The sequence below is a fragment of the Polynucleobacter necessarius genome (assembly GCF_900095195.1).
GTDB classification, from domain to species: Bacteria; Pseudomonadota; Gammaproteobacteria; order Burkholderiales; family Burkholderiaceae; genus Polynucleobacter; species Polynucleobacter necessarius_G.
In genome coordinates, this window is the sequence record NZ_LT606950.1 from 1,079,715 (window position 1) to 1,133,881 (window position 54,167).

Sequence of the window (54,167 nt, forward strand, 5' to 3'; positions counted from 1 at the left end):
CCCGCAGCTTTTACAGCCGCTAGCATTGCCGGAAGATCGTGACCATAGGTGTCAGTTGCAGCAACCTCCACCGCTTTAGCGCCAACCGCTTGAGTAGCTAACAAATAAACCGCGAAAGCATGCTTTGAGAAGATCACTTCATCGCCAGCTTGAGCAACTGCACGCGCGGCTAATTCCAAAATATCGTTACTGCCATTGCCCAGCGTGATCCAATCAGCTGGCACACCTAAAGAGTTAGACAAAACATTCTTTAACTCAAAGCCATTGGAATCTGGATAACGCCCCAAATCAATTGCTGCTTGAAACATAGCTTCTTGAGCGGACTTTGGCATTCCCAGCGGATTTTCATTGGAAGCCAACTTCACAATCTTGTTTTCATCTAAACCATATTCGCGCGCCACTTCGCTGATGGGACGACCACCAACATAGGGTGCAATAGCATGGATATGTTTTAAGCCAATTTTAGAGAACATACTTACTTTACAAATGAACTAAGCAGAATGAGGGTGGGAGCCGAGGTTCTTATAGAAGGCAGCAACCTCTCTCAACTCCTTTAATGCTTCTACAACCTTTGTATCGTCAGCATGTCCAGCAATATCAATGTAAAAGTGATATTCCCATGTCCCCTTGCGGGCAGGGCGAGATTCAAAGCGGTTCATAGACACGCCATGTTTCGCTAAAGGCGCCAATAAACGGTGCACAGCACCCGGTTGGTTGTCCACTGAGAGCACCAATGATGTTTGGTCTTTGCCTGTAGGTTGGCAAGCATAGTTACCCACTACAACGAAGCGAGTGCGATTGTGTGGATCATCCTGAATTTGCGTGGCGACCGCCTGTAAACCATAAGCTTCTTGTGCAGAATCTCCAGCAATAGCAGCTAATGTTGGATCATTCGCAGCCAATCGGGCTGCCTCCGAATTACTACTAACAGCTTGGCGCTTTAACTGTGGCGCATGCACGCTCAACCATTGCTGACATTGGGCCAACGCTTGTGCATGAGCACAAACGGTTGTCACGCCATCCAAATTACCACTCTTGGTTAGCAAATGGTGGTGAATGGGGAGAACCACTTCTCCGCTAATACGCATGGAGGAATCTAGCAACAAATCAAGTGTGCGCGAGATTGCACCCTCACTCGAATTTTCTACAGGCACAACACCGAATTGCGCCGCGCCTTTCTCGACCGCCTTAAAAACCTCATCGAGACTTGCGCATGGCAAGCCAGCAATCGAATGGCCAAAATAGGTTTGTGCCGCTTGCTCGGAGAAAGTACCTACTGGCCCCAGATAGGCGATCGTTTGACGTGTTTCTAGTGCTCTGCAGACTGACATAACCTCACGCCAGATTGCCGCAATACCATCTGGCAGCAATGGCCCCTGATTTATTTCTTGCAAACGCGCAACCACTTGACGTTCGCGCTCAGGGCGAAACACTGGCAAAGAGAAACCACCTTTGACGTGACCAACTTCTTGCGCCGCTTTGGCGCGCTGCGTCAATAAATCCAAAATCTGCGCATCGAGCGCATCAATTTTTTCCCTTAAGGAAGCTAAGCGCTGTTCTTCAGTACTCATTAAGCCCGCCTTTCAAAGTCGTGCATGAATTCCACTAGGGCTTTAACGCCCTCAATTGGCATTGCGTTATAAATGCTGGCGCGCATACCACCTGCGGCTTTGTGGCCACGCAAAGCAACCAGTCCAGCAGCATTCGACTGCGCCAGAAACTCAGCGTTTAGGCTCTCATCTTTCAGAAAAAAAGTCACGTTCATCCGGGAACGATATTCCTTAGTGACGCGATTTTCATACAAACTGCTTTGATCTAAGAAGTTATAGAGCAAGTCTGCCTTTTCTTGATTGCGCTTCTCAATCGCCTGGACGCCACCCTCTTTCAATAGCCATTTAAAACCTAAGCCAGCCATATAAATTGAGAATGTAGGCGGGGTGTTGATCATGGATTGGGTGTTTGCCTGAATAGACCAATCCCAAATGGTTGGTGTTATTCCCATGCTATGGCCCAGCAAATCCTTACGCACAATCACAATTGTTACACCAGACGGCCCGATATTTTTTTGCGCACCGCCAAACCAAACAGCGCACCTATTGACGTCCATTTCTTTTGAAAGGATATTGCTTGATATATCTGCAACCAAAGGGGTGTTGCCAACATCTGGTACATCAGGAAACCCAACGCCACCAATCGTTTCATTTGCACAATAGTGCACATATGCAGCATCAATCGATAGATTCCAAGATGATCTTGGTGGAATCGTATTGAATTTTTCCGCGGCAGATGACGCTGCTAAATTCGCGGTACCGTATTTTTGCGCCTCTTTAAACGATTTTTCAGACCAAATACCTGTTACTAAAAAATCAGCCTTCGGGCCATTCTTTGCCAAAGGCATTAAGTTCATAGGAATAGCAGCATTTTGTCCTAGACCACCACCTTGCAATAGCAAAATTTCATACGTATCAGGTATACGCATCAAGGTGCGTAAATCTTGCAAAGTCTCTTCATACACTTCCATGAATTCTTTGCTACGATGACTGATCTCCATCACGCTCGTACCAAGACCGCGCCAGTTCAGCATCTCATCTGCAGCCTGCTTCAACACCTCTTCAGGCAAGGTAGCAGGCCCCGCAGCGAAATTAAAGATGCGGCGGTCAAAAGTCATAATGTGATTAGTCTAGGGTGACGCCTTAAGCGTCACCAGCTGCATCAGAATTGGTATCGGTTGCTGATTCTTCAGAGGCATCACCATCTTCTGCATCTTCATCTGAATCACTCTCAGCAATACGTTGCAACCCAGAAAGACGAGTACCTTCATCGACATTAATTAGGGTTACGCCTTGTGTGGCGCGCCCCATCTCACGAATTTCTGAAACGCGAGTGCGAACCAAGACGCCACCAGTTGTAATCAACATGATTTGATCCTCTGGTGATACTAACGCAGCTGCAACGACTTTACCGTTACGCCCTGTTGTCTGAATCGCGATCATACCCTTCGTGCCACGACCGTGACGAGTGTATTCGGCGATTGGCGTGCGTTTACCGTAGCCATTTTCCGTTGCCGTCAACACGCTACTGGGGATCGCAACACCATTCTCATCAACCGCTGCAGTTTGTGCACCTTCCGCAGCTTCTGCAGGAGCAACCAACATAGCGATAACTTGATGTCCCTCACCCAAGTTCATACCACGTACGCCACGCGCAGTTCTGCCCATAGGACGAACATCGTTTTCATCGAAACGCACGGCTTTACCGGCGTCAGAGAACAACATCACGTCATGCTGACCATCCGTAATCGCCACACCCACCAAGAAATCATCCTCGTTGAGATCTACTGCAATGATTCCAGCCTTGCGCGGGTTGGAGAAATCAGACAAGCGGGTTTTCTTCACAGTTCCTAAACGGGTTGCCATGAAGACATAGTGGTCGTCTTGATAACCCTTAATTGGAAGAATCACGGTGATTTTTTCACCCTCAATCAGCGGGAACATATTCACAATGGGCTTACCACGGGAAGTGCGACTACCTTGTGGAACTTCCCACACCTTGAGCCAGTACATACGACCCCGATCCGAGAAGCACAGAATCGTATCGTGCGTATTTGCGACAAACAACGTATCGATCCAGTCTTCATCTTTTGTTGCGGCAGCTTGTTTGCCACGACCGCCACGTTTTTGCGCACGGTACTCACTTAATGGCTGACTCTTCATGTAGCCAGTATGCGAAAGCGTCACCACCATATCCTGCGGAGTGATTAAGTCTTCCGTGAAGAGTTCGGTTGCGTTCATTTCAATGAACGAGCGACGACCGTTATCGCTACCAGCAGCACCAAATTCAGATTTAACTTCTTTAAGCTCGGCCTCAATTACTTGCGTGACACGCTCTGGCTTAGCCAAGAGATCCAACAAATCTGAAATCTCTGCCATCACCTCTTTGTATTCATTAACGATCTTATCTTGCTCAAGACCCGTCAAGCGTTGCAAACGCATCTGCAAAATTTCTTGCGCCTGACTATCTGACAAACGATACAAACCGGTTGATTGCATACCGTACTCAGGCAACAATCCTTCTGGGCGATAAGCATTGCGGCCGCCTGGTGCGTCACTCTCAGCACGCGCCAACATCTCACGCACCATCGATGAGTCGCAGGCCTTGCCCATCAACTCTTGTTTTGCAATCACTGGATTTGCAGCTGCTTTGATAATCGCAATGAACTCATCAATGTTTGCTAGAGCAACCGCTAAACCTTCGAGAACATGACCACGCTCACGCGCTTTGCGCAATTCAAAAATGGTACGGCGTGTTACCACTTCGCGACGATGCTGCAAGAAATATTCCAGCATCTGCTTCAAGTTCAATAAGCGTGGCTGGTTATCGACCAATGCCACCATATTCATGCCGAAGTTATCTTGTAACTGCGTACTCTTGTATAAATTATTGAGAACCACTTCAGGCACTTCGCCACGCTTGAGCTCAATCACAACACGCATGCCGGATTTATCAGACTCATCGCGAAGATCGGAAATGCCTTCAATCTTTTTCTCATTTACGAGCTCAGCAATGCGCTCGAGCAAATTCTTTTTATTAACCTGGTACGGCAACTCATCAACAATGATGGCTTGACGAGCGCCCCTATCCAAATCTTCAAAATGGGTTTTGGCACGCATTACCACGCGACCACGACCAGTGCGGTAACCCTCACGGACCCCCTGGAGACCATAAATGATGCCGGCGGTAGGGAAATCAGGGGCTGGGATGATCTCAATCAGCTCATCAATTGAGCATTCTGGGTTCCTCAAAACGTGCAAACAGGCCGAAATGACCTCATCAAGGTTATGAGGAGGGATATTGGTTGCCATACCCACCGCAATGCCAGAACTACCATTTATCAGCAAATTCGGCACTTTGGCCGGCAAAATCAGGGGTTCTTTCTCGCTACCGTCGTAATTTGGCCCAAAATCAACGGTTTCCTTGTCCAAATCGGCCAAAAGCTCATGGGCGATCTTCCGGAGCCGGATCTCGGTATACCGCATTGCAGCAGCGTTATCCCCGTCTACAGAGCCAAAGTTGCCCTGGCCGTCAACCAGCATATAGCGTAGCGAGAAGTCCTGGGCCATCCGAACGATGGTATCATACACCGCAGAATCACCGTGCGGATGGTATTTACCGATCACATCGCCAACTATGCGGGCAGATTTTTTGTAAGCTCGGTTCCAATCGTTGTTTAATTCATACATCGCGTATAAGACCCGGCGGTGAACCGGTTTGAGGCCATCACGCACGCCTGGCAGGGCTCTGCCGACAATGACGCTCATTGCGTAGTCCAAATAGGACCGCCGCATTTCGTCTTCGAGGGATATTGGTAGTGTTTCTTTAGCGGCTTGTTCCATCTAGAAATAATATCATTTTGATGACTGAGGGGCGCTATGCTAAGATTCTGTCAGTTTGTACGAAATTGAGATGTGTCGCTTTGCGGTTTTTTGCTTCAAAGTAGGGCGAATTACATTTAAGTTTGACTTTAATTAAAAAGAGATTTTTGAGGACTAAAAATGAACAAAACCCTAAAACTGTTACTCGCTTCTGTTATTACCGTTTCTGTTTCTGCAGCAATGGCTTCTGACAACTGGGAGAACAGCTCTGGCTTGAACTGGAAAAACGGCGATGGCACATTGTGCTGGCGCGACAACAACTGGACTCCTGCAACTGCTGCTAAGGGTTGCGACGGTGCATTGACTACAGGTGCTGCTTCTAGCGTTACCCAAAGCAAAATCACTTTGCAAGCTGACACCCTCTATGACTTCAACAAATCCGATTTGAAACCAGAAGGCAAAGCAACTTTGGACAAAATTGCTGCTGATTTGAAGAAAATCAAGTTGGAAGTGATCATTGCTGTTGGTAACACCGATAGCGTTGGTACAGATGCATACAACATGGCTCTCGGTCAGCGTCGTGCGCAATCTGTTAAGACCTACCTCGTAAGCAAGGGTGTTGACGGTAGCCGTATCTACACAGAATCTAAAGGCAAGAGCAATCCAGTTGCATCTAACGCAACTGCTGAAGGTCGCGTTAAGAACCGCCGTACTGACATCGAAGTTGTTGGTACAGCAGCTAAGTAATTCACATTACTTGTGAGAAAGCCCGCCTCTAGCGGGCTTTTTTATTTCCGCTATATTCATAACCTCCACCACTCGCTTCATGTATAAGTAAATCAAAATGAATGTTGATCCATCTGAAATCGCAAAATTTAGCGCTCTCGCCCATCGCTGGTGGGATCCCAATAGCGAATTCAAGCCTTTGCATGCAATCAATCCTTTACGCCTTGGTTGGATTCAATCGTTCGTCAATCTGGAAGGCAAAAAAGTGGTTGATGTTGGTTGTGGTGGTGGCATTCTTGCTGAATCCATTTCACAATCGGGGGCAGAGACCACTGGTATCGATTTGTCTGAGAAAGCATTAAAGGTCGCAGAGTTGCACGCATTGGAGGTTGGAGCCAACCTCACCTATCGATCGATTTCTGCAGAAGCATTAGCTGAAGAACAACCCGAACAATACGATGTTGTTACTTGCATGGAAATGCTAGAACACGTTCCAGATCCTGCATCTGTAGTGCGCGCATGCACCAAACTTTGTAAGCCTGGTGGCACGCTCTTTTTTAGCACTTTAAATCGCAATCCAAAGTCCTACTTATTTGCCATTATTGGCGCTGAGTACATCCTCAAATTACTACCAAAAGGTACTCACGAATATGCCAAATTTATTAAGCCTTCCGAGCTTGTTGCGTTTACGCGTCAAACAGGATTGCAAATGCTCGGCATAAAAGGTTTGAGCTACAACCCATTAACGCAGATCTATAGCCTGAATGATGATGTAGACGTCAATTACATGATTGCAGTACGTAAATGACAAAGCAGCTAAACCAAAGCCCCTACCATGGGGTCTTTTTTGATCTGGATGGCACACTCGCAGATACCGCTCCGGACTTAGTAGCCGCTACGAACAAATTGCTCGTTGCGCGTAATTTAGCACCTAAGCCTTATGAATTTCTTCGCCCCTATGCGTCTGCTGGCGCAAGAGGATTGCTTGAGGGCGCATTTGGTATTACCCCAGAACATTCTGACTTTATCGCCTTGAGGGATGAATTTTTCTCCAACTATGAGAAAGCGTTATTGGTCGAAAGCAAGTTATTCGATGATATGGCGAATTTACTGGATTGCATGGACCAAGCCAAGCTTCCCTGGGGAATAGTGACGAACAAAAGTCAGCGCTTCACTAAGCCGCTCATTGAGCTGATGGGCTTACACACGAGATCCATTTCTACAGTATCTGGCGACACAACCCCTCACTCAAAACCACATCCAGAGCCCATCCTGCACGCCGCTCGCGCTGCCAATATTAATCCAACAAAATCACTTTATGTGGGTGATGACATTCGCGACGTCATTGCAGGTAAAACAGCCGGCATGCAAACAGTTGCCGCTGCATATGGCTATTGCGGCTGCAAAGAACCTCCAGAGGCCTGGGGCGCTGATTTTGTGATTCATGCACCGCTTGAACTGTTACAAATCATCTTCCCCAATAGGGAATAAGCCAAAGTTATTGCACAATTTAAGGCTACTCGCCTTAAAATAGACCCTCCAATGCATGCACTTCGGGGTCGACATGGTTTCGACGTAGATTACAAAGCATCAAGGGCATACCGAGAACCCGTTATCTCGTAAATCAATGGGAATGTAATAACTGCTAACGACGAACGTTACGCACTAGCCGCTTAATTGCGGTTGCCCCTGAACTGATTCTCTCTTGGGTCAGGTAGCGCAAGCTACATCAGGGTCATATACAAGAGATAAGGCTATTTTGCGTCACGAAGAATAGTTCGAAAACCAAGTGAATCGTCAGCGAGAAACGTGTCAATCCGTGCCTCATTGATTAAATCAAACGATATGACTAAGTATGTAGAACTTGTTGTAGAGGATTTGCGGACGCGGGTTCGATTCCCGCCGACTCCACCAATTTAATAAGTCCCTCTGATTCTTAGAGGGGCTTTGTTTTAATAGCTAAACGCCACAATGTGGTGACCTCTTTAGCTCTAGCAGAGTAAAGCGCATCGGTTTTATCAAACACTTTTGGATGATGAGGTTTGGTATCCATGCGAGCAACCACCCGTAAACCTGCATCATCAATCCAAGATAGCAATTCCTCTCTTGTTCGCAATTTTAAATGTTCCGCTAAATCAGGGAGGGTTAACCAACCCTCCCCATGGGATTCCAAATGGTCTTTTAAGCCAATACAACATTTGACTATCTTGGTCATAAACAGCTTGCTCCAGTAAAGAACTAGGTCGGGCGGGCAACCAAGGCGGATTGCAAATCACCAGTGCAGCCCTTCCATCTGGGAATGGATGGGTATTTAGAATCTGGATCCGCGACTCCATTCTCAAACGCTGAATGTTTTCTAGAGCGCAAGCAATCGCCCGCTCATTCAAATCGGTTCCGATGATCTTTTGAATGCCACGTAATGCCAATACAACTGATAGAACGCCAGTTCCAACACCGATATCGAAAGCAGTCGGCGCCCCTCAAGCGCTGCAGACAGCGGCGCCTTGAGGACGAGCTCAATGTATTCGCCGCGAATGGGTGAAAACACGCCATAGTGTGGATGAATCCGAATTTCATCCTCCTCCTCTCACTAAGATGGGAACACCCTTCTTGCGCCACTCATGAGCACTGATAACGCCGAGCAATTCTCGAAGTGAAACAACATAAGACTCTTGTTGCACCCCATAAGCCTCAAGACAAGCTTGAGTTACTTCAGGAGTACGACGCAACGAGATGCTGTGATCAGCATTTATCTGAATCAGCAGCATTCCTAGAATGCGTGCACGCTACGATTGAGAAAGTCGATGCAGATTAAATGTTTCTAAGGGGCTTTTATTCTTATCAAGATCCTTTTTTTGACTGGCGCGCTGTGATTTTTTCGATGACCTATCTACCCTCCTTACTAAGGCCTGCAAAAGCTGTCGAGCATTTTGAAAATCTCCACGGTAGAGGATCGCAGTTCCCTCGCATGCCAGGCGATAAGCCGCATCTGCCGTTAACGTATCGTCGCCAATCTGAATTTTTTTATGTGGCGCAATTCTATTTTCGGAGTGCCATTTTGCTGAACAAGTTTCGGAGTGCCATTTTGCTGAACAAGTTTCGGAGTGCTCTTCCCAGGAAATCATGAGCGCTTTATCAAAAACGATTGTTTTGGTAATCGTCAATCGCCTGTTCAATTTCAGCACGGGTATTCATAACAAATGGACCGTATTGAACAATAGGCGCATGTAGAGGAAAGCTGCCAATACAATGAATTGAGCGCCCTCATCGCCTGCCCTCACCTTTAGTAAATCACCATCGCCCAAAATAATCGCCGCTTGTTTTGGTGCCGCCCTCATCGGGCCGCCCACTTCTAAATCACCTTCGTAAATATAGATAAATGCATTCAGCTCTTTTGGGATTCGATGCTCAAAATCAGTATGTGCTGGCAAGTGCACATCTAAGAAAAGGGTGCTGTAGTGATGCCTTGAACAGGTCCCCGAATACCCACCATCACTTTCATAAGCGCCTGCAATGACTTTTGCAGCACCTCCATTCACCAAGGATACCGAAGGAATATCTTCCACCTGAATATCTTTATAACCTGCTGGCTTCATCTTCTCGTTTGCGGGCAAGTTGATCCACAATTGAAAACCTCGCATCGCGCCCGAAACCTGTTGCGGCATCTCAGAATAAATAATTTCGCGTCCTGCAGTCATCCACTGCACGCCACCCGCTTTTAAGATGCCCCTGATTTCCCAAGTGGTCCTCATGCGGCATATGACCTTTTAGCATATAGGTTACCGTCTCAAAACCACGATGAGGGTGCGGTGGGAAACCAGCAACATAATCATTGGGATCATTGGATGAAAACTCATCCAACATGAGAAATGGATCCAGCCTTACTTGATTTTGTCCACCCAAACTTCTGCGCAGCTTTACACCTGCACCATCTGAAGTCGCAATGCCAGGAATGATGGTTTGAATATTTCGAATCATCTTGGCCAAGAGTTCATATCTGCAGGCATCTTAAGCTGGCGGATGATCTTCGGGATTGACGTCCAAGGCAATCAAAAAGCGAGACACCATGTTGTAGGCAGCAACTACAGTGACTAACTCAACAGTATCGGTATTACCTAAAGTTGCTTGTAATCGCTTCATGAGTGCTGGATCCACTTTGATATTGCGGGTCATTTGATACGACAAATCGGCCGCATCATTCTCCACCTGAGAAAACAGGTCTCGCGGAAATTGGCTTTGCCCAATCAATCGCAATGCTTGCACTTGTTCTTCAGTGCCCCCAGCCTTCTTAAAAAGGGGTGCATGGTGAAAAAACTCGTATTCAGCACCGTTGAGCACAGCTACTACACACATTGCCAACTCTCGCAGTTTGGGATCCAAGGAGAGATTATTGCGAATCTCTCCGATGAAATGATTCCATCCCTCGGCGATGGGAATGCTGTGTAACAGCATGCGATCGAGGTTAATAAATTGACCGCCACGACGCTGACGAATCGCAGCCACCAAATCTGCTGGTTCAGCCAAATCCATCGGCTGATACGGAATTAGACATTCAGACATAAGCGCTTTCTATTGGGCAGCTTCTTTAATATTATTTTCAATTACGAACTTACCCCAGATACCAATTTGCTTACCAATAAATTCACGTGCAGACTCAGGCGTACCCCCAACAATTTCAATGCCTTGTGATTTCAATTTCTCGGCAATAGCTGGGGTTTTCAGCGCTTTATTCAAAGCCTTATTCATGGAATCGATGATTGGCTGTGGCGTTTTTCCTGGCGCTAACACCGCCCACCACGCAGGAGCACTAAATCCAGGGAATCCGCCCTCTGAAATCGTAGGCACATCTGGTAATGAAGGAGATCGTTTTGCAGTCGTGATTACCAACGGAATTACACCCTTGTTGTCAATATGTGGCTTTACTAAAAACTCTGACCCGACCGCTAACTCTACCTGACCACCCAGAGCATCTTGCATCAATGGGCCGCCGCCTCGATAAGGGATGTGGTTCCAGTCAAATCCTGCCTGTTTGGCAAGTCGAGCCATAGCCAAGTGTCCCAGACTACCAATACCAATTGAGCCGTAGCTAAATTTCTTACCGGCTTTAGATTGCTCTACCAACTGCTTAAAACTGGTAATACCAGAATTCTTGCTAGCTACTAATACCATCGGCGAAGTGCCCACTAAGATCACAGGCGCAATGTCTTTTATGGTGTCGTAAGGAAGCTTGTCTTTTAGACTTGGATTAACGCCATGCGTATCAAAAACTACGGCGAAGGTGTAACCATCCGGATCGGAGCGGGTCATTGCTGAAGTACCAATCACCCCAGACGCACCGCCAATATTCTCAACGATCACGTTTTGCTTTAACTCGTTTTGCAACGCAGGCGTCAAAATTCGGGCAACCTGATCAACGGATCCACCAGGAGGAAAAACCGCAATAAACCGGATGGGTTTTTGTGTCGGCCATGCACCACCCCCTGCAGATTGAGCAAAGGATACATTGCTCGCCCCCAAAACACACAACGCAAATATCAGGGCTCTTTTGACCTTTTTTAGTAAATCCAGCATGGATTGTCTCCTTTAGATAAGACCTCAAGGTTACCACCGCTAAGGCCGATTTGCTCGATAATACTGAGGGAGCCATAGAAACCAATGAAGTCGATTTTAAATATTGCCGCTTATTTATTTGTGACCCTTGATGGGTTACCGGAATTGCGCGCAAAAATGTTGCATGAGTGTCATGAGCGCGATATTAAAATACTATCTTGCTCGCTGGTGAAGGCATCAATATGTTTCTTGCTGTGCATTGCGCGGCTTTTTAGACTGACTACGCAGTGACCCCCGCTTTGCCCCCTTAGAAGCAAAAGAGAGTTGGTCTGAGGAGCAGCCTTTTCATAAGATGCTGATCAAAATTAAAAATGAAATTATTCGCATGAATCACCCGGCGATTCAACCGGAAAAGGGTCGTGCAAATTTTATTTCTCCAAAAAAATTACAAGAATGGCTTGATCGTGGCACAGATGATCTTGGGCGACCCGTAATGATGGTGGTACCCGCAATGCATTTGAGGTTGAATACGGGACTTTTGAAAATGCACTGCACTTTAATATTGAAAAATTCACCGAGTTTCCAGCCGCCATCTCAGCCCACAAAGAAAAGTTGATCGACAAAACTTTGGTGAGCTTTTGCACTGGTGGCATTCGCTGTGAAAAATCAGGGTTATACATGCGAGAAATTGGGATGGAGCACAGTTACCAATTAGAAGGCGGCATCCTCAAGTACTTTGAAGAGGTCGGGTCAGCCCACTACAGTGGAAGTTGTTTTGTTTTTGATGGGCGCGAGGCTCTAGAGCCCGATTTCAGTATTACGCCAACTGAACGTACCATCCGACGAAAAGCAAAAGCGTCTTCATCTCCCAAAAAAACTAATAGTTTTTTAAGTCCAGCAATAATTCATATAACTTCTCAGCAGCGGGTGCGAGACTACGACCTTTCTTACTAATTAATCCAATTCGCCGCGAAACAACTGGATCTACTAACGTTATGCTTGCAAGGACCGGATGCTCTTTACTAGGCATGGCTAAAGATGGCACCACAGCAATTCCCATTCCGGCCTCAACCAAACCCAGAAGCGTAGTGACATGCTGTGCCTCATAAATGATATTGGGCGCCTGTGACTTTCCAGCTAAAGCAAGGTCAATCAACATTCGATTGCCCGAGGATTTTGAGACCGACATGAAGTCATATTTACTGACCTCCTGCCAAGTGACCTTTTTCTTCTTACTCAGAACATGATCTTTACGATGGAACGCACGCGATGGTGATTTCGCCCATCCGCACCCCACCAACCCCCTCAATTCCTAAGAGCGCCTCATCAAGCCCCTCTAAAAGCACCTTCGCCTTTTTTGCAAAACCCATTCCAATAGAGGTGAGCTCCATATTTCGGGTATCGCGATCAATGAGCCTTACCCCCAACGCAGACTCGAGCTTTTCGATTCGACGGCTGAATGCGGGTTGTGAAATATTGACCGATTCTGCAGCTTTCCTGAAGCTCTTAATTTCAGCAACAGCCAAAAAGGCTTGCAGATCATGCAAATCAAAGTTAATAGCCATAGTATTTATTTGTTAATTGCATTAATACTTAATAATATTGCATTATACAAAATGAAATAAAAGCGCAAAAATCGCAGCAAGTATCAAAATTAAACTTTCTGGAGACAATTCATGAGATCCAAACTCAAAACTGCATTGCTTTGCGTACTTTGTGTGCCAGCATTTTTAGTCACTACAACGCTTGCTCAAAACTACCCTAGCAAAACAATTACGATCGTCGTGCCAACGGCACCAGGCGGCGCAAATGACGCTATGGCCAGAATCCTTGCCCAAGGACCAAGTCAAAAAATGGGGCAGCCTGTCATTGTCGACAATAAGCCCGTCGCCAATGGCGCAATCGCTACTGAGTTTGTAGCAAGAGCAGCCCCTGATGGCTACACCATCCTTTTTGGTTACATAGCAACTCATGGAATTAATCCTGCGCTGCAAAAGTTGAAATATGACCCCATCGCAGATTTTGGGCCAATTGGTATTGGTTGCAAATTCTCCAACGCTGTTAGTGGCTACAAACAGTTTGCCCGTGAACAACGCTAAAGAATTGGTAGCGCTACTAAAAGCAAAACCCGACAGTATCAGCTATGCATCCGCAGGAAAAGGCACTGCGCCACATCTAGCAGCAGAACTATTTCAGATAAATACCGGTACACATATGTTGCACGTTTGGTAATACGGTTGATCGTTTATCGCCTGCAATCCCAAGAGCCTTTAGTTTCCCGCCAGTAACTTGAGGGTAGGCACTGAATAAACTTGGGAACATTACTTAGGTAGTGCCCCCAATGGTATCGACGATGGCTGGTGCGGATCCCCTATACGGGACGTGCCAACCCTTAAAGAACAAGGCATTCCAAATATGAATGCACACAGTGATATGCATTATTTGCGCCTGCAAAAACGCCTAAACCTATCGTTTGGATCGTCCATTGGGGCTGCTCATGACTCCATTCCCACGCGGTTGAGTCAAGGGCAAACATTCGATGTGTTTGTCTTGGCAGGCTCCGCACTAGATACTTTTATTCAGGCCGGCAAAATCAAAAATGGCACTCGGGTAGACCTAGTTTCATCCCAGATTGCAGCAGCAGTTCGAGAGGGTGATCCGGTCTCAGATCTCGACTCCCTGGATTCATTTAAAGAATCGTTGCTTACCCATGGAAGAATTGCGTATTCAGCCAGTGCCAGTGGAACCTATCTTTCTACCGAGCTCTTTCCTAAATTGGGTATTTCTGAAGAGATGTCTGTAAAAGCGCAGAAAATTTTTAGCGAAAGGGTTGGAACCATCCTGATGCGCAATGAAGCCGACCCTGGATTCCAGCAAATGAGCGAGCTGTTGCCAATTAAAGGTATCAAGATCATCGAAGATCTTCCCCCGGAGGCCCAGAGATCATTTTTCTTTTCAGCAGGCAATGGAAGCGATACAAAGAATGAGGAGCGTGCGCGACATCTCATTGAGATTCTGGCATCCCCTGCGGTTGCAGATAACATTCGCCAGACTGGCTTAAAACCAGTCCTCGCAAAAGCGCCCTGGCTAAGCTAAATACGCTTGCCTGCCGAATATCTTGTGCGCACAAGATATTGAATGGAGCTTAGATCCCAAGCATTAGATTGCAGTTTCAAATATGATTAAGGATCATCAACCATGATTCCTATTTGAAACATGCCAGCCCAAAAAAACCTTCTCAAGCATGGAATTGCTGCGCTACTCTGCCTCATCGCAACCACATTGAGTGCTCAAAGCTATCCCACGCAACTCATTAAAATTGTTGTGGGATTCTCTCCTGGCGAAGTTCCAGATATCGCAGCAAGAATAATTGGCCAGCATATGAGTGAAAACTGGAAGCAGCCAGTCGTAGTAGAAAATAAACTTGGTGCTGGGAGCAATATCGCTGCTTAGCTTGTTGCTAACGCACCTTCGGATGGCTACACCCTTCTCTCCATTTCTTCAGATTTTGCAATTTCACCGGCCATTTATCCCTCGTTAGCATTTGATCCATTAAAAGACTTTTCAGGAATTACCTTAACAGCTACTGGACCTGCGCTAGTCCTGATATCTCCTAACTTAAAAATCAACAACGTAAAAGAGTTGGTCGAATATGCCGTCAAAAATCCAGGCAAAGTGACTTACAGTTCAGCGGGTGTTGGAAGCGGCTCTCACTTTGCAGCAGAGCTAATACAAGCCAAGACCGGTGCCGAGTTATTGCACATTCCCACAAAGAGAATTCCCGATGGAATCACCGAAGCAATGTCTGGAAGAGTTGATTTTTTTATCAGCCCCTATGCCAGCGCCATCAATTTGGTGAAGTCCGGAAAGGTTCGAGCGATTGCGATCACCAGTACCAAACGGTTTAAAGATTTACCCAACCTACCAACCGTATCAGAATTAGGTATTCCTGGCTATAAATGAGAATTCTGGTATGGCTTGGTTGCGCCCGCCAAAACACCAAAATCCATCCTTCAAAAAAATTGCTTCTGAGGTCAAGCACATTCTTGAACTACCCTCGGTTAAGGAACGTTTTGATGAATTAGGTACAACCGCAGTTTCAAGCACACCCGATCAATTTGACAAATTGATAGCCACCGGAGTCATCGAGTTCTCGCGATTAGCAAAATTGTCAGGCATTAAATCTGAGTAATGATGGGTAGCGTGCATAAAATCGTCACTAGGCACGGCAATCAAATTGCTTTTACGATTGAAGGGATGGTCCCTGGCTCACGCTATCGCATTCTCTTGCCAGCAATATGGGCATGTGGAAGCCACAACTTCCACTACTGACAAAACAATTTAAGGTCTTACGGTTTGATACGCGCGGACATGGTCAAAGTTCAGCACCACCAGACCACTACACCTTAAATGATCTCGCCCAGGACGCATATGATCTTTTTCAGGAGTTGAAAATAGAGCGCACACATTGGTTGGGGCTCTCCATGAGCGGAATGATCGGGCAGACTTTAATTTTGAAACACCCCCATCTATTCGCCTCCCTTGTTCTAGCGGATACTACCAACAAACGCCCTGAAAATGCTCAGCAAATGTGGGGGGAAAGAATTGCTCAAGCAAAGGCTGGAGGAATGTTATCCATGATTGATAGCACTCTTGCACAGTGGTTTAGCGATGATTTTCGCAAAGAGAATCCAACAATCTTCAAGAAATTTCGGAAGGTATTGCTAACACCCCTTTAAATGGCTTTTGTGGTTGCTGCGAGGCTATTTCACAGATCGATACATTAAATCGCCCCTCTGAAATTGTTTGTCCTACATTAATCTTGGTTGGAGAGTGCGATCATGGTACTCCGCCACAGATGTCACGAGCAATGAAAGAAAAAATGACCAATGCTCAGTTGCATGAAATCCCGAATGCAGGTCACATTTCTAATATAGAACAACCAGAGGTATTTCATCGCTATTTATTGAATTTTTATAGACAAAACAACTTTTTATAAACGAGTAAAATCATTCTGCGGTCAAAAATGCAGATTAATAATAGGAAATGAGATATGTCTACTTATACTGTTAAATGGTCGCGGAGTTTTTTATGTGGTTTGCTAAAAGTGGTAATTGGTCTCTGTATTTACAACAGCGCCACTGCCCAAACATCCTGCTCATACCCAGCTAAACCAATTAAATTAATAGCCCCTGTTGCTGCAGGGGGGGTCTGGATAATATAGCCCGGACCTTAGCCGAAAGGATGTCGAAGTCACTAGGTCAATCCATTATTGTTGAAAATATTGGCGGTGGCTCAATTGCTTCGCAAGCGGTAGCAAAAGCCGCGCCTGATGGTTACACATTACTGGTTGCCTATGTTGGGTGGACTCGCAGCTCGATACGTTCAACGTCTTCAGCCTTAACACCTTGAGCGCGCAATTGTGCGCAAGCGTCGATAGCAGGGTGAATGACAATTCCGCAGGCAAATGGCTTGTAGGTGTTTAGTGAAATTTCAAAAGACTGCCCTAGATTTCGATCAATTTCAGACCAGTCGTTTTTGGTAGACACGGTTTGCATGTAACCACGCCCAGCTTCGAGTGCTTTCGAGCTCGCAGTAAAACCATGTTTTGCCAGCAAGGCTGAGAGTTGACCGGCTCGAGCAGCGCCACCAGGGTGAAACGGCTTGGTCATGATGCCAAATTGTTCGCGCATACCTACTGGTTGTGATGCAGCAATACCTAACGCCATCAGCGTCTTCCGGGGGTCTAGCTCATCAAGCGCGAGCAAGCAGCTGCAGACCACAGCATGCCAGTTGAACCGGTAATGTGCCATCCTCGGTGATAGTGATCGGGGTACATCGCATTACCAACATGGCAGGCTACATCAATACCTAACACTAAAGAGTCAATCAGTTGACGACCATTTGCATGGATATGCTCGCCTAGTGCCAGAATTGCAGATGCAACGGGGCCTGCTGGATGAATAACGGTTTTTAAATGGGTATCGTCGAAGTCAAAAGTGTGGGAGCTAATACCATTGATCAGAGCCGCTCCACCCATATCAACCTTGTCTTTTCTTCCTAAAATGGTGGCTTGGGTCGCTGGTTGAAATTCCCGAATAGCGGCAAGCGAAGACTCAACACTTTCATGATTGGCTGCGCCAATAGCACACCAAGCCAATTGAGAAACGTGCGATGTGCTTCATGCTCTACCTCGGGAGTCCATCCTTGGCTTGGATGAGTGGCGACAAAATCGGCCAACAATTTGGTAACCGGTGGGGCATTTAGATCAGCCGCCGCTGCTATTGCATTAGACATTCAAGCTCCGTTCACAGATAAGTTTTTTATTAATGATGTTGTTCTGAATTAGTCATTTCAATATTTCTATCTTTAGCAATTTTTGCCCAGCGAGCAATATCCTCCTTAATGTAATTACCGAATTGCTGCGGAGTCATTGGCATTAATGTCATTGCTTCGCTGGTCATCTTCTCAGAAAATTCTGGGGTAGCTAGCGCTTTATTCAATTCAACATTTAATTTATTGACGATTGGCTCTGGTAGATTGGCGGGCCCAACAATGCCATACCATTGCTGACCCTCAAAGCCGTTATAACCAAGCTCTTTAAAAGTAGGAATGTTTGGTCAAGCTGGCGAAAGCGAATACACAGATGAGATCGTCAATCGTCCCGATGTTGTGGCATTACGAGCCAAGGTGAATGCCACAACAGATACTTCAATCAGCGAAGCCTCGGTCGATGTACGAGTTTCTCTTAAGAACGGCAAAGAAGTTCATGTATTTGTTAAAAATGCCATTGGCTCCCTAGAGAATCCAATGCGCGATGAAAATCTTGAACATAAGTTCGCAAGCCTAACTGAGCCAATCATCGGTAAAGAAAAAACACGCCAACTACTTTCCGCCTTATGGAAACTGGGACAAGCAAACGATCTGAAGCAAATTATTGCGTTGTCTACTCCTGACTAATATTGAAAGGTTTTCAGTAATGTCCTCTTTACAAAACATTGTTACTCTCGGAGACTATGAACGCGCCTTAAGACGATTTTCCAATTGGGATGTGTTGGATAAAAAATCAAATATCACAATTCATCATGAGCCGTTACGCGATGAAGCCCTGTACGAGGCAGCAAAAGATGCAGATGCTATAGCAATAATACGAGATCGATCTCCATTCAATGAGGCCATGATTGCTCGTCTTCCAAAACTCAAATTTTTAATGTTTACTGGGGGCGTAATGGCACGCCGGACGCTGGCGCACTAATAAAGCGAAATATTCCCATTGCATGTACGCCAGGGGGACCTTCAAAAGAAACGACCGCGGAACTGACGCTGACTCTGATATTGGCATCTGCAAAGCGCTTGGTAGAGCAAAATGCTTTAATGGCAGAAGGTGGATGGCGGGATCAGCTCTCTGTATTGCCAATGCTTTCTGGCGAACGCCTCGGTATTATGGGTCTTGGAGCGATTGGTAGTCGCGTCGCACGTGTTGGATTGGCCTTTGGCATGGAAGTTGTTGCTTGGAGCCCACGCATGACGCCCGAACGCGCAGCTGCTGAAAATGTAAAGGCAGTGAGCCTTGATGAACTCCTGTCAACTTCTAAAATCATCTCAATGCATCTCGTTGCAGGACCAGGAACCAAAGGATTAATTAGTGCAGATCAAATGTCACGGATGCGTCCCGACTCAATCCTTGTCAATACATCTAGATCCGCTTTAATCAATATGCAAGATTTACAAGCAGCTCTTGCCTTGGGTTGCCCAAATCAAGCCGCGATTGATGTATTCGATATAGAACCATTGCCAACACAAGATGCTCTTCGGAAAATGCCAAACCTTTTAGCAACACCACACCTTGGTTTCATTGCTGAGCCTATATTTAAAATCTTTTCAGAGGGCATTACTAAAACCCTATCTGCATGGTTAGACAATCAGCCAGTCTCCCATCCATTCAAACCGACATAATCATTTTTTGAAAAAACTCACCCCACTTCAACTCTTTATTTGCTTTAGCAAGATAGGTCTCTCTGGATTTGGCGGAGTTCTACCTTGGGCTCGCAGAGGTTTAGTCGAGAAAGATAAACTACTTACATCCGAGGAATTCAGCGCCATCCTTGGTGTGTGTCAAATAATGCCTGGGCCCAATGTGATTAATATCGGGGTTTGTGTTGGGTCGCGCTTTTGTGATGCAAAAGGTGCTATTGCTGCTGTAGCAGGCTTAACCACTGGCCCGATTTTTATTGTTATTTTATTGGCAATTTTGTATGACCACTACGGATACCTTGACTATATCCAAGGAGCCCTCAAAGGAATTGCTGCAGTAGGTGTTGGCCTGATTGCTAGTACCGGATTCAAAATGCTTCGAGATGAGTTTCGTTACCCGCCAATGTTTTTTGTAATCGGCATCACGTTAATTGCCGGCATTTATTTTGACTTAGCACTAGGTTTGGTAGCGCTCTTAGTTGCCCCCTTTGCCTACTATTTTGCTAGAAGAAAAGCGCGCAAGTTATGACGCTATTACTTAGCCTATTCATCAAGCTTTCACTATTTTCATCGTCGCGTTTGGCGGAATTATTGCAGTTCTGCCATCCCTTCTTGATCTCGCCGTAAATCAAGAACACTGGATTGATTCAGCCACTTTCGCAGATTATTTTGCTATTGCGCAAGCTGCACCAGGACCCAATTTCATGACAGTCACTCTAGTCGGCTGGCATGTTTATGGGTTAGCAGGAGCCATTCTAGCCTCCATCGCAATATGCTGGCCTCCCTCAGTGAGGGTTTTATTTCTTGAGCGCTACATCACGAAAATTCAAGACCACGAGAAGAAAAAAATTATTCAATACGCAGCTGCGGCTCTAGCTATTGGCTTAGTGCTTACCTCATCCTGGAAGCTTACTGTTGGTTTTAATGATCATTGGACTGCAATTGTATTAACAATTTTTGTCGCAGTCGTTACGTAATTTTCCAAGATACACCCGCTCTACCTGATAGCGCTCGGAGCGCTAATCAGAGGCGCAGGCTTAATCTAAACAGCTGCTTTGCGAGATCTCACTAGGCGTAAAACATTTGGGATAACCAGCAAAGCAATTGCAATCACCATCAATGTGCCCGATATTGGTCGCGTAAAAAATGTGGACCAATTTCCCTGACTGATCGTTAGGGCTTGTCGCATAGACTGCTCTGCCATTGGACCCAAGATTAACCCGATAATCATCGGCGCAGCGGGAAAATCAAAACGTCGCATGCCAAAGAAATCCGAAGAAAAATAAAAGTCCAACATCGAATACAGAATTAGGGGATCCGTAAACCCCAGCTACTGAGATCACAACGATGCCAGCATAGAGCCATTGAGGAGGTATCTTTAATAACTTTACCCAAAGTCCAACTAGCGGCAAATTAAGAACCAACAAAATGATATTGCCGATATATAAACTAGCAATCAAAGTCCAAACCGCTTTGCTGTGCAAACAGTGTAGGACCAACCTGAATACCATAGGATTCAAAGGCGGATAGGATAATCGCTGCTGTTGCCGATGTGGGAATACCCAAAGCCAGCAAAGGCATAGGCACTCCTACCGCGGAAGCATTGTTAGCCGCCTCAGGACCTGCGACTCTCTCTATGGCACCCTTACCAAACTCTTCTGGCTTTTTGGATAATTTCTTTCCCGTAAAGTACGAGAGCAATGTGGGTAACTCTGCGCCGCCAGCAGGCATTGCACCAATCGGAAAGCCTAATAAACCTCCCCGAATCATGCTTTCCAGGGTCTGGAAAAATCTTCTTTAGACAGCCACAGGCTGTCCGATACTGCAAGCATCTCTGATTTCTTATTTTCCTTGCCTTGCAAGCTAGATATAAGGCCTCACCAATTGCAAAAAGCCCCACCGCAACAATTGTTACCTCAATACCATCCAAAAATTCAGGTTGGCCAAATGTAAAACGGGGCTGTCCAGTTTGCAAATCAATGGCGATGAGTCCAAATAATAAACCTTGCTACTAATCTGATGAGACCTCGCAGAGCAGAACTTCCTAAAACGGCAGATACTGTAACCAAAGCAGAATCATGAGACTGAAATACTCTGCAGGCCCGAAAGCGAGTGCTGCATCAACTACCCAGGGAGCGAAAAACGTCAAAGCGATCGTGCCAATTGTTCCGGCTACAAAACGTCCAATTGCAGCCGTTGCTAGCGCAGACCCTGCCCTACCGCGACGTGCCATCTTATTTCCTTCAAGCGAAGTCACAATCGTTGCTGATTCACCCGGTGTATTTAAAAGAATAGAAGTCGTTGAGCCACCATACATTGCGCCGTAATAAATTCCGGCAAATAAAACAAAATAGCGGTTGCAGGAACCTTAAATGTTAATGGAAGCAATAATGCAATCGTCAGCGCCGGTCCAATGCCCGGCAATACGCCCACTAAGGTACCAACCAAGCAACCTAAGAACCCATAACATTAAGGTCATAGGTTCCAAAGCAACAGCAAACCCCTGCATGAGGGAGTCAAATGAGCTCATAACTGTCTTTGCTTCAAAACTAAAACTGATTAATCGCCCCAAATCCACACCAAGGAGCACTGAGAATAAAGTCCAAAAAGCACCTGCGATACCCAGCACCATCAACATAGTTTTGATATTGAGCTTTGCATCAAAAGCCATTGATACACCCAAACCACACAATGTCGCGGGCATTAAAAAACCAATTACTTTTGCGAGAAAGATAAAAACAAATCCACCACCAAAAGATATATCACGCGCATTGAACCGCCTGGAAGTGGCCGCCCCTCTTCCTCATGTACACAGTCAGGCGCTTTATTCGTAATAGCGCTCAACAAATAAAAAACGCCTAATAAGGAAAGGAGTGCAACCAAAATTGACGGGGCTAATACTGGCCCTACCTCGGAGTACATCGTAGACTCAGGAATGCTAAGAACTTGCCAAATTGCCACGCCACAAAACACCAGTAGAAAACTGGCCACCAGACGTGTACTCATGCCAAACCTAACTCTTTGAGGACGGTTTCGGTTTCAGAAATGTACTTCTTAAGCTGCGCATCAAATGCAGTTCCCGATGCAAAAGCATCAATCCATTTTCTCTTTTCAAGCGTCTCTGCCCAACCCTTAGTGGCATAAATTTTTGTTGCGAGATCAATCAAGGCTGTCTTTTGGGCGGCATTAATGCCAGGCGCCCAAAAATACCGCGCCAATTTGCTGCAGTGACATTGACTCCGAGCTCCTTTAGGGTGGGCACATCTACGCCCGGAATTCTTTTACTACTCGAAACCGCTAGGGCCTTCATTTTCCCCGCCTTGATTTGCTCCGCAAACTCAGAATACCCTGAGATTCCAGAAACCACTTGTCCGCCTAAAATTGCGGCATTTGCGGGGCCCCCGCCTGCAAAAACAACATATGCCGCATCCAGCGGATTCTTACCAAGCGCTTTAATGATTAAACCCAAAAGTTGATGATCTATACCGCCTGCGCTGCCACCTGCTACCGAGACTGATTTTGGGTTTGCTTTAATAGCCTCTTCAAATTCTTTCCAAGTTTTGATCTTGCCGTCAGTAGGAGCCACAATGATTCCGGCCTCCTCAGTCAAACAAGCAATGGGAGTAACATCAGACATAGTTACTGGACTTTTATTGGTGATTGCTGCACCAACCATTACAAAACCGCCAACCATCAATGCATTAGCTTGCCCTTTACGTTGATTAACAAAACGGGGGAGCCCCACCATTCCACCAGCGCCACCAACATTTTCAAATTGAAATGACCCGACTAGACCGGCGTCTTTAGCAACTACTTCAATTGCCCTACCCGTGGTGTCCCAGCCACCTCCTGGAGCAGCAGGAATAAACATATTAATAGATTCAAACAGCGGTTTATTTTGAGCAAGGGCAAAGGAGGGGATTGTATTTACTAATGTAAATTTGAACCATAAACCAAAAATTCTCTGCGTGTTGTCTTCATTTTTGTCTCCAAATTGACTTAGATTGCGAATCTAAATTCATATTAATTTAGTTTTCTAGAACTATACCTAAATTTAAGCTTAAGTAGCATTGATTTAGCGTAACGACTGAAAAGTCCAAATACCGAGGACTCGGAGCGCTTCTACGCGCATTTTTCAATAGCCAGTCTGCCAACGTAGTTTCGATTATTCCTTTGGGCACGTTACTTTCAAATATGGTGGGCGGGTTATCTCATCGGTATCGCACTGGCTTTTTTTGGGGCAATCCAAATCTCTCACCGGAATGGAAATTGTTTGTCATTACAGGATTTTTAGGTGGCTTAACCACGTTTTCAAGTTTTTCCGCAGAAGTCGTCTCATTCGTCCAGCGTGGAGAGTTAGGGTGGGCTATTGGAACGGCGCTACTCCATTTGGAGGGATCTGTTGTTCTTACCATGCTCGGCCAAAGAAAATTGCAAGAATGGAACCCCACATTAACTTTGCCTCCTTTATTGAATAGTAAAGCCTAGCATGCTAATTGAGCCCATCTCAATGCCATCTACGAAAACATTTGCAACCTCGCCCTCTTGTCTTAACGCCATTGCGTATAGAGCTGGCCAATAGTGCTCAGCAGTTGATATGGATAAATGGGCAGCTTCACCGTAACTACCATAATCAATCAGCGCATCGTATGCATTAGATTAAAGATTGTTAGCAAAGTAATTATTGGAGTCGACCGCCCACGGGTAAGGTGTGGAATCATCTCGCCAGTCAATAAGACGTAAATTGTGCATCACATTACCACTGGCGAGAATCAATATATTCTCATCACGCAAGGGCCTTAATTGTTTTGCAAGCTCGAAATGTTCTCTCGCTGTCTTTGGGCTGTCGAGACTTAATTGCACAACAGGCACATCCGCATTGGGATAAAGGTATTTCAGAATTGACCATGCGCCATGATCAATACCCCATTCATTCTCCTCAAGAACAACCGGTACACCGAGTAACTCTTGAATACGATCCGCTAGCGCGGGACTTCCCGGCGCAGGGTATTGAATATCAAACAAAGCTTGAGGGAAGCCACCAAAGTCATGAATTGTTTTGGGGTTCGTCATCGCAGTAACCCAAGTCCCACGAGTCACCCAATGCGCAGAAATCGCCAAAATAGCATCAGGTCGCTGAAGTGATTCTCCAAGAGGGCTCCACAAGCCGCAGTAAAACAGTTGGGCTCTATGGCATACATCGGACTGCCATGGCCAGCAAATATTGCAGGTTGGCGATGGCGAGCCATTAAAACAAATTAGCCAAAAACGTAACCAGTGTGAGCAGCCACCAATGCAAACAAAATTGCCAAACTTGTTGCAGCACCCAATATGACGATCAAGGTAATGATCTTCTTATTGATTTCCTCTTTAGATTCGTTATGCCATTCGTTCATGCTAAATCCTCTTTAAACACGTTCAGATTAATAATGGCCATGATTATCCACTATCGACCGCGGCCAGCCTTACGCATCATGCCTTTTCCGCCACCAAACCCTGCCTGAGGCCTGCCAGCAGGTCCTGATGGGCCTTTTGGCGCTGGCGGACGGGCTGGTGGTTTTGAGATAACCGGCTTTGCTGGAGTTTTGGGGTTTGGTTTCTTATTGTCAGTCACTTTGAGCTCCTATGGATATCATATTGCCATGATTACCGACTATTCTATCCAAGCCGTCGCCATTAATGCGATTCCCTTGATTTTTGCTATCGCCATCCACGAGGCAGCCCATGGTTATGCAGCCCATAAATTTGGGGATAACACCGCATACATGCTGGGCCGAGTAAGTCTTAATCCAGCCAAACATATAGATCCCGTTGGCACCATTTTGATTCCTTTGGCGCTTCTCTTGACGGGCTCACCGTTTTTAGTAGGTTACGCCAAACCAGTCCCTGTCAACTTTGGCCGCTTACGCAATCCTAGAATCGATTCCATTTGGGTTGCTTTAGCTGGTCCTGGCTCCAATTTCTTCCAAGCGCTGATTTGGGCAATATTCTTAATCCTGCTATTGGGTTTTGGAGTAAATGAGAAGTTCTTTATCTCCATGGCGCAAGCTGGCATTACCTGGAACTTGGGTTTGCTCGTCTTTAATCTTTTCCCCCTCCCGCCATTAGATGGCGGGCGCATTCTTTCTAGCTTACTGCCAGCACGTCAGTCAATCGCATTAGGGAGATTAGAACCTTGGGGCTTTTTTATTGTTCTTGCCCTCGTATTTACCGGAATTATTGGCAATCTCTGGATGGAGCCATTAATGGCCTTTTTTAAATGGGTCGTATACCTATTTACGATGCCTCTGCAGAGGCTCTTTTAATTCGATTGTCATGCCAAATTCTTCGTTCTGGAGTATCCTGATTTCACTTTAGTGAAAACCATGCTGTATAAATTAATCAATATGAATAACGAGGTTTATATGAAGTTCCAAAAAATGATTCTTGCTACTACCGTTAGCGCTCTCACCATTGGGTCTGGTGTCGCGTTTGCGCAATTTCAAAAAGCTGAAGACGCAATTAAATACCGTCAAAGTGTTTTTACCGTGATGGCAAACTCTTTTGGAAAAATCGGAGCTGTGGTGAAGGGTGAAGCCCCGTACATCAAAGATGAGGTCGCAAAAAATGCTGCTGTTGTAGCAACCCTTTCAACATTACCTTGGCAGGCTTTTGGCCCGGGAACCGAGGGTGGCAAAGCACAGTCTGATGTTTGGTCCGATTCCGCAAAGTTCAAAGCAGCATCCGAAAAGATGCAACTAGCGGTAGCTAACTTGAACAAAGCCGCTCAATCTGGCGATCTCGGTAGCATCAAGAAATCTTTTGGAGCCGCTAGCCAGCCTTGCAAAGGCTGTCACGACGATTTCAAGAAAAAATAAGATAACCAACCACTACAGCAATAACGCTTAAGAGAATTAGCGCGAAAGCGCGTTGTAAAACCCCATCTTTGGATGGCTGACCCAAGTCAGAAGGCGAATAGTCAGCCTCCTCGTTTGGGTCAATTTCTTTATCGCCCAACAACATCGGCTTGATTAAGTTTTCACCCTTATATTTCTTATAAAACCAAATGGCAGCGATATGAATGGTAACTAAGGTATAGATCAACACCTGATTACCTTCATGTATCTCCGACAAGAATGAAACTACTGCGTTAGGAACATATTTTGCTAATGGTCCCTGAAAAGCAATTTCATTGTCAACAAAAAGACCTGTTATCACCTGAACACTTAAAACAAATAACAAGGCAAAAACTGAAAGAGCGCCAATCGGGTTATGTCCCAAGTAGCGCGGCGACCTTCCCTGGAGATAACCTAAAATAGCCGACCGAGTCGGAAAGAATGCGGCAAAGCGCGCATGTTTTGAGCCAACAAATCCCCAAAGAATTCTGAAGATCAATAAGGTCAATATCGAATAACCAAAATAGGCATGCCACTCAATCGCATTACCGCCGATATTGACGCTAATGAAGCTCCCTGTAATACAGAGAACTAATAGCCAATGAAATAAACGAATCGGCAAATCCCAAACACGAATAATTTTCTTCATACTTTAAGGATAAAGCACATTACCCCTTAAACTCACTGAAATATGAATCCAGGAAAAGCATTTAGAACCCTACCAATCTACCGCATCGGAGCGACCTTAAGCTATCAAATTACGATGGTGGCGGTTGGGTGGCATATTTACGAGATTACCAATAGCGTCATATCGCTTGGCTTGATTGGCCTCGAGGAACTTGTGCCCTACTTCGCTCTAGCTCTTTATGCTGGTCATGCGGTCAATCACCATTCACGTAAATTGATTTCTGCCATTGCAGCAATCATTCATTTTCTTGTCGCACTTTTTCTTTGCGCCATTGCCCAAAACTGGCTATCACCTCCAGTGCCGTTGATTTACATCGCTATAGGATTCATCGGCATCGCGAGAGCACTACTTCGACCCTCATACCAAGCATTATTTGGACAAATCATCCCGCGCGACCAACTAAGCAAATACATGGCTTATGGAAACGTCTCCTTTCAAATCTGTGTAGTAGCGGGTCCCGGATTAGGGGGTTGATGATTGGTTTCACAGGCTTAACCGCTACTTATGGATTGGCTGCGCTCTGCGGATTAATGAGTCTGTACGGCGTATCGTTCATTCAGGCGAAATCAGAAAAATCCAAACCCGCAGAAAACCTTTTGAAAAGCTTTAAACAGGGGTTTGATTACGTTCGCAAACATGACCTAATTCTGAGCACGATGGCTTTAGATATGTTTGCCGTGCTATTTGGTGGTGCCGTCTCAATACTCCCTGCATTTGTGAGCGACGTTCTGCATGCCGGCCCCGAGACACTTGGTATTTTGAGGGCTGCTCCAGCGGCAGGATCGGTACTCATGGGCGTCTATCTTGCAAAACAGCCTATATTGCACAACTCCGGGAAATATTTGCTTCTATCGGTGGCAGGCTTTGGTCTCTCAATAATCTGTTTTGGACTTTCAACACAATTGTGGATTTGTGCTTTCTTTCTTCTGCTTTCAGGGTGCTTTAATTCCGTCTCTGTAGTAATTCTAAGCAGTATCGTTCAATTAACAACACCCGATAACATGCGTGGAAGAATAAGCGCTATTAATGGAATATTCATCGGGCCATCGAATGAATTAGGCGCTCTAGAGTCAGGTATTGCAGCCAGTCTTTTGGGTTTAGTCCCATCCATTATTTTTGGATGAGCTGCAACCTTACTGATTGTATTGATCACGTATAGGCTTGCGCCAAATTTATATCGATTTCTTATCCGCGATATCACTTAATCTCAGGCAAATCCTTTTGAATGATTTTCAGGCCCTCACGTAAGGCAGTTTGATAGCGCTCACGCTCTGCTTTCATGGATTCCGAAGTCCAAGAATAAAACCCTTCGCCTGTTTTCATGCCAAACTTGCCGCTTTCAACCCGACTGCTGAGACACTTTGCAATCGTTGGTGAATTATTTAATGCGGGATAAATCGTAGCCCCTCCAGCAGCATGAACTTCAAGACCAGCGTGATCGTGCTGCATTGCGGGGCCAGCGGCTATGTAACGAAATCCAAAACCAAACCGTACAGCCTTATCAATATCCTCTGGGGTACAAATTCCTGCGTCAACCATCGCAAACGCTTCACGAGACAATGCATGTTGCAAACGATTTGCCAAGACCCTGGCAAATCTTTTTTTACAGTGACTGGAACCCATGCCACACAAGGTCATAAAACGAGACAAACTCTCTGCAACCATACGGGATGTCTTTTCACCGTACACCACCTCAACACAGGGAACTAAATGTGCCGGCATAAAAAATGTAACCCAATCATCCGAGCAGCAGTTTTTAAATCGCCGGCGATTTGACTAATCGGAAAGCTAGTGCTGTTACTAGCTAGAACTGCTTCGGATTTTGCGTATTGCTCTAGTTTGGCAAATAACTCTTGTTTCATATCCAAGCGCTCTGGTACACATTCAATGACCAGATCGATGTCCGCCCAATCCACCTCCTCCAAAGAGCCCGCTATCGAGAGTAAATGGATACGGCGTTGTATCCCAATTCCGTCATTGGTGTTCGTAAAGTAATCCGGCAATAGCGCACGACGTTCTGTGGTGGGCTCCACTACCTGCACCGCACAACCGCCACGAGCGCAGACGGCAGCAACATCAGCGCCCATCGTGCCGCCACCAACCACCACCTTGGTTTGAGCTGGGGTAAACAACATGATTTTTCTCCTAAAAGGTAGGACTTTTTTCAAAATCCCCATATAATGGGGCCATTATTCCAATAAAAATCTGAGACAAACATGATTCCCGTCAATTCGGTGTTACAGGTCGGTTTTTTCCTGAGATTATGCAGGCGGAAATTAATCGTCGCCTAACACCGGTTCGTCAACCAGATGCGAGCGCCCCACCACCATCTGGGAATTTTGAAGCAATTTTGGTGCGCTCCATACAGCCCTTCCTGAAGCGCTCGTCAAACAGATCCCCAGTATTCGCATGGTATCGACTTGTGGTGTTGGTTATGACAACCTGCCCCTGAGCTATCTCAAACAACATGGAATCAAAGCAAGCAATACCCCTGGCGTTCTAAATGACGCAGTGTGTGAATTAGCCATCGGCATGATGCTGAGCCTATTACGACACATTCCCGAATCGCAAGAACATGTTAAATCTGGCGCTTGGTCTAAAGGCGTATTCCCACTCACCACCACATTGGCAGGCAAAAGAATAGGCATTGTCGGCATGGGTCGCATTGGCCAGGACTTAGCAAGTCGTTTGGAACCATTTAAGGTTGAGATTGCCTATACAGGACCGAGCCCAAAGCCAGTGCCATACACCTATTACCCACAAATACTGGATCTAGCCAAAGCGTGCGATGTCATGTTCATAGCTTGCCCAGCGAGTCTGCAAACCGATCGTTTAATCAATGCCAAGGTGCTAGATGCCCTGGGAAAATCGGCGTATTTAATCAATATTGCACGCGGCAGTGTTATTGATGAAGGAGCACTTTTAGGTGCACTGCAACATAAAGTAATAGCCGGTGCTGCGTTAGATGTCTTTAACAACGAACCTAATCTCAACCCCGCATTTTTAGATCTTGATAATATCTTACTGACACCCCACATTGGAAGTGCTACCTTAGAAACACGGATAGCCATGACAAACTTAGCTATAGATAATTTAGAGGCATTCTTTAAAAAACAACCACTTCCCTCAGAAGTGCATTATTAAATTGGAGACAGTATGACCATCGCTTGACCATCGCTTTGCATCCCTCAACTTTGCCAGCAGTGGTATCGCCTGTGTTGACGCCCTTCAAGGCAGATGGCAATCCTGATGCTCAAAAACTTCTGAAGCAATGTAAATGGCTGGAGTCGAATGGAGTCGGTCAGGCCGTCTTTGGCACCAATTCAGAGGCAAACTCAATGTCCGCCCCCCAGAAGATGAGCACACTCACGACATTGATTGAGGGCGGCCTAAATCCAGCCCACATGATGCCAGGTACAGGCGCAACCTCTATTGACGCTACGGTCAATATGACACGTCATGCAGTGAACCATCAATGCGCTGGTGTGCTCATGCTTCCACCGTTCTACTACAAAGATGTAACCGATGATGGTTTGTTTGCTTACTTCTCCGAAGTGATTCAAAAAGTAGGGAGTTCAGCGTTGCAGATTTATATCTACAACATGCCGCCGGTTACCAAAATCAATCTCAGCCTATCGCTGCTCGAACGCTTAACAAAAGAATATCCAAAAACGGTTGTGGGCATGAAAGATAGTTCTGGCGATTGGGCTTATACCGAATCTGTCATTAAGCTTCTAGCCCCCTCCAGCTTCCGCGTTTACGCTGGTAGCGAAGTATTCTTGATACGCACTCTGCGAGCAGATGGTGTCGGCTGTATTTCAGCTACTACTACTAATGTGAATCCACAAGCAATTGCTGATCTTGCTGCACACTGGCGCGAATCCAATGCGGATGAACGTCAAGCTGTGCTCGATAAAGTTCGCGGCGTATTTGCAAAATACCAAATGATTGCTGGCATGAAAACAGCCGTAGCGCATTACAGCAACGATCCCGAGTGGTTACGTGTTCGGCCCCCGCTAACGCAATTAAGCGCTGATCAACAAGCGCAATTGTTAAGCGAATTAAAGCAAATTCAATTTAGTATGCCGGGTCTTTAATTAACAATCTAAACAGTATTCACAGGAGACAACTATGAAGCTATTCAAATGGATTGCACTATCCTTCACTTTTATATGCGCTAGCGTAAGTGCACAAAACCTTTCAATCGCTACAGGCGGCACTGGCGGTGTGTACTACCCGATGGGCGGTGGTTTAGCCGCCGTTCTATCGAGCAAAGTCCCTGGCATGTCAGCCACCGCCGAGGTTACTGGGGGATCTGTTGATAACTTGAAATTGGTTGGCACAGGAACACCATATGTTGCTTTTTCAATGGCTGATGCTGCCAAAGACGCCACATCCGGTGCCGATAAATTTAAAGATAAACCTATCGATATTCGAACCCTTTTAATTCTTTATCCAAATCAGATGCATGTTGCTACTGTTGAATCAACAGGTATCAAAACCATGGCGGATCTTAAGAGCAAACGAATAAGCACTGGGTCTCCTGGAAGCGCTACTGAAGTCATGGCATTCCGCCTTCTTGAGGCTGCAGACATAGATCCAAACAAAGACATTAAGCGTGAGCGTTTAAGTGTGGCGGAATCCGTTAATGCAGTAAAAGACCGAAAAATTGACGCGTTTTTCTGGGTAGGCGGCTTGCCAACAGCAGCAGTGACAGACTTAGCCAATAGCCCCGGAATGAAGATCGTCATGATCGATACCGCTGCAGAAGTGCCAGCCATGAATAAGAAATATGGCAACCTATACTTTCCCTCAGTGATTACTAAACAAACATATAGCGGCATGGCTAAGGACAACAATGTGGCGGCTGTAGCGAATTTACTGGTGGTAAGCGCTTCCATGTCAAATGATGAGGCCTACAAAATTGTCAAAGCAATATTTGACAATCAATTGGACTTAGTAAGATCACACGCGGAATATCGTAATGTGAAGTTAGATGCGCAAAAAGCAAGCGCAACTCCAATCGCCTATCATCCTGGCGCATTAAAGTACTTTAAAGAAAAAGGTATCAAGGTCAATTAAGCTGACATAGGCCAATAGGGGTGAGTTAATCTCACCCCTTCTGCATTAAGAAACGCATAAATATAAAAAAGATAGGTTGAGACATGAACCAAAACACCATTGATCATGAGACCCAAGAAAAATTAGATGCCTTTATCAAGCAGGAAGAGGGCGACCCAAATGATTACAAAGGTTTATTAGCTAAGTTCATTACTTTGGTTGCCGTGGGCATGTCTTTGTTTCACCTATACGCTGCTTTCTCGATTGTTCCAACTCAACAGCTGCGGGTAATCCACGTCGCTTTAGTCTTGTTTCTGGTCTTCTTGAGCTTTCCAAGCATGGCTCGCTTTAAGAAACGCCTGATGCCATGGGATGTGATCTTTGCCCTTGGATCCATTGCCATCGCATATTACATTTTGTCTGGCGGCGATGATTTCATGGACAGAAATACCGCACCCAACTCTACAGACGTCATCGTGGGTATTGGGCTAATTATCCTGATACTCGAGAGCGTTCGCAGAACCAATGGTATGGTGTTGGTAACCGTGACGGTATTATTTTTGCTGTACGCATTATTTGGTAATTATTTGCCAGCCCCATGGACCCACAAAGGCTATGGCTTAGATCGTCTGGTAGGCTATATGTACATGACGCTAGAGGGTGTTTATGGAACAGCCGTGGATGTCTCTGCAACACTGATCATTCTGTTTACTATCTTTGGCGCCTTTTTACAATTTACAGGCGCCGGAAAATTTTTCATTGATTTTTCATTTGCAGCAATGGGTGGAAAATCCTCTGGTGTTGGAAGAACCATTGTTCTATCGTCTTTCCTAATGGGCGGCCCCTCTGGGTCAGGCGTTGCCACTACGGTAACTGTAGGCTCTGTTGCGGCACCAATGCTCGATAAGGTTGGCTACGAAAAGAATGCTGCAGGTGGCCTCCTAGCTGCAGGTGGTCTTGGTGCCATTATTTCACCGCCTGTATTAGGAGCAGCTGCATTTTTGATTGCAGACTTTCTCAAGATCTCTTACTTGGATGTATTGCTGATGGCAACCATCCCCACCATTCTGTTTTATTTGGGTTTATTTGTCATGGTGGAAATCGACGTGCGCAAATATGGCATGAAAAATATTCATTTTGAATCTGCTGAATCCGCCTGGCAACTAACTAAAAAATACTGGTTCCATTTCTTTTCACTAATTTCGATTGTGGTATTCATGATGTTCGGCTTCTCGCCAGTCATGTCAGTGTTCTGGGCGACAGTTGTTTCATCATTCTCCAGCATGCTGCGAGAAGATACCGCGATCATCCCCTGGGCCTGGTTTAAGGGCAAAGAACCCATCTTATCCGGACTATACAAATCCAACCTAACTAGTGCTTTAGCTTCCGGCTCAACTGGCGTGTTAGCCATTGCGGCAACTTGCGCCGGAGCTGGTCTCTTTGTTGGTACAGTCACACTAACTGGACTGGGATTGAAATTTAGTTCGATTGTGATTCAATATGCTGGTGGCTCTTTGCTTCTAACTGCCATCTTCACCGCCCTCATTGTTTGGATTGTTGGTCTTGCAGTTCCAGTAACGGCGTCTTACATTATTTGTGCAGTCATCGCCGCACCCACCCTAATTAATTTGGGCGTACCGGCATTTGCTGCTCATATGTTTATCTTTTATTACGCCGTTTTATCGGAGGTTTCTCCTCCAACTGCGTTGTCCCCTTTTGCAGCAGCAGCCATTTGCAAAGGAAATCCCTACAGAACAATATTGCAAACCTGGAAATATGTTGCCCCAGCAATTTTGGTGCCATTCATGTTCGTTCTCAATAAGTCAGGCGTGAGCTTATTGTTGATGGGTTCCAGCAATGCGCTTGAACAAGCAGATTGGTCTCAGATTGCATGGATTTCATTTACCGCTGTGATTGGGATTATCTGTTTGGCAGGCGGATTGCAAGGCTGGTTTATTGAGAAGACCAAAACCTTTGAGCGCATCATGATGGTTGTATCCGGGGTTGCGCTTGCCTACCCTTCCACAGAAGCTGACCTCATTGGCTTTATTGGTTTTGGAGTGGTGCTTATTACACAAGCTCTCACCTATTTCAAACTGAATCGCAGATCATCCTAACGAGATTTTCTGAGATGCATGGAATTCAGCCCGCTATTGTGGGCTGAACTCTTTTTAAGAGAGGCCTCTTACAAGACTCATCCTCAGGAAATCTTAGTCCAAGGAGATTTGCCAGCATATTTCTGTATTGACGCTTCATCAAACTCAAATCCAAGACCTGGGGTTTTATGCAAAATGAGATCCCCATTTTTAAATGCCAACTGCTTATTGATTAATCTGCGGAAATTGAGCACCTGATCGTCCAAGAAAAATTCTACGAAGCGTGCGTTAGGTGTTGCCGCTACTAGTGGCGCATGCAAATCATGAAACCAATGCGGGCACGCTGCAATCCCTTTGACATCAGCATAGGCAGAAATACGACGCCATTCGGTAATACCACCACAAACAGCGGCATCGGACTGCAAAATAATCGCACCACCAGATTCAATGAGCTCTCTAAAGCGCCAACGACCCGCCTCCATTTCTCCGGGCGACATTGATGGTAGTTTGTCGAGCTAGCGCAGCATGCAAGTCAATCGCATCTGGAGAAAATGGCTCTTCTATCCAATACGGGTTATAGGCCTCAAACCTGCGGACATACTCTAGCGCTGTGGGCAGATCTCGCCAGGCATTGTTGGCATCCAGCGTCAATAGAACTTCATCACCAATGGCTTTGCGTACAGCCTTAACACGTGTTTCCTCTTCTGCAGGCGATAAACGTCCGACTTTCATTTTGACGGCCCTAAAGCCTTGCTTTACATACGACTCCACATCCTTACCAAGCTTGGCCGGCGTTTTTCCATCAAGGTAGTAGCCACCACTCGCATAAGCAGGCACACGATCATCAACAACCGATCCGAGGTATTGGTGTAAAGGTAGCCCAGCAGATCGGGCATTTAAATCCCAAAGAGCAGTATCTAATATTGAAATCCCCCGCATTACAGCACCAGTACGCCCTTGCAAAATGGATTCGCTATACATTTCCATCCAGAGGCCCTCGGAGCGATGGCTGTTCTGACCAATCAATTTTGGTGCCAGCAGTTGCTGAACAGCAATTTTGGCAATTTCACCGCCTGCACTACCAACATAGCAAAAGCCCATTCCCTCATTGCCATCCTTGCCGCAGACTTTTACTAAACAATAATGTCGCTCAGATACAGTGCGAGTGGAAAATGAGGTGACCTTATCGAGAGGTACTGCGACTGATGTTACCTGCACTGATTCAATAATCGGCATCTGAACTCCTTAATCAAAAATTTATTTTATCCAGTATTCCAATGCTTGATTTGGCAGCATTTATGGCAATTTATTGCACTACAACAAAAGAATTCAGCCATGGTTTCACATTATTAGATAATGATTCTGTGAAAAAAATTGTGTCCGCTTATCGCCTCCTTGCCAGAAAGCTCGCATTTATCCTGAGGGGCAGCCTCATTGGCCTGACTTTAGGCTTTAGTCAGATATCTGAAACTAAAACACCAGCTCAAAAATCCAACGAGAACCGCCAAAAGGTGACGGTGCAAAACACAAAATCGGTGGGGTTTAAGGATAAATCTGTAGTAACCAACTCTAAAACTAACAGCATGAGCATGAGCCTGAATCCATCGCTCTTTCAGAAAAAAAGTCCGGATGAGTTGATGCTCAATATAGATGCGAATCTAGACTACCGAGTCTCGCAAGGTTGTCTCCAGCGTAGCTTTTTTGAAGGTAACTTACCGGCAAGCATTGGGATTAATAACCCACAGTTTTCTGAGTTTTTCAAAAGCCAAACGAAAAACTTTTTTGAGAAGATGCGTGGCAACTGCATTCCATATGCTGTGGCATTCACCACTCGCAATAAGTTCGACTCTCTCAGCATCATGAATGGCCCTATCCAAGATAGCAAAACCGAAGTTTGGACATTTACGCCATCTGCTTTTGGCGGGTTCTTGGTGCAGCAAGATTTTCTACGCAATGAATCTAAAAATCTCACCGAAATTCGCGTACCACTCAAAGAAGTTTTATACGACCCTCGCAAATTGGGAGACAAGTTACCAGTCGAGTTAGTTTGGGAGCTTAATTCGATCATCAAGCAGATTTACCCAGAAGCAAATAACTCACTAGAGAATACCAACAGCATCGTGCGCCTCATTGTTGATTTTGGAGACCGTGAAAAGTGGGCGCAAATTTGGGCGGCGGAGATTATTGACCTTTCCAATAAGGAAGTATTTGCTAGCGCCTTTTGGGTTGAACGCAACGATATACCGGGCGCTTTCTTCACGAGCAACGGCGAATCCCTTGAGCAATCATTTTGGACCAATCCACTAAGTTATCGCCGTATCTCACGCGGTGTCGGCATGGTCCGTGCTGGTGCCCCGAAACGATCCAAGAATAATCCTGCCGTAACTCAACTCGCACCCACAAAACAACGCTATCGCACCCACATGGGCATCGACTATGCCGCTCCCGTGGGAACACCAATCTTTAGTGTAGCCAATGGCAAAGTGGTCCATCTTGGCTATAGTGGCGCATTCGGAAAATTAATCGTTTTAGAGCATCCTGGCGGATATCACACTTACTATGCTCATCTGAGTGGCTACAACTCAGAGCTAGACGTCGGTAATGAGATACGTCGCGGACTAGAAATTGGTTATGTTGGATCTACCGGTAGATCCACAGGTCCACATCTGCATTTTGAACTACGAAAAAATGGTATCTATGTTGATCCATATGCTACTAAGACACAATTAGATCTGTGGTCAATGCGCGATAGTGAAAGCGGGCAACTTACTCGCGAGATATTGCTTTTTGGCAGTCCAATGTCACGTTAAGCCTTCAAGACACCGAATAAAAAAAGGGCTCATGAGCCCTTTTGCTTTTCAAGTTCTACAACGATTAACCAAGAACGAGAACCGGTAATTTCGAGTGCACGATTACTTTATGGGTCTCGCTACCCAGTAGCACCCCTTTGATGCCAGTACGCTTGTGGGATACCATCACAATCATATCCGCCTTTGCCTTTTTAGCACCGTCCAAGATACCTTCTGAAAGATTCGTATTGGCGATATGCAATGAATTGGCTTTTACGCCGGATCCAAGGGCGGTAGCAGCTTTCTTAAAAACATCCTTAGCGTAAGCATCGCATGCTGCCTTATGCTCTTTAGCCGATACGCCGTAGCCCATCGTGCTATCTGAATACACCAATGGAGGTAGGGGATCGGAAACATAGACCAAAGTAACTGCCGCACCATCCGCCTTTGCTAATTCAGCGACTTTCTTCAAAGAATTTTTACTAACATCCGAACCATCGACTGGTACCAATAAATGCTTAAACATATGCCTATCTCCTAAAAAATTAAACTATTGGCCTGTTATTTCCATCATAATCCTTATTATTACGCTATCAAAGCACAAAGGGTAAGTTAATTGCTCAGGTATTTGGAATCTACCTCTCTTTCTTGGTCACTCTCATCGCAGTGGATTTGGTGTAGATTCTTGGAATCGCAAAAAACCTATATCGCCATGAAATGGGGGATTTAATGGCGAGCGACTGAAGTTACTTGCGGGGCTGGCCTTTTATCTTCTTTATGCCTTGGGTGTCTGTATTTTTGTTATTGCCCCAGCACTTTCAAAACAGTCACTTTCGCACGCCTTGTTATATGGGGCTCTGTTCGGCTTGTTTTGCTATATGACCTATGATCTCACTAACCTAGCGGTTATTCGTGACTTTCCTACCAAACTGGCATTCATTGACATTGCTTGGGGCTCTTTAGTTACCGCTTTTTCTGTGGGGCTTGCCTACTGGGTAGGCAATCGACTCTCTTAAAACGTACATGTTCTTTCAACCCAAAATTATTGATTGCTTAAAGTATTATAACCGCGCTTCATTTTTCAATGATGCTGTCGCCGGTATCACGGTCGGAGTAGTTGCTCTGCCGTTAGCGATGGCTTTTGCCATCGCCAGCAGACTAACTCCAGAAGCGGGAATTTTCACGGCCATCATTGGCGGCGGCTTGGTTTCATTGCTAGGGGGTAGCCGCGTACTGATTGGCGGACCTGCTGGAGCATTCATTGTCATTGTGTATGGAATTGTGGAGCGCTATGGCGTGCCAAATCTCTTATTAGCCACAGTAATGTCTGGAATATTTTTGTTGCTCATGGGAGCTTTAAGACTGGGAACATTGGTCAGATTTATTCCAGTTGCGGTCATTATTGGTTTTACTAACGGCATTGCCGTATTAATTGGCTTGTCACAAGTAAAGGATTTCTTTGGCTTATCAATCGATAAAATGCCAGCACAATTTTTTCAAGCAATACAGACGCTTTACCTTGCCGCTAACACTGTAAATCCAGTTGCACTGAGCCTTGCGTGCGGTAGCTTAACGCTCATCCTTCTTTGGAAGATGTTACAAAAGCACCTCGGCTGGCTTGGTCATTTACCCGGAACAGTAGTTGCCATGATCAGCGCTACAGTCGTCACCGCACTATTTAATCTTCCCGTTGATACGATTGGCACACGATTTGGCGGCATTCCTTCAAGCCTCCCCCATTTTGAATGGGTATCTATCACCTGGGGTACCGCACAGTTCATGATCGCGCCTGCCTTGACGTTGGCATTATTGGGCGCTATCGAATCTTTGCTGTGTGCTCGTGTTGCCGATGGCCTCATACATGACCGACACGAATCCAATCAAGAGCTGATGGCACAAGGAATTGCAAATATTGTGACTCCATTTTTTGGAGGCATGCCAACGACTGGCACGATCGCCCGTACCGTGACAAATATTGAAAGCGGCGCCAACAGCCCAGCTGCTGGAGCTGTTCATGCACTCACTTTATTACTGGTCGTTTTATTTGCAGCGCCTCTTGCCAAAGACATTCCACTAGCGAGTTTGGCGGCAATCTTGATGTATGTCGCTTGGAACATGGGTGAATGGAAAAAATTTATCGATCTCAAGCAATTCCGACTGCCTTATCGGCTAACGATTTTGAGTGTCTTTTTGCTCACCGTCATTTTAGATCTAACCGTTGCGATTCAAGTCGGCCTGCTTTGCGCATTCATTACATTTATCTATCGCATCTCCAGCTTATCGCGTTGCGAACCTGCAGACCCCACACTTTTCCCAGCGCTAAACCCACATCAGGGCCGAATCGATGCCTATCGTATTTATGGCGCCATCTTTTTTGGCGCGGTTAGGCTCTTGGAAAAGATTGAAGAAAATCTTCCATCACAAACATTGATACTCGATCTAAAAAATGTGATCTACGTAGATACCTCGGGTATGGAAACCATTGCAGAACTCACTCATCTTTGCAAAGTCCGTAATATCAAGCTGATCATTTGTGGCTTAGACCACCAACCTTACGAAATGACTCAACGAAGTGCTTATCTGGAAACCATTTCCGCAGATTGCCTCTACCCCGATTTAGCCTCAGGGATTGCAGCAGCCACAAATAACTAGAAGAAGTTTAAAAAATACAAAAACCGTCTTTGAGTAAAGCCTCTGGCAATACCCAAGCGCGGTACAAGCCAAATCCACCGGCAATCAAAAGCAGTAAAGCGGCTAAGTAACGCACCAAGAGGTACTGACCAAACTGCGTCAAGGCTGCAGAAAATTTTGATATTAATAATAAGTTTGGCATCGTGCCTAAACCAAATGCCAACATCAATGCTGCGCCAGTAAATACATCACCCGATAAGAAAGCCAATGGCAAAACACTGTAGACCAAACCACAAGGCACCAAACCCCAAAGCATCCCACTAAACCAACGCGAGGGACCACTAGCAAAACGACCAAGATATTTAGCCCAGTAGCCCGCAATCCGGGAACCCAACCAATTTCCGCCTAAGCGTGACTCTGATGAACCTCGGGTCAGCAATCGAATGCCCATATAAATTAAGAGCAAAGCTGTCAGCACAAAAAGTCCTCTTTGAATCGGCGATAAGCTCTGCTGCCAAACAACCACTCCAGCCCATGCCGCCAACGCTCCCAAAAGGACATAGGTTGTTAGGCGTCCTAAATGCATGATGAGCTGAAGATGAAAGAGCTCCGATTTAGGCCTCAATCGAGTTTCGACGGCACTTGGCCGCTCGATGGCAGCAGCAATCCCGCCGCACATCAGAGCGCAATGCCAACCACTGACCAGCGCACCCAGAAATACTGCCGTGAGAAGGCTAAAAGTCAGCATTTTGGGTAAAAAGATTGGGTAACTTGCGTGTTCACCCTAATAGAATAAACTGTCTGCATAATTACCCTATATGAATTACAAGCCAACCGATACCCCTACTAGCAAATGCTCAGTTTGTGTACTGGGGCAATTTTGTTTGCCAGTTGGTCTGAGCACTGCCGATGTATCCAAAATTGATACCTTAGTAAAAGAACGGGTGCATCTCCAAAAAGGCAAGAGCCTCTATCGTCATGGTGATCCCTTAAGCTCGGTCTATAGCGTGCGTTTTGGCACACTGAAAACCGAATACTGCCTTCAAGATGATCGCCAGCAGGTGATTGGCTTTCATCTCCCTGGAGAAATCTTGGGACTCGACGGCATTGGCGAGGGTCACTACCAATCTGACGCCATCGCCCTAGAGGAGAGTGAAGTCTGCATCATTCGCTATGAGGCCTTTGAGGACTTAGCAAGGCAGATTCCCGTTTTACAAAATCAGTTTCACAAAATCATGAGTCGTAAACTTACTCAAGATCAACGCCATCTCCTTTCGTTGGGAACAATGCGCGCCGAAGAGAGACTAGCAGCATTTTTACTAAGCCTATCGCAACGTTTAGCTGCGCGCGGCTACCTGAATAACGAATTTGATATACGCATGAGCCGAGCTGAGATTGGTAGCTACTTAGGCATCCAAATCGAAACAGTGAGCCGTATGCTCTCGCGCTTTGCAGAATCGGGTCTTGTTCAAATTAAGCAACGTCATGTCAAACTCATTGATATGAATAGGTTATATGAGCTAGCAGGCATTCCGAACCCTGACAGAACAGCCTGTGTCAGCCCTGAAATACCGGTAAAACAGGCTTAAATCAAACCTCGATCAATCGGGTTTATCATCCGGCGATTCGATTCCTGGAAGGATGTAAGCAGTTAATGCGCTAGACACAGCACAAAATGTCCAAATGACAAAGAATCCAATGGTGTAAATACCCTCGTCAGAAATTTCTGGGTGGTATCCAAAAAACAGTAAGTCTTGGGGATAAATGACGGTAAAGAGCAAGCCCTCTGCCATGCCAGCCACCAAAAAAGATGGCCATAGAATCCAAATCAGGAGACGGTATTTCATTTGGAGACCTGCGATTCTTTTATTTGCTCTACTTTTAAGCCCTGCTTCACAACACCATCACGTAGTGGCTTATCAGCATGCATATTTACCGCTAGCCAAATAGTAATAATGCAACCGATCATCGCCACCGCAGGCCCGCTGATAAGTAACCATGGCCACAACTGCTTCCACCAAGGCTTTGTAGTTTGCTGTTCAGTCATATACATGCTCTCCATCGCTTATCAGCTTAACGGGGAATAATGAAAGTGGATTTTTCATCGCGCTCTCTGGTAATCATCTCATTTCCAGAGAGCTCTTGTGCAACCACATCAAAATGTATCGGATAATTACCCGGCGGATTTACACCAATATCAGTGCTCACCTTAATTGGCATCAGCAAGTTACTCGCCGGAGCGACTTCAATCTCGGTGACTACCTGCCCTTGAGAATTCAGGATCTTCAAACCATCTAATCCCGTAGCTTTAACCGACACATTCATATTATTTTCGGATGCGTTCATGATCTGAATGCGATAAATATTCTCAATCCGTACCCCTTCTACCTCACGTGCTAAAGCGCCACGATCTCGCATCACATCGACTCGCAGCGGGTTACGGGTAGCTAGAGAAATCAAGAAAGCAGAGGCCAAGACAGTAATGAAAGCAGTGTAAATCAATACACGGGGACGCAAAATATGGCGTATGGCACTCTGATTGGATTCACGGTCTTCTACCGCACGCTCTGTGGTGTAGCGAATCAGACCTTTTGGATAATTTACCTTTTCCATTACCTGATCACAGGCATCAATACAAGCGCCACAGCCAATACACATGTATTGCATGCCATCCCGAATATCAATACCGGTAGGGCAAACTTGCACACAGATGCTACAATCGACACAGTCGCCCAATCCTAATGCATTGTGATCGGCTGATTTACTGCGACTGCCTCTTGGCTCACCACGAACTTTGTCATACGTCACCAAGAAAGTATCTTTGTCGACCATCACGCTTTGAAAGCGTGCATAGGGACACATATATTTACAAACCTGCTCGCGCATAAAGCCAGCATTTCCCCACGTTGCAAAGCCATAGAAGCATAACCAAAAGGTTTGCCATGGACCGAGGGATAAATGGAGGAGCGCCGTGCCCAAGGTGCTAATTGGCGTGAAATAGCCAATGAATGTAAAGCCTGTCCAGAAGGCAACTAAGAGCCATAGCGCGTGCTTGGTGATCTTCAGACGCCATTTGCATATGCTCCATGGCCACTCTTCACCATCCAAGCGAATACGCGCAAATCGATCACCCTCGACTTTGCGCTCGATCCACATGAAGATTTCGGTATAAACCGTTTGAGGGCAGGCATAGCCGCAAAATAAACGGCCAGCGATCGCCGTAAAGAGGAAAAGAGCTAGCGCGGAGAGGATCAATAACAGCGTGAGATAAATCACATCTTGCGGCCACAGCACAAGACCAAAGATATAAAACTTACGCTGAATTAAATCAAAAAGTACAGATTGGCGACCATTCCAGCTAAGCCACGGCAAGCCGTAGAACAATAATTGGGTAGCAAAAACAAGAATGAGTCGCCAACGCGCAAAAAGCCCAGAAACAGAACGGGGGCAAATCTTACGCCGGACCTCATAGAGGGATTCCTCTATGACATCAACTGGAACAGGCGTTCCGCCCGGCGTATGAGTTGACACTAAATGTACCTAACTACAGAAATTACTTCGTTGTTGCTGGCTGCTTATTGTTCGATAAACCCCACACATAAGCGGTTAACAACTGAATTTTCTCAGGACTTAATACTTTGTCTTGAGCAGGCATTTGAGCCATACGACCTTTGGTAACTGTCTCAATAATTGTCGCTTCAGAACCGCCATACAACCACGTTTTATCTGTTAAGTTCGGTACGCCTAGAGCAATATTACCCTTACCATCTGGGCCATGACATGCTGCGCAATTGGCTTTAAATACTTCAGCGCCACGCGCAGCCTTGAAATCATCCGCTGGTAAACCAGATAGACTGCGAACATAGTTAGCAACATCCACAATTTGCTTACTATCCAATTGTGGGAATGGAGGCATTACGCCAGCGCGTCCATTTACGATAGTAGTTTTGATGTTTTCTGGTGACCCACCATACAACCAATCACCGTCTGTCAAATTCGGGAAGCCTTTGGCACCACCAGCATCTGAACCATGACATTGTGCGCAAGAGTTCAAGAATAAACGTTGACCCATTTCACGTGCTTTTGGATCAGCAGCAACTTGCTCAATGTCCATCTTTACATATTTTGCGTAGACAGGCTTGAGCTCATCGTTGGCCGCCGTCATGGACTTCATTAGTGCGCCGTCAGTGCTATAGCCCAAAACACCTGGATAAGAACCCAGTCCTGGGTAAAGAACTAAATAGACTAATCCAAAGATGCAAGAGATTAAGAACATCCACATCCACCAGCGTGGCAATGGATTATTCAGTTCACGAAGGTCGTCATCCCATACGTGACCAGTATCTGCCACCTCTCCGTCAGGCTTGACCTTCACCTTCACTTTGAGTTGAGAAAATAATAACCAGACGCACCAAACAATACCGACCAATGTTACTAGGGCGATATAGGCACTCCAACCGGCACTAAGAAAATCACTCATGATTTATCCTTACTGAATTCATCGGGTAGATCGAACGGAAGTTCGGCGGATTCTTGATTGGCAGGCTGTCTTTTTGCAGACCAAGCCCACCAAACGATTCCTAGAAATACAACCAAGCCAAGCACGGTAGAAAGTGCTGAGAGGTGCGGTGCGATATTTTGCATAGTTCCCAATAGCTAAGAATTACTTAGCTACAACCTCATCAACAACAATATATCTACGGTTCACGCCAAGATCCTGAAGGTATGCGACCAAGGCATCCAATTCAGTCTTGCCTTCCAATTCTTTTGGCGCATTGGCAATATCTTCATCCGTGTACGGAACGCCTAAACGACGCATTGCAACCATATGCGACTGAATCGTGCTTGCATCAGCAGCATTCTTAGCCAAATAGGGGTATGCAGGCATATTTGACTCTGGCACCACATCACGCGGATTATTTAAGTGAATTTGATGCCATGCATCGGAGTAACGACCACCAACACGCGCCAAATCTGGACCTGTACGTTTGCTACCCCACATAAATGGATGGTCGTAAACAGACTCGCCCGCCAATGAATAAGGGCCATAACGCTCTACTTCGGAGCGCAATGTACGAATCTGCTGTGAGTGGCAACCTAGGCAACCTTCACGTTGATAGATGTCGCGACCAGCTAAACGTAGTGCTGAATATGGCACCACTCCTGGACTAGGTTCAGTGGTTGAGTGCTGGAAAAACAATGGCACGAGCTGCACCAAACCTGCGATTGAAATCACGACAATCGTAGTGATGATCAACCAACCAACATTACGCTCAAGCGTTTCGTGGGAGAAAAATCGACGTTGTTCTGACATGTTCTTATCCTTAGTGAGCGGCGATAGACGCTTGTGGAATAGGAGCGTCTACGAATTTTTTGTTAACCACTGTTTTGTAGACGTTGTAAGCCATCAACAACATACCGCTTAAGTAGCACAGGCCGCCTAATAAACGAATGACATAGAAAGGATAGGTCGCTTTCACTGACTCTACGAAGCTATAAGTCAGAGTACCGTCAGGTTCAAAAGCTCTCCACATCAAGCCCTGCATCACACCAGCAATCCACATAGCAGCGATATAAATTACTACCCCGATAGTTGCGATCCAGAAATGCAGCTCGATTAACTTAGTACTGTACATATCGCGCTGACCTACTAAACGTGGGATGAGATAGTACAAAGAGCCAATTGTGATCATGGCAACCCAACCTAGCGCACCGGAGTGTACGTGACCAATAGTCCAATCGGTGTAGTGAGAGAGGCTATTCACTGTCTTGATCGACATCATGGAGCCTTCGAAAGTAGACATACCGTAGAAGGACAATGCAACTACCAAGAATTTCAGGATTGGGTCACGGCGCAATTTGTGCCATGCGCCAGATAAAGTCATGATGCCGTTGATCATACCGCCCCAGGATGGCGCCAATAAGATCAATGAGAACACCATACCCAATGACTGGGTCCAATCAGGCAATGCGGTGTGTTGCAGGTGGTGAGGACCCGCCCACATATAAGTGAAGTTCAATGCCCAAAAGTGAACGATCGATAAGCGATAGGAGTATATCGGACGCTCCGCTTGCTTCGGAATGAAGTAGTACATCATGCCCAAGAAGCTAGTAGTTAAGAAGAAGCCCACTGCATTATGTCCGTACCACCATTGAATCATGGCATCTTGTGCGCCAGCATAAGCAGAATATGACTTAAACAAGCTTGCTGGCATTTCAATATTGTTAACAATATGCAATACAGCAATTGTCAAAATATAAGCGCCGAAGAACCAATTTGAAACGTAGATATGTTTTGTCTTGCGCTTGATCACAGTACCAAAGAAGACAATTGCGTAAGCAACCCAAACGACAGTAATTAAGATGTCAATTGGCCACTCTAATTCAGAGTACTCTTTTGAAGTAGTAATACCAAGCGGCAAAGTGATGGCAGCAGAAACAATCACAGCTTGCCAACCCCAGAATGTAAACGCCGCTAACTTGTCACAGAAAAGGCGAACTTGACAGGTTCTTTGCACGATGTAATACGACGTTGCAAACAACGCCGAGCCACCGAACGCAAAAATCACAGCATTGGTATGTAACGGACGCAAACGACCATAACTTAACCAAGGGATGTTAAACGTGATTTCAGGCCAAATTAACTGTGCCGCAAGGATGACCCCCACGAGCATGCCGACGATTCCCCAAAGTACGGTAACGATGGCAAATTGGCTGATAACCTCGTAATTAAAGGTATCTTGATTACTCCCCACGGTAAGTCCCATGGTTTCTCCTTTTTTGTGACCAAACAACGACATAATCCAAATAGACTGATTGAATTATCGAATTGAGCCCCTAAGGTGGGTTTGATCTATATCAAAAAAGGAGGGGTAAAATAATTCTGGTCAGCAAGAAGAACATTGAGTTAAGTTAACTCTATGTTTTTATTTATTATTTTTGTGAGCTATCACTAACTTTTTGTGGCTTTGGGACATCATCATCCATCAAAATGGACTCGCCTGGACCGCTCAGATCATCGAACTGACCGCTTTTGACTGACCAGCGCAAAATCCATGCCAAAAGTCCCACCAATAGCAGCGACAGAGGGATCAAAATAAATAGGCTTTCCATCCCTATAGTCTAAGCTTTTCGCAAACGCCAGGCATTTAAGGTCACCGCCAAAGAGGAAAGTGACATGCTGATACCAGCAACCCAGGGATTTACCAAACCCAACATTGCCGCTGGAATTGCGAGCACGTTGTAAACCAAGGCCCACAATAAATTCTCTTTAATAATGGCCTGCGTCTTTTGAGCAAGCCCTAACGTTTTCGCCAATGGCTCGAGTGAGCTTGCAGTCAATATGGCATCAGCTCCTGCGGCAGCTAGCGGCGCTCCAGCACCTACCGCAATGGATACGTCTGCACGAGCTAATAAGGGCGCATCGTTGACGCCATCGCCAATCGCCCATACAAAGCGTTTCTCATTTTGCAAACGCTCAATATATTCATATTTTTCTTCTGGAGTGCAGGCGCCTCGAAAATGTTTTATGCCAACATGATCTGCCCACCATGCAACCGTTGCAGGGTCATCCCCAGAAACTAAATGGACGGTAACATTTTTTGATTTTGCGGCATCTAATAAATTTTTTAAACCAACTCTTGGTGTATCCAAAAATACAAAGCTAGCTATCAACCCCTGGTCATCAGCAAGAAGTACTTGCCCGTATTGACCATTTTCTCGAGACGGAGACTGATTCTGGACACCTAGCCACGCAGCACTTCCAAGGCGATATGCCCCAGAGCTCAATCCCTTACCAAGTTGATTCATTACGGGATCTTGTAATTGCGCTGGAGAGAGATTTTCATGCTCAGCTGCTCGTAATAGCGATAGCGCTAGAGGATGTCTTTGGCCAGCTTCTAGCGCTGTTGCAAGTGCTAATGCATCTTCACGACGATAACCCTGTCGCAGATGAATAACCTTTTTCAACTCAGGCTGCCCCATTGTGAGGGTACCAGTTTTATCCAAAACAAGATCGGTTGCCTTGACTAAGCCCTCTAACACATGCCCTCTCACAATCAGCAATCCTAATTTGGTTACAGCGCCTTGTGCGGCTGCCATTGCCGTTGGAACAGCTAACGATAGAGCACAAGGACAGCTTGCAACAAGCACGGATACGAGCACGGTCCATGCTTGACCAGGATCGAAATACAGCCACACTGCAGAAGAAACAAATGCACTTAATAATAAGAACGCAACAAAATAGGCTGCCCACTTTTCAGCAAGACTCACCATCACTGGTTTTACCAGCAAGGCCTGATCTAGCAGGGAAGCAATACCCGCAATCCGCGTAGATTGGCCCACTGCATCGATTCTCATGATGAGAGGGTTCAAAATATTGTGGGTACCAGCATACACACGATCGCCAATTTTTTTCTCAACAGGCTTAGATTCGCCAGTAAGCAGCGATTCATCAAGCGCGCTGGCATTCTCAATTAAGAACCCATCCGCAGGTACCACTTCGCCAGGTGGTACACGCAGCATTTCGCCTGGGGCGCAATTGACTACCGGTACAACTTCTACTTCTTGAGTTTGTGGGTAATTTAGAATACGTTCGCAGGTTGCAGGTAATTGCTTTGCTAACGCCTCTGCCCCACCCTGAGCATCCTGTCGAGCTAATAATTCCACATAACGCGCAGCCAAAATAAATGCTACAAACATCGTGATGGAATCAAAATAACTTTGGCCAGAGCCAGCAATTAAATTAATCGTTCCCGCACTAAACGCGAGTGCAGGCGCCAATGCAATGGGAACATCCATGCTCAACATCCGCGTTTTCTTAAACGATTGCACACTTCGCCATGCCGCTTGAAATATCGGCCCCGCTGAATACACCATTACTGGAACGGTGAGCGCCCAGCTGGTCCAGCCCAATAGAGTTTCAAACTCAGGCGTGATGTCGGCATTAACGTAGGTAGGCCAGGCATACATCATGACTTGCATCATGCCCAACATGGCAACACCAAGCCGAGTCAGTAGCTGCCGCTTTTCTTTTTTTGCCCTCTCAAGAGAAAGGGAGGGCTCAAACGGCCAAGCTTCGTAACCAATGCGCTCAACCTCAAATAACAATCTTGCTAGACTTGTTTTTTCCGGATTAAAGCGAACAATGGCTTTTTGAGTAACGTAATTAATCTGTACATCCATTACACCAGTAGTGCGACGCAAATGCTGCTCAGATAACCAAACACAGGCAGCACAGCGAATTTTTTCGAGACGTAGCGTTGCTTCAAGATCACCAGACTCTCCATATACTCTAGTAAACCTACTACGCAGAGATGGATCATCGTAGGGCTTTAATTTCTCTGGAATTTCATTGGATGCCAAGTATGCCGCGGGCTTTTCACCAATCTGGGGGCGACGCGCATAAAAAACTTCCAGACCTTCCCCGTGAATTGTTTGCGCGATAGCCATACACCCGGGGCAGCAAAACTGACGCTGAACCCCCCCCACCTCTGCCTCCAGTAAATCCATTGGCAAAATAGCGCTCGAGCAGTGATAGCAGGAAAATAAATTGCTGTGTGCCATCACTTATGCAGGTTTTTTATCAACCCAGCCATTGCGGCGCTCATACATCACAAACATCACAAACAAAACGCCCCACATCACCACGGCAACATATGCCCATACCCATGCACTTTGTGAAGCACGAGAGCCAGCAACATCCAACACGAAGCCAAAGATCGCTGGGCCCATTAAGCCACCGCCAAAGCCCATTAATGAATGCAAACCCATTGCAGCGCCTTTAATATTTTCCTGAGCACTAATGACCAATTCCACCGTTAAGGTAGCGGAGTCAGCCATAATAAAAATGGCATGGCCTATTGCAAGCGCAACAATGAGCCACCAAGAGTGGCCAGTAGACAGAGCCAACGAAATCCCCATGACTGCACTAGTTAGCATCACAATGCAGACCCATTTTTGTCGCCCCACTCTTAGGGTAATCTCATTTCCCAAGATAGATGAAGGGACCCCAAAGAAATTGATTACGCCAGCTAAGGTCGTTGCTGCGAGAAAAAAAGATTCGCCAGAAGCAGTCGCACAAAAAGCAAAGAACGCCACAATCCAACTTCTAGAAGCAAATAGCTCAAGTGAGTGCACGGTATAACCAAAAATAAATCCCGAAGCTTTTTTATTTTCCAGTGCTAACTTCCACTTCTCTACTGGAAATGCGTCGTGCAATCGAATTTGGAGGGGGCCCTTCCATTTTTCTTGCGCAAGTGGTGGTATAAGCAACAACACAATTAAAAATGCTGTAAACGGTCCCAGCGCAATAATCCCAAATACATAATGCCAACCCAGTGCACTCAAAATCCATCCAGAGCATAGGTATGAAAACCTGTCCCGATTCCGAAGAAGGCGGTATAAAAAGCAATATGACAAATTAGCTCGCCAGACTGAATTCGATCAGACAAGATTTTTAGTCCAGGCATATACGTGCCTGCAAGGCCTGCAGCATTAATCGCCATAAACAATAAAGCGGTCCAAAAATTATGGGCTAATAGAGACATGCCCAACAAACCACAGGTAGCAGATAGACCGCCAACCAAATAGACTTTTCGTGCGTCTATGCGATCAGTCAATGCAGTTGCCAGTGGGACCGCCAGCATGTAGCCAAAAAAGAAGACGCTAGCAATCAGACCAGACTCGAGATTACTTAACTGCCACTCATCCTGTAAGGGGGCCAACACTACCGCATAGCAGGCAAAACCCAGCAATGCGCAGGTTTGCGCCAGGAGCATAAGAGGGGTGTAACCAATTGATCGAAAGCGCATAGAGTATTCGTAAAAACCTAGGGCTATTCTACTCGCCAAAGTGTCACCCCAAGCCCCACCCATAACCTGCCATTAACCGCTACACTAATAAAAACAGAATGGAGACAATATGAAGAAAATACCTTTCCTGCGTTACTGCTTTAGCCTAGGCCTGGGCGTTGCTTTTAGCTTAATCAGTTCTGCCACGCTAGCAGATAACTATCCTTCAAAACCGATTAAAGCAATCGTTCCATTTGCGCCGGGCAGTTCTACAGATCAAATTGGTCGTGCATTTGCTGCCAAGATGGCTGAATCCCTTGGCCAACCCGTGGAGATTGAAAATCGTCCCGGCGCCAATGGCATGATTGGCGCTAATGTAGTCGCTAAGTCACTCGCTGACGGCTACACCCTACTATTTGGTACAAATAGTACCAATGCAGCACTCAAAAGCTTGGTCAAAATTTACCCTATAACCAAGACACAGCCTTTACACCAATTGGTTACTTTGGTTCTGTGCCACTCATCGTTGCAGTGAATAATGAACTGCCCGTGAAGTCACTCAATGGGTTTGTTTCACTAGCAAAAGCAGATCCTGGAAAAATTCCCTTTGCGTATGCCAGTACATCGCAACGCGTTTCCTCAGAAATGTTAGCGAGTGCAACCGGGATTCAGATGACTGGCGTCTCTTATAAAAGTGGGCCGAATGCCATGACGGATCTCATTGGCGGTCAAGTCAATATGTTTACCGCTGACTTTGCAGTGACATTACCGCAAGTTCAAGCTGGAAAAATTCGTGGCTTAGCAGTCACCTCACTCAAACGTTCGCCCGCCATCCCAGAGTTACCCACTGCCAATGAAGCATTGGGCATCAAAAACTATGAACTCATCGCATTCTTTGCGGCCTTTGGCCCAGCTGGCATGCCAAAAAAATGCCGTTCTGAAACTGAATAAGGCCATTAATGATGCCGCTAAATCAAAGGACTTAACGGAACGTTTTGCATCCATGGGCTTTGAGACACAACCCGGTATGCCAGAAGCGCTTGCGCAAAAAATTAAACTGGAAACCGCTAAGTGGGCTCAAGCGATTAAAGCAGCCGGCATGGAAGCTGAGTAACTTACAACTCGCTATTAATCTCAATGGACAGGAGCCAGTAGGACAGGCTCTTGCCATGAGAATCAAGATTTAAAGAGAGATTGACTCCGCCATACGATGAACCATCGATCACAAAATTAAAAGCCATCAAGTTTAATAAATCATAGCGCGTTACTGAGCTAGGATTCGAAATCCGAAATGCGCTTTTACCCTCTCCGCAGTTAATTCTTTTTGCAAGAGTTCAAAGTCATTTATGAGGCCTGAATTTTTTCCCGAGGCATGAAGCCCACTAGGGTATTGAGTCGAGGCTTTAGGCTAGTGCGAACCCCGCCGCCACCTGCTGGACCACAGGTATAGAGCGCAGTCACCTCACGACATAATTGCATCGCTACCAATCGATCTGGATAAGAGGCTGCAATGCGTAGACGAATATCTGTAAAGTGTTGATGAGTAATCTCGGGCCCCTTCCCAGAGTCGCTGGCAAATACACTTGTACTACCAATAAAATCTACCCTCAAATGCAATTGATCACCTAGACGATCGCGAATAATCTTTGATGCCAACTCAGCTCGCTTATAGGCACGAWGACCGGCATACGAGATTTCTGCTTCAGCCAACCAGCCCCCATCTATACAGATATTTGCCTTCAGGTTATTGGGTTTTGGATGCCCCCGAACTCCAGTCACTTGCACCCGATCGTTTCCCTGATCATGTATCTGCACTTGAGTTATATCCGCCACGACATCTGGGGTGAAATACTGCGCAGGATCATGCAACTCATAAAGCAATTGCTCAGTCACGGTCATACGATTCACTACACCGCCAGTATGCATGGGCTTCGTAATGCAAATATTTCCATATTGATCCACCTCGGCAATTGGAAAACCAAGATTACTTAAATCCGGCACCTCCTTCAATCCAGGATCCGCAAAGTAACCGCCTGTGACTTGTGCTCCGCACTCCAAAAGGTGGCCAGCCATGGTTGCTGCCCCCAAGAAATCCCAATCTTCCCAACTCTTTTGAAAATGCGCCATTAAAGGGCCAACGGTTAGTGCGGGATCGGCTACGCGCCCCGTCACGACCACTTGCGCTCCAGCAGCTAATGCAGCGGCAATTTCTTGCGCTCCTAAATAGACATTAGCACTTACTAAATGGCTATGCGATAACGTCATTTGGTCTTTCGCCGAAAGACATGTATTCAGGACATCTCTAAATTGTGGAGCGGAAATATCGTCCCCATCAACCACTGCAATTTTGATATGCGAAATACCTTGTTTTTTTGCAATGTCGGTTATTAACTGAGCGGCAGCTTGTGGATTGGCAGCACCAAAATTGCCGACTATCGGAATTCCAGCTTTGACGCAATTCACCCAAATGGGCTCAACCATCTCCCGAAGCAATGGTTCATATCCCAACTGTTCGTTTTGTAGACGCTCTAATTGCGCTAGCGCCAAAGTTCTTTCTGCCAATCTTTCAAAGATGAGACACATTGGCCCACCCAAACCTATCAGATCATTGACTAGGGGTTTTGCAACACCCAGTCGATCGCCCGAAAATCCAGCAGCACACGCGACACGATAAATATCAGGCACAATGATTATTGTTGACTACGATTTGGGGAATCTTGAAAACCATTTGAACGGAAGGTTAAGACCAATGTATCACGATATCCATAGTCTACCAATGGCCGTATAGGAGTGGATTCATGAATCATGCGCTCGTCATTCATGAGAAGTGGCGACCAGGGCTCTGTAAGAGTAAATCGCAACCCTGCAAGATCTATGCGCATCAAAAATGCGCGTTTCACCACCCTTGATGCCCACTCGATTCAATAAAATACAGCCACAAAATCAACGCCGTCACGATGCGCACCTTCGGTGGTGGGTCGTCCAATTCCATCCGTTGTATCGATTCGAAATTGGTGAACCTCAACAAACCAAGTCGTAACGGGTTTTAAGATACTCAATTTTGCTGGCGGCACAGGCGATAGGTCTAATCCTTGAGCGATTAACTTTTCGCGAACATCGGTCTTAGCCATAGTTTTATCCATAGCCGATTGAATTTTCTTAATGGCGGCATCTGACGATGTGCCAATTGGCGAAAATAAAGCTACCCAAACCTCCCCAACGCAGTCTGGATAGGTTTCTGCAATCGTTGGAATTTCTGGTGCTGCACTTGAGCGCTTCGCAGAACTAATCGCTATAGCTTGTAATTTGCCCGCTTTAATGTAATTTAAGACGGAAGGAAGACTCGCAAAGGCGAGCGGAACTTGACCTCCCAATACATCATTAATAGCAGGCGCAACCCTTTTATAGGGAATGTGTTGCATCTCAATACTCGCACTCGTATTCAGCATGGCTCCAAGTAGATGACTAATGGTTCCATTACCCGCAGATGCGTATGAAAGCTCACCAGGCTTCTTCTTTGCAGCAGCGATCACATCCGCAAGCGTTTTATATGGTGATCCTGGTGGCGAAACCAAAACGTACGGTGTCGCACCGATATAGTAGAGCGGAACAAAA

At 46.0% G+C, this 54,167-nt stretch carries 62 protein-coding genes, 1 other RNA gene and 14 pseudogenes (2 of these 77 cut by a window edge); 34 read left to right on the forward strand and 43 right to left on the reverse strand.

What is annotated here, in order from left to right:
- The 4 genes in view from hisC to gyrA are tightly spaced (at most 25 nt apart) and all read right to left on the reverse strand, a layout consistent with a single transcriptional unit that may run on beyond the window.
- Positions 1-473, reverse strand: the 5' portion of a protein-coding gene (hisC, locus tag BQ1619_RS06085) for a histidinol-phosphate transaminase (RefSeq protein WP_114662859.1). 649 nt of this gene lie to the left of the window's left edge; 473 of the gene's 1,122 nt are visible here — the first part of the coding sequence; the start codon lies at positions 471-473; its stop codon lies beyond the left edge, outside the window.
- An 18-nt stretch (positions 474-491) separates the two neighbouring features.
- Positions 492-1,571 (reverse strand): prephenate dehydratase, encoded by a 1,080-nt coding sequence (gene pheA / locus BQ1619_RS06090; RefSeq protein ID WP_114662861.1) that lies wholly within the window; start codon positions 1,569-1,571, stop codon positions 492-494.
- Positions 1,571-2,668: a 3-phosphoserine/phosphohydroxythreonine transaminase gene (serC, locus tag BQ1619_RS06095; protein WP_114662863.1), complete on the reverse strand. Its 1,098-nt coding sequence runs from the start codon at positions 2,666-2,668 to the stop codon at positions 1,571-1,573. The genes pheA and serC overlap by 1 nt, the downstream gene beginning before the upstream one ends.
- Before the next feature lie 25 nt (positions 2,669-2,693).
- The gene (gene gyrA / locus BQ1619_RS06100) at positions 2,694-5,393 is read right to left on the reverse strand and encodes a DNA gyrase subunit A (RefSeq protein WP_114662865.1); all 2,700 of its coding nucleotides are present in this window, start codon (positions 5,391-5,393) and stop codon (positions 2,694-2,696) included.
- 159 nt (positions 5,394-5,552) lie between these two features.
- On the opposite strand from gyrA, the gene ompA reads away from it, so the two are divergent.
- The 4 genes from ompA (at position 5,553) to ssrA (ending at position 8,012) form a co-directional block, all read left to right on the forward strand.
- Positions 5,553-6,119 carry an outer membrane protein OmpA gene (gene ompA / locus BQ1619_RS06105; RefSeq protein WP_114662868.1) on the forward strand — a complete coding sequence of 189 codons (567 nt, stop codon included), beginning with the start codon at positions 5,553-5,555 and terminating at the stop codon, positions 6,117-6,119.
- A 97-nt stretch (positions 6,120-6,216) separates the two neighbouring features.
- Positions 6,217-6,906: a bifunctional 2-polyprenyl-6-hydroxyphenol methylase/3-demethylubiquinol 3-O-methyltransferase UbiG gene (gene ubiG / locus BQ1619_RS06110; protein ID WP_114662870.1), complete on the forward strand. Its 690-nt coding sequence runs from the start codon at positions 6,217-6,219 to the stop codon at positions 6,904-6,906.
- Positions 6,903-7,589, forward strand: a complete 687-nt coding sequence (locus tag BQ1619_RS06115) for an HAD family hydrolase (protein WP_114662872.1) — start codon at positions 6,903-6,905, stop codon at positions 7,587-7,589. Before ubiG ends, BQ1619_RS06115 begins: the two co-directional genes overlap by 4 nt.
- Positions 7,590-7,653: 64 nt before the next feature.
- Positions 7,654-8,012: a transfer-messenger RNA gene (ssrA, locus tag BQ1619_RS06120) on the forward strand.
- Positions 8,013-8,034: 22 nt separating this feature from the next.
- Here the strand turns inward: ssrA and BQ1619_RS06125 are convergent.
- The 6 genes and pseudogenes from BQ1619_RS06125 to BQ1619_RS06140 all read right to left on the reverse strand — a co-directional run bounded on the left by BQ1619_RS06125 (position 8,035) and on the right by BQ1619_RS06140 (position 11,669).
- Positions 8,035-9,223 (reverse strand): annotated as a pseudogene (locus BQ1619_RS06125) (50S ribosomal protein L11 methyltransferase).
- 10 nt (positions 9,224-9,233) lie between these two features.
- Positions 9,234-9,293, reverse strand: a complete 60-nt coding sequence (locus BQ1619_RS10315) for a pirin-like C-terminal cupin domain-containing protein (RefSeq protein WP_269460098.1) — start codon at positions 9,291-9,293, stop codon at positions 9,234-9,236.
- Positions 9,290-9,796 (reverse strand): pirin family protein, encoded by a 507-nt coding sequence (locus BQ1619_RS09930; protein WP_269460080.1) that lies wholly within the window; start codon positions 9,794-9,796, stop codon positions 9,290-9,292. Before BQ1619_RS09930 ends, BQ1619_RS10315 begins: the two co-directional genes overlap by 4 nt.
- The gene (locus BQ1619_RS09935) at positions 9,765-10,076 is read right to left on the reverse strand and encodes a pirin family protein (RefSeq protein ID WP_231968556.1); all 312 of its coding nucleotides are present in this window, start codon (positions 10,074-10,076) and stop codon (positions 9,765-9,767) included. Before BQ1619_RS09935 ends, BQ1619_RS09930 begins: the two co-directional genes overlap by 32 nt.
- 30 nt (positions 10,077-10,106) lie before the next feature.
- Complete coding sequence (locus BQ1619_RS06135; RefSeq protein ID WP_114662874.1) at positions 10,107-10,658, reverse strand: carboxymuconolactone decarboxylase family protein; 552 nt, start codon at positions 10,656-10,658, stop codon at positions 10,107-10,109.
- A gap of 9 nt (positions 10,659-10,667) precedes the next feature.
- A complete protein-coding gene (locus tag BQ1619_RS06140; protein ID WP_114662876.1) occupies positions 10,668-11,669 on the reverse strand; it encodes a tripartite tricarboxylate transporter substrate binding protein in 1,002 nt (333 codons plus the stop codon).
- Positions 11,670-11,753: 84 nt separating this feature from the next.
- Between BQ1619_RS06140 and BQ1619_RS06145 the strand changes: the two are divergent.
- Positions 11,754-12,602, forward strand: a pseudogene (locus BQ1619_RS06145) (sulfurtransferase).
- Here BQ1619_RS06145 and BQ1619_RS06150 read toward each other — a convergent pair.
- Positions 12,526-13,213: pseudogene (locus BQ1619_RS06150) on the reverse strand (LysR family transcriptional regulator). The pseudogenes BQ1619_RS06145 and BQ1619_RS06150 overlap by 77 nt on opposite strands.
- Before the next feature lie 111 nt (positions 13,214-13,324).
- Here BQ1619_RS06150 and BQ1619_RS10320 point away from each other — a divergent pair.
- Both BQ1619_RS10320 and BQ1619_RS10325 read left to right on the forward strand, forming a co-directional pair.
- Positions 13,325-13,747 carry a Bug family tripartite tricarboxylate transporter substrate binding protein gene (locus BQ1619_RS10320; protein ID WP_269460081.1) on the forward strand — a complete coding sequence of 141 codons (423 nt, stop codon included), beginning with the start codon at positions 13,325-13,327 and terminating at the stop codon, positions 13,745-13,747.
- Positions 13,653-13,880 carry a tripartite tricarboxylate transporter substrate-binding protein gene (locus BQ1619_RS10325; RefSeq protein WP_269460082.1) on the forward strand — a complete coding sequence of 76 codons (228 nt, stop codon included), beginning with the start codon at positions 13,653-13,655 and terminating at the stop codon, positions 13,878-13,880. The genes BQ1619_RS10320 and BQ1619_RS10325 overlap by 95 nt, the downstream gene beginning before the upstream one ends.
- On the opposite strand, the pseudogene BQ1619_RS06160 reads toward BQ1619_RS10325, so the two are convergent.
- Positions 13,869-14,033: pseudogene (locus BQ1619_RS06160) on the reverse strand (tripartite tricarboxylate transporter substrate-binding protein); the annotation flags it as partial. The gene BQ1619_RS10325 and the pseudogene BQ1619_RS06160 sit on opposite strands and share 12 nt — an antisense overlap.
- Before the next feature lie 30 nt (positions 14,034-14,063).
- Here BQ1619_RS06160 and BQ1619_RS06165 point away from each other — a divergent pair.
- From BQ1619_RS06165 to BQ1619_RS09940, 7 genes and pseudogenes are all read left to right on the forward strand, one after another.
- Complete coding sequence (locus BQ1619_RS06165; protein WP_114662878.1) at positions 14,064-14,744, forward strand: substrate-binding domain-containing protein; 681 nt, start codon at positions 14,064-14,066, stop codon at positions 14,742-14,744.
- A 120-nt stretch (positions 14,745-14,864) separates the two neighbouring features.
- Positions 14,865-15,101, forward strand: coding sequence for a tripartite tricarboxylate transporter substrate-binding protein (locus BQ1619_RS10490; RefSeq protein WP_114662880.1), 237 nt, complete (start codon positions 14,865-14,867; stop codon positions 15,099-15,101).
- Positions 15,102-15,116: 15 nt separating this feature from the next.
- A pseudogene (locus BQ1619_RS06175) lies at positions 15,117-15,611 on the forward strand (tripartite tricarboxylate transporter substrate-binding protein); the annotation flags it as partial.
- Between the two features lie 10 nt (positions 15,612-15,621).
- On the forward strand, positions 15,622-15,840 hold the full coding sequence (locus tag BQ1619_RS06180; protein WP_114662883.1) for a hypothetical protein: 219 nt from the start codon (positions 15,622-15,624) through the stop codon (positions 15,838-15,840).
- An 85-nt stretch (positions 15,841-15,925) separates the two neighbouring features.
- Positions 15,926-16,387: pseudogene (locus BQ1619_RS06185) on the forward strand (alpha/beta fold hydrolase); the annotation flags it as partial.
- A gap of 35 nt (positions 16,388-16,422) precedes the next feature.
- A complete protein-coding gene (locus BQ1619_RS10685; RefSeq protein ID WP_415066268.1) occupies positions 16,423-16,647 on the forward strand; it encodes an alpha/beta fold hydrolase in 225 nt (74 codons plus the stop codon).
- 245 nt (positions 16,648-16,892) lie between these two features.
- Positions 16,893-17,060: a tripartite tricarboxylate transporter substrate-binding protein gene (locus BQ1619_RS09940; RefSeq protein WP_231968557.1), complete on the forward strand. Its 168-nt coding sequence runs from the start codon at positions 16,893-16,895 to the stop codon at positions 17,058-17,060.
- On the opposite strand, the pseudogene BQ1619_RS06200 reads toward BQ1619_RS09940, so the two are convergent.
- Together BQ1619_RS06200 and BQ1619_RS06205 are read right to left on the reverse strand one after the other, a co-directional pair.
- Positions 17,012-17,945: pseudogene (locus BQ1619_RS06200) on the reverse strand (MmgE/PrpD family protein); the annotation flags it as partial. The gene BQ1619_RS09940 and the pseudogene BQ1619_RS06200 sit on opposite strands and share 49 nt — an antisense overlap.
- 29 nt (positions 17,946-17,974) lie before the next feature.
- Complete coding sequence (locus BQ1619_RS06205; RefSeq protein WP_114662887.1) at positions 17,975-18,262, reverse strand: Bug family tripartite tricarboxylate transporter substrate binding protein; 288 nt, start codon at positions 18,260-18,262, stop codon at positions 17,975-17,977.
- Here BQ1619_RS06205 and BQ1619_RS06210 point away from each other — a divergent pair.
- The 5 genes from BQ1619_RS06210 (at position 18,261) to BQ1619_RS06225 (ending at position 20,599) form a co-directional block, all read left to right on the forward strand.
- On the forward strand, positions 18,261-18,608 hold the full coding sequence (locus BQ1619_RS06210) for an MmgE/PrpD family protein (RefSeq protein ID WP_231968558.1): 348 nt from the start codon (positions 18,261-18,263) through the stop codon (positions 18,606-18,608). The two genes, BQ1619_RS06205 and BQ1619_RS06210, sit on opposite strands and share 2 nt — an antisense overlap.
- Before the next feature lie 19 nt (positions 18,609-18,627).
- On the forward strand, positions 18,628-18,903 hold the full coding sequence (locus tag BQ1619_RS09945) for a Rossmann-fold NAD(P)-binding domain-containing protein (protein ID WP_231968559.1): 276 nt from the start codon (positions 18,628-18,630) through the stop codon (positions 18,901-18,903).
- An 80-nt stretch (positions 18,904-18,983) separates the two neighbouring features.
- Positions 18,984-19,604 (forward strand): NAD(P)-dependent oxidoreductase, encoded by a 621-nt coding sequence (locus BQ1619_RS09950; RefSeq protein WP_231968560.1) that lies wholly within the window; start codon positions 18,984-18,986, stop codon positions 19,602-19,604.
- 7 nt (positions 19,605-19,611) lie between these two features.
- Entirely contained in the window at positions 19,612-20,151 is a 540-nt protein-coding gene (locus tag BQ1619_RS06220; protein ID WP_114662889.1) for a chromate transporter, read from the forward strand.
- A gap of 70 nt (positions 20,152-20,221) precedes the next feature.
- Positions 20,222-20,599 (forward strand): chromate transporter, encoded by a 378-nt coding sequence (locus BQ1619_RS06225; RefSeq protein WP_231968643.1) that lies wholly within the window; start codon positions 20,222-20,224, stop codon positions 20,597-20,599.
- Between the two features lie 65 nt (positions 20,600-20,664).
- Here BQ1619_RS06225 and BQ1619_RS10690 read toward each other — a convergent pair whose 3' ends face one another.
- The 7 genes and pseudogenes from BQ1619_RS10690 to BQ1619_RS06240 all read right to left on the reverse strand — a co-directional run bounded on the left by BQ1619_RS10690 (position 20,665) and on the right by BQ1619_RS06240 (position 23,493).
- A complete protein-coding gene (locus tag BQ1619_RS10690) occupies positions 20,665-20,919 on the reverse strand; it encodes a hypothetical protein (protein WP_231968661.1) in 255 nt (84 codons plus the stop codon).
- A pseudogene (locus BQ1619_RS10695) lies at positions 20,870-21,353 on the reverse strand (tripartite tricarboxylate transporter permease). The gene BQ1619_RS10690 and the pseudogene BQ1619_RS10695 overlap by 50 nt, the downstream one beginning before the upstream one ends.
- A pseudogene (locus BQ1619_RS10700) lies at positions 21,268-22,055 on the reverse strand (tripartite tricarboxylate transporter permease). The pseudogenes BQ1619_RS10695 and BQ1619_RS10700 overlap by 86 nt, the downstream one beginning before the upstream one ends.
- On the reverse strand, positions 21,991-22,326 hold the full coding sequence (locus tag BQ1619_RS10705) for a hypothetical protein (protein WP_231968662.1): 336 nt from the start codon (positions 22,324-22,326) through the stop codon (positions 21,991-21,993). The pseudogene BQ1619_RS10700 and the gene BQ1619_RS10705 overlap by 65 nt, the downstream one beginning before the upstream one ends.
- 11 nt (positions 22,327-22,337) lie before the next feature.
- Positions 22,338-22,628, reverse strand: coding sequence for a hypothetical protein (locus tag BQ1619_RS06235; protein WP_114662891.1), 291 nt, complete (start codon positions 22,626-22,628; stop codon positions 22,338-22,340).
- On the reverse strand, positions 22,625-22,789 hold the full coding sequence (locus BQ1619_RS09980; RefSeq protein ID WP_231968561.1) for a hypothetical protein: 165 nt from the start codon (positions 22,787-22,789) through the stop codon (positions 22,625-22,627). Before BQ1619_RS09980 ends, BQ1619_RS06235 begins: the two co-directional genes overlap by 4 nt.
- Positions 22,786-23,493 carry a tripartite tricarboxylate transporter substrate binding protein gene (locus BQ1619_RS06240; protein ID WP_231968562.1) on the reverse strand — a complete coding sequence of 236 codons (708 nt, stop codon included), beginning with the start codon at positions 23,491-23,493 and terminating at the stop codon, positions 22,786-22,788. The genes BQ1619_RS09980 and BQ1619_RS06240 overlap by 4 nt, the downstream gene beginning before the upstream one ends.
- A gap of 251 nt (positions 23,494-23,744) precedes the next feature.
- Here BQ1619_RS06240 and BQ1619_RS06245 point away from each other — a divergent pair.
- Positions 23,745-24,110: pseudogene (locus BQ1619_RS06245) on the forward strand (fluoride efflux transporter CrcB); the annotation flags it as partial.
- Positions 24,111-24,281: 171 nt separating this feature from the next.
- On the opposite strand, the gene ygiD reads toward BQ1619_RS06245, so the two are convergent.
- The 3 genes from ygiD to BQ1619_RS08720 all read right to left on the reverse strand — a co-directional run bounded on the left by ygiD (position 24,282) and on the right by BQ1619_RS08720 (position 25,236).
- Positions 24,282-24,788, reverse strand: coding sequence for a 4,5-DOPA-extradiol-dioxygenase (gene ygiD / locus BQ1619_RS09985; protein WP_331851899.1), 507 nt, complete (start codon positions 24,786-24,788; stop codon positions 24,282-24,284).
- Positions 24,789-24,880: 92 nt separating this feature from the next.
- A complete protein-coding gene (locus tag BQ1619_RS08795; protein WP_174222098.1) occupies positions 24,881-25,018 on the reverse strand; it encodes a hypothetical protein in 138 nt (45 codons plus the stop codon).
- Between the two features lie 50 nt (positions 25,019-25,068).
- Positions 25,069-25,236, reverse strand: coding sequence for a hypothetical protein (locus BQ1619_RS08720; protein WP_162784614.1), 168 nt, complete (start codon positions 25,234-25,236; stop codon positions 25,069-25,071).
- Between the two features lie 28 nt (positions 25,237-25,264).
- Between BQ1619_RS08720 and BQ1619_RS06255 the strand changes: the two genes are divergently transcribed.
- Both BQ1619_RS06255 and BQ1619_RS06260 read left to right on the forward strand, forming a co-directional pair.
- Entirely contained in the window at positions 25,265-25,927 is a 663-nt protein-coding gene (locus tag BQ1619_RS06255; RefSeq protein WP_114663549.1) for a site-2 protease family protein, read from the forward strand.
- A 60-nt stretch (positions 25,928-25,987) separates the two neighbouring features.
- Positions 25,988-26,479, forward strand: a complete 492-nt coding sequence (locus tag BQ1619_RS06260; RefSeq protein WP_231968563.1) for a c-type cytochrome — start codon at positions 25,988-25,990, stop codon at positions 26,477-26,479.
- Here the strand turns inward: BQ1619_RS06260 and BQ1619_RS06265 are convergent.
- Entirely contained in the window at positions 26,466-27,146 is a 681-nt protein-coding gene (locus tag BQ1619_RS06265) for a cytochrome b/b6 domain-containing protein (protein ID WP_114662893.1), read from the reverse strand. The two genes, BQ1619_RS06260 and BQ1619_RS06265, sit on opposite strands and share 14 nt — an antisense overlap.
- Positions 27,147-27,260: 114 nt before the next feature.
- Between BQ1619_RS06265 and BQ1619_RS06270 the strand changes: the two are divergent.
- Positions 27,261-28,309 (forward strand): annotated as a pseudogene (locus BQ1619_RS06270) (MFS transporter).
- Between the two features lie 73 nt (positions 28,310-28,382).
- On the opposite strand, the pseudogene BQ1619_RS06275 reads toward BQ1619_RS06270, so the two are convergent.
- Positions 28,383-29,320: pseudogene (locus tag BQ1619_RS06275) on the reverse strand (3-hydroxyacyl-CoA dehydrogenase family protein).
- Between the two features lie 274 nt (positions 29,321-29,594).
- On the opposite strand from BQ1619_RS06275, the gene BQ1619_RS06280 reads away from it, so the two are divergent.
- The 4 genes from BQ1619_RS06280 to BQ1619_RS06295 all read left to right on the forward strand — a co-directional run bounded on the left by BQ1619_RS06280 (position 29,595) and on the right by BQ1619_RS06295 (position 34,363).
- Positions 29,595-30,329, forward strand: a complete 735-nt coding sequence (locus tag BQ1619_RS06280) for a 2-hydroxyacid dehydrogenase (RefSeq protein WP_197711945.1) — start codon at positions 29,595-29,597, stop codon at positions 30,327-30,329.
- Between the two features lie 23 nt (positions 30,330-30,352).
- A complete protein-coding gene (locus BQ1619_RS06285; RefSeq protein ID WP_114662895.1) occupies positions 30,353-31,282 on the forward strand; it encodes a dihydrodipicolinate synthase family protein in 930 nt (309 codons plus the stop codon).
- Positions 31,283-31,316: 34 nt separating this feature from the next.
- On the forward strand, positions 31,317-32,267 hold the full coding sequence (locus tag BQ1619_RS06290) for a TAXI family TRAP transporter solute-binding subunit (RefSeq protein WP_114662897.1): 951 nt from the start codon (positions 31,317-31,319) through the stop codon (positions 32,265-32,267).
- Between the two features lie 83 nt (positions 32,268-32,350).
- Entirely contained in the window at positions 32,351-34,363 is a 2,013-nt protein-coding gene (locus BQ1619_RS06295; protein WP_114662899.1) for a TRAP transporter permease, read from the forward strand.
- 83 nt (positions 34,364-34,446) lie between these two features.
- Here BQ1619_RS06295 and BQ1619_RS06300 read toward each other — a convergent pair.
- Positions 34,447-35,578: pseudogene (locus BQ1619_RS06300) on the reverse strand (mandelate racemase/muconate lactonizing enzyme family protein).
- Positions 35,579-35,706: 128 nt separating this feature from the next.
- Here BQ1619_RS06300 and BQ1619_RS06305 point away from each other — a divergent pair.
- Entirely contained in the window at positions 35,707-37,152 is a 1,446-nt protein-coding gene (locus BQ1619_RS06305) for a M23 family metallopeptidase (RefSeq protein WP_231968564.1), read from the forward strand.
- A gap of 64 nt (positions 37,153-37,216) precedes the next feature.
- Here BQ1619_RS06305 and BQ1619_RS06310 read toward each other — a convergent pair whose 3' ends face one another.
- Positions 37,217-37,657 carry a universal stress protein gene (locus tag BQ1619_RS06310; RefSeq protein WP_114662900.1) on the reverse strand — a complete coding sequence of 147 codons (441 nt, stop codon included), beginning with the start codon at positions 37,655-37,657 and terminating at the stop codon, positions 37,217-37,219.
- Between the two features lie 256 nt (positions 37,658-37,913).
- On the opposite strand from BQ1619_RS06310, the gene BQ1619_RS09990 reads away from it, so the two are divergent.
- Both BQ1619_RS09990 and BQ1619_RS06320 read left to right on the forward strand, forming a co-directional pair.
- Positions 37,914-38,147, forward strand: a complete 234-nt coding sequence (locus tag BQ1619_RS09990) for a DUF2177 family protein (protein WP_231968565.1) — start codon at positions 37,914-37,916, stop codon at positions 38,145-38,147.
- A gap of 7 nt (positions 38,148-38,154) precedes the next feature.
- Entirely contained in the window at positions 38,155-39,783 is a 1,629-nt protein-coding gene (locus tag BQ1619_RS06320; protein WP_114662901.1) for a SulP family inorganic anion transporter, read from the forward strand.
- A 7-nt stretch (positions 39,784-39,790) separates the two neighbouring features.
- Here BQ1619_RS06320 and BQ1619_RS06325 read toward each other — a convergent pair whose 3' ends face one another.
- Positions 39,791-40,510 (reverse strand): sulfite exporter TauE/SafE family protein, encoded by a 720-nt coding sequence (locus BQ1619_RS06325; protein WP_114662902.1) that lies wholly within the window; start codon positions 40,508-40,510, stop codon positions 39,791-39,793.
- Positions 40,511-40,580: 70 nt separating this feature from the next.
- Between BQ1619_RS06325 and BQ1619_RS06330 the strand changes: the two genes are divergently transcribed.
- A complete protein-coding gene (locus tag BQ1619_RS06330; protein WP_114662911.1) occupies positions 40,581-41,351 on the forward strand; it encodes a helix-turn-helix domain-containing protein in 771 nt (256 codons plus the stop codon).
- A gap of 12 nt (positions 41,352-41,363) precedes the next feature.
- Here the strand turns inward: BQ1619_RS06330 and BQ1619_RS06335 are convergent, their stop codons facing one another.
- From BQ1619_RS06335 to BQ1619_RS09300, 11 genes are all read right to left on the reverse strand, one after another.
- The gene (locus BQ1619_RS06335; RefSeq protein WP_114662912.1) at positions 41,364-41,609 is read right to left on the reverse strand and encodes a hypothetical protein; all 246 of its coding nucleotides are present in this window, start codon (positions 41,607-41,609) and stop codon (positions 41,364-41,366) included.
- Positions 41,606-41,809, reverse strand: coding sequence for a FixH family protein (locus BQ1619_RS06340; RefSeq protein WP_114663555.1), 204 nt, complete (start codon positions 41,807-41,809; stop codon positions 41,606-41,608). The genes BQ1619_RS06335 and BQ1619_RS06340 overlap by 4 nt, the downstream gene beginning before the upstream one ends.
- A gap of 26 nt (positions 41,810-41,835) precedes the next feature.
- On the reverse strand, positions 41,836-43,293 hold the full coding sequence (gene ccoG / locus BQ1619_RS06345; RefSeq protein ID WP_114662915.1) for a cytochrome c oxidase accessory protein CcoG: 1,458 nt from the start codon (positions 43,291-43,293) through the stop codon (positions 41,836-41,838).
- A gap of 22 nt (positions 43,294-43,315) precedes the next feature.
- Positions 43,316-44,242, reverse strand: coding sequence for a cytochrome-c oxidase, cbb3-type subunit III (gene ccoP / locus BQ1619_RS06350; RefSeq protein ID WP_114662917.1), 927 nt, complete (start codon positions 44,240-44,242; stop codon positions 43,316-43,318).
- The gene (locus BQ1619_RS06355; protein WP_114662918.1) at positions 44,239-44,406 is read right to left on the reverse strand and encodes a cbb3-type cytochrome oxidase subunit 3; all 168 of its coding nucleotides are present in this window, start codon (positions 44,404-44,406) and stop codon (positions 44,239-44,241) included. The genes ccoP and BQ1619_RS06355 overlap by 4 nt, the downstream gene beginning before the upstream one ends.
- 19 nt (positions 44,407-44,425) lie before the next feature.
- On the reverse strand, positions 44,426-45,076 hold the full coding sequence (ccoO, locus tag BQ1619_RS06360) for a cytochrome-c oxidase, cbb3-type subunit II (protein WP_114662920.1): 651 nt from the start codon (positions 45,074-45,076) through the stop codon (positions 44,426-44,428).
- 10 nt (positions 45,077-45,086) lie between these two features.
- Positions 45,087-46,529 (reverse strand): cytochrome-c oxidase, cbb3-type subunit I, encoded by a 1,443-nt coding sequence (gene ccoN, locus BQ1619_RS06365; protein ID WP_114663557.1) that lies wholly within the window; start codon positions 46,527-46,529, stop codon positions 45,087-45,089.
- Between the two features lie 166 nt (positions 46,530-46,695).
- On the reverse strand, positions 46,696-46,875 hold the full coding sequence (gene ccoS / locus BQ1619_RS06370) for a cbb3-type cytochrome oxidase assembly protein CcoS (protein ID WP_114662921.1): 180 nt from the start codon (positions 46,873-46,875) through the stop codon (positions 46,696-46,698).
- A 9-nt stretch (positions 46,876-46,884) separates the two neighbouring features.
- Entirely contained in the window at positions 46,885-49,326 is a 2,442-nt protein-coding gene (locus BQ1619_RS06375; protein WP_114662922.1) for a heavy metal translocating P-type ATPase, read from the reverse strand.
- 3 nt (positions 49,327-49,329) lie between these two features.
- On the reverse strand, positions 49,330-50,109 hold the full coding sequence (locus tag BQ1619_RS09295) for an MFS transporter (protein ID WP_197711903.1): 780 nt from the start codon (positions 50,107-50,109) through the stop codon (positions 49,330-49,332).
- The gene (locus BQ1619_RS09300; RefSeq protein WP_197711904.1) at positions 50,106-50,573 is read right to left on the reverse strand and encodes an MFS transporter; all 468 of its coding nucleotides are present in this window, start codon (positions 50,571-50,573) and stop codon (positions 50,106-50,108) included. The genes BQ1619_RS09295 and BQ1619_RS09300 overlap by 4 nt, the downstream gene beginning before the upstream one ends.
- A 109-nt stretch (positions 50,574-50,682) precedes the next feature.
- On the opposite strand from BQ1619_RS09300, the gene BQ1619_RS10710 reads away from it, so the two are divergent.
- The 3 genes from BQ1619_RS10710 to BQ1619_RS10335 are packed head-to-tail and all read left to right on the forward strand — an operon-like array spanning position 50,683 to position 51,666.
- Positions 50,683-51,087 (forward strand): Bug family tripartite tricarboxylate transporter substrate binding protein, encoded by a 405-nt coding sequence (locus tag BQ1619_RS10710; protein WP_415066109.1) that lies wholly within the window; start codon positions 50,683-50,685, stop codon positions 51,085-51,087.
- A complete protein-coding gene (locus tag BQ1619_RS06385) occupies positions 51,066-51,503 on the forward strand; it encodes a tripartite tricarboxylate transporter substrate-binding protein (protein WP_415066111.1) in 438 nt (145 codons plus the stop codon). The genes BQ1619_RS10710 and BQ1619_RS06385 overlap by 22 nt, the downstream gene beginning before the upstream one ends.
- Complete coding sequence (locus BQ1619_RS10335) at positions 51,457-51,666, forward strand: tripartite tricarboxylate transporter substrate-binding protein (protein ID WP_269460083.1); 210 nt, start codon at positions 51,457-51,459, stop codon at positions 51,664-51,666. Before BQ1619_RS06385 ends, BQ1619_RS10335 begins: the two co-directional genes overlap by 47 nt.
- 1 nt (position 51,667) lies before the next feature.
- Here the strand turns inward: BQ1619_RS10335 and BQ1619_RS10785 are convergent, their stop codons facing one another.
- From BQ1619_RS10785 to BQ1619_RS09305, 3 genes and pseudogenes are all read right to left on the reverse strand, one after another.
- Positions 51,668-51,793, reverse strand: a complete 126-nt coding sequence (locus BQ1619_RS10785) for an AtuA-related protein (RefSeq protein ID WP_462803987.1) — start codon at positions 51,791-51,793, stop codon at positions 51,668-51,670.
- Between the two features lie 103 nt (positions 51,794-51,896).
- A complete protein-coding gene (locus BQ1619_RS06390) occupies positions 51,897-53,243 on the reverse strand; it encodes an acyclic terpene utilization AtuA family protein (protein WP_415066271.1) in 1,347 nt (448 codons plus the stop codon).
- Positions 53,243-54,167 (reverse strand): annotated as a pseudogene (locus BQ1619_RS09305) (tripartite tricarboxylate transporter substrate-binding protein) (it continues 77 nt past the right edge of the window). The gene BQ1619_RS06390 and the pseudogene BQ1619_RS09305 overlap by 1 nt, the downstream one beginning before the upstream one ends.

What these genes read in the sequence shown, in the direction of transcription:
- ompA (WP_114662868.1), top strand. Translation starts at nt 5,553, where the DNA reads ATGAACAAAACCCTAAAACTGTTACTCGCTTCTGTTATTACCGTTTCT.
- BQ1619_RS06295 (WP_114662899.1), top strand. Translation starts at nt 32,351, where the DNA reads ATGAACCAAAACACCATTGATCATGAGACCCAAGAAAAATTAGATGCC.
- BQ1619_RS10320 (WP_269460081.1), top strand. Translation starts at nt 13,325, where the DNA reads ATGAGATCCAAACTCAAAACTGCATTGCTTTGCGTACTTTGTGTGCCA.
- BQ1619_RS06290 (WP_114662897.1), top strand. Translation starts at nt 31,317, where the DNA reads ATGAAGCTATTCAAATGGATTGCACTATCCTTCACTTTTATATGCGCT.
- BQ1619_RS06140 (WP_114662876.1), bottom strand. Translation starts at nt 11,669, where the DNA reads ATGCTGGATTTACTAAAAAAGGTCAAAAGAGCCCTGATATTTGCGTTG.
- BQ1619_RS06330 (WP_114662911.1), top strand. Translation starts at nt 40,581, where the DNA reads ATGAATTACAAGCCAACCGATACCCCTACTAGCAAATGCTCAGTTTGT.
- BQ1619_RS06255 (WP_114663549.1), top strand. Translation starts at nt 25,265, where the DNA reads ATGATTACCGACTATTCTATCCAAGCCGTCGCCATTAATGCGATTCCC.
- gyrA (WP_114662865.1), bottom strand. Translation starts at nt 5,393, where the DNA reads ATGGAACAAGCCGCTAAAGAAACACTACCAATATCCCTCGAAGACGAA.
- BQ1619_RS06335 (WP_114662912.1), bottom strand. Translation starts at nt 41,609, where the DNA reads ATGAAATACCGTCTCCTGATTTGGATTCTATGGCCATCTTTTTTGGTG.
- BQ1619_RS09945 (WP_231968559.1), top strand. Translation starts at nt 18,628, where the DNA reads ATGTCCTCTTTACAAAACATTGTTACTCTCGGAGACTATGAACGCGCC.
- BQ1619_RS10325 (WP_269460082.1), top strand. Translation starts at nt 13,653, where the DNA reads ATGACCCCATCGCAGATTTTGGGCCAATTGGTATTGGTTGCAAATTCT.
- BQ1619_RS06265 (WP_114662893.1), bottom strand. Translation starts at nt 27,146, where the DNA reads ATGAAGAAAATTATTCGTGTTTGGGATTTGCCGATTCGTTTATTTCAT.
- ccoO (WP_114662920.1), bottom strand. Translation starts at nt 45,076, where the DNA reads ATGTCAGAACAACGTCGATTTTTCTCCCACGAAACGCTTGAGCGTAAT.
- BQ1619_RS06240 (WP_231968562.1), bottom strand. Translation starts at nt 23,493, where the DNA reads ATGTTTATTCCTGCTGCTCCAGGAGGTGGCTGGGACACCACGGGTAGG.
- BQ1619_RS10690 (WP_231968661.1), bottom strand. Translation starts at nt 20,919, where the DNA reads ATGTTGGACTTTTATTTTTCTTCGGATTTCTTTGGCATGCGACGTTTT.
- BQ1619_RS06135 (WP_114662874.1), bottom strand. Translation starts at nt 10,658, where the DNA reads ATGTCTGAATGTCTAATTCCGTATCAGCCGATGGATTTGGCTGAACCA.
- BQ1619_RS06260 (WP_231968563.1), top strand. Translation starts at nt 25,988, where the DNA reads ATGCTGTATAAATTAATCAATATGAATAACGAGGTTTATATGAAGTTC.
- BQ1619_RS10785 (WP_462803987.1), bottom strand. Translation starts at nt 51,793, where the DNA reads ATGGCTTTTAATTTTGTGATCGATGGTTCATCGTATGGCGGAGTCAAT.
- BQ1619_RS06375 (WP_114662922.1), bottom strand. Translation starts at nt 49,326, where the DNA reads ATGGCACACAGCAATTTATTTTCCTGCTATCACTGCTCGAGCGCTATT.
- BQ1619_RS09930 (WP_269460080.1), bottom strand. Translation starts at nt 9,796, where the DNA reads ATGACTGCAGGACGCGAAATTATTTATTCTGAGATGCCGCAACAGGTT.
- ubiG (WP_114662870.1), top strand. Translation starts at nt 6,217, where the DNA reads ATGAATGTTGATCCATCTGAAATCGCAAAATTTAGCGCTCTCGCCCAT.
- BQ1619_RS10710 (WP_415066109.1), top strand. Translation starts at nt 50,683, where the DNA reads ATGAAGAAAATACCTTTCCTGCGTTACTGCTTTAGCCTAGGCCTGGGC.
- BQ1619_RS06320 (WP_114662901.1), top strand. Translation starts at nt 38,155, where the DNA reads ATGTTCTTTCAACCCAAAATTATTGATTGCTTAAAGTATTATAACCGC.
- BQ1619_RS09300 (WP_197711904.1), bottom strand. Translation starts at nt 50,573, where the DNA reads ATGCGCTTTCGATCAATTGGTTACACCCCTCTTATGCTCCTGGCGCAA.
- BQ1619_RS06235 (WP_114662891.1), bottom strand. Translation starts at nt 22,628, where the DNA reads ATGAGTACACGTCTGGTGGCCAGTTTTCTACTGGTGTTTTGTGGCGTG.
- BQ1619_RS06280 (WP_197711945.1), top strand. Translation starts at nt 29,595, where the DNA reads ATGGTATCGACTTGTGGTGTTGGTTATGACAACCTGCCCCTGAGCTAT.
- BQ1619_RS06325 (WP_114662902.1), bottom strand. Translation starts at nt 40,510, where the DNA reads ATGCTGACTTTTAGCCTTCTCACGGCAGTATTTCTGGGTGCGCTGGTC.
- ccoN (WP_114663557.1), bottom strand. Translation starts at nt 46,529, where the DNA reads ATGGGACTTACCGTGGGGAGTAATCAAGATACCTTTAATTACGAGGTT.
- pheA (WP_114662861.1), bottom strand. Translation starts at nt 1,571, where the DNA reads ATGAGTACTGAAGAACAGCGCTTAGCTTCCTTAAGGGAAAAAATTGAT.
- BQ1619_RS06210 (WP_231968558.1), top strand. Translation starts at nt 18,261, where the DNA reads ATGTTTGGTCAAGCTGGCGAAAGCGAATACACAGATGAGATCGTCAAT.
- ccoP (WP_114662917.1), bottom strand. Translation starts at nt 44,242, where the DNA reads ATGAGTGATTTTCTTAGTGCCGGTTGGAGTGCCTATATCGCCCTAGTA.
- ccoS (WP_114662921.1), bottom strand. Translation starts at nt 46,875, where the DNA reads ATGGAAAGCCTATTTATTTTGATCCCTCTGTCGCTGCTATTGGTGGGA.
- BQ1619_RS06180 (WP_114662883.1), top strand. Translation starts at nt 15,622, where the DNA reads ATGGCTTGGTTGCGCCCGCCAAAACACCAAAATCCATCCTTCAAAAAA.
- serC (WP_114662863.1), bottom strand. Translation starts at nt 2,668, where the DNA reads ATGACTTTTGACCGCCGCATCTTTAATTTCGCTGCGGGGCCTGCTACC.
- BQ1619_RS06355 (WP_114662918.1), bottom strand. Translation starts at nt 44,406, where the DNA reads ATGCAAAATATCGCACCGCACCTCTCAGCACTTTCTACCGTGCTTGGC.
- BQ1619_RS10705 (WP_231968662.1), bottom strand. Translation starts at nt 22,326, where the DNA reads ATGCCCGCGACATTGTGTGGTTTGGGTGTATCAATGGCTTTTGATGCA.
- BQ1619_RS09935 (WP_231968556.1), bottom strand. Translation starts at nt 10,076, where the DNA reads ATGATTCGAAATATTCAAACCATCATTCCTGGCATTGCGACTTCAGAT.
- BQ1619_RS10490 (WP_114662880.1), top strand. Translation starts at nt 14,865, where the DNA reads ATGCCAGCCCAAAAAAACCTTCTCAAGCATGGAATTGCTGCGCTACTC.
- BQ1619_RS06310 (WP_114662900.1), bottom strand. Translation starts at nt 37,657, where the DNA reads ATGTTTAAGCATTTATTGGTACCAGTCGATGGTTCGGATGTTAGTAAA.
- BQ1619_RS08795 (WP_174222098.1), bottom strand. Translation starts at nt 25,018, where the DNA reads ATGAACGAATGGCATAACGAATCTAAAGAGGAAATCAATAAGAAGATC.
- BQ1619_RS06165 (WP_114662878.1), top strand. Translation starts at nt 14,064, where the DNA reads ATGAATGCACACAGTGATATGCATTATTTGCGCCTGCAAAAACGCCTA.
- BQ1619_RS06115 (WP_114662872.1), top strand. Translation starts at nt 6,903, where the DNA reads ATGACAAAGCAGCTAAACCAAAGCCCCTACCATGGGGTCTTTTTTGAT.
- BQ1619_RS09940 (WP_231968557.1), top strand. Translation starts at nt 16,893, where the DNA reads ATGTCGAAGTCACTAGGTCAATCCATTATTGTTGAAAATATTGGCGGT.
- BQ1619_RS06340 (WP_114663555.1), bottom strand. Translation starts at nt 41,809, where the DNA reads ATGACTGAACAGCAAACTACAAAGCCTTGGTGGAAGCAGTTGTGGCCA.